38 protein-coding genes, 1 tRNA gene and 7 pseudogenes (2 of these 46 only partly in view) are annotated in these 57,671 nt (G+C 66.7%); 20 read left to right on the forward strand and 26 right to left on the reverse strand.

All coding sequences use genetic code 11. The annotated features are described in order from the left end of the window. The 3 genes from BJY14_RS38920 to BJY14_RS47535 form a co-directional block, all read left to right on the forward strand. Positions 1-735, forward strand: the 3' portion of a protein-coding gene (locus tag BJY14_RS38920; RefSeq protein ID WP_179848167.1) for an IS1380 family transposase. 645 nt of this gene lie to the left of the window's left edge; 735 of the gene's 1,380 nt are visible here — the last part of the coding sequence; its start codon lies beyond the left edge, outside the window; its stop codon occupies positions 733-735. A 719-nt stretch (positions 736-1,454) separates the two neighbouring features. Next, complete coding sequence (locus BJY14_RS38925; RefSeq protein WP_179848168.1) at positions 1,455-2,510, forward strand: hypothetical protein; 1,056 nt, start codon at positions 1,455-1,457, stop codon at positions 2,508-2,510. Between the two features lie 482 nt (positions 2,511-2,992). Beyond that, entirely contained in the window at positions 2,993-3,649 is a 657-nt protein-coding gene (locus tag BJY14_RS47535; RefSeq protein ID WP_179848169.1) for a transposase, read from the forward strand. Positions 3,650-3,873: 224 nt separating this feature from the next. On the opposite strand, the gene BJY14_RS38935 is transcribed toward BJY14_RS47535, so the two are convergent. The 5 genes and pseudogenes from BJY14_RS38935 to BJY14_RS38955 form a co-directional block, all read right to left on the reverse strand. Next, positions 3,874-4,788, reverse strand: coding sequence for an IS5 family transposase (locus tag BJY14_RS38935; RefSeq protein WP_179848170.1), 915 nt, complete (start codon positions 4,786-4,788; stop codon positions 3,874-3,876). A gap of 105 nt (positions 4,789-4,893) precedes the next feature. After that, positions 4,894-5,786, reverse strand: a pseudogene (locus BJY14_RS38940) (IS5 family transposase). 446 nt (positions 5,787-6,232) lie between these two features. Beyond that, positions 6,233-7,333 carry a pentapeptide repeat-containing protein gene (locus BJY14_RS38945; protein ID WP_218905782.1) on the reverse strand — a complete coding sequence of 367 codons (1,101 nt, stop codon included), beginning with the start codon at positions 7,331-7,333 and terminating at the stop codon, positions 6,233-6,235. A gap of 316 nt (positions 7,334-7,649) precedes the next feature. Continuing rightward, positions 7,650-7,831 (reverse strand): annotated as a pseudogene (locus BJY14_RS38950) (IS3-like element IS987 family transposase); the annotation flags it as partial. A 27-nt stretch (positions 7,832-7,858) separates the two neighbouring features. Next, the gene (locus BJY14_RS38955; protein ID WP_179848171.1) at positions 7,859-8,950 is read right to left on the reverse strand and encodes an SAVED domain-containing protein; all 1,092 of its coding nucleotides are present in this window, start codon (positions 8,948-8,950) and stop codon (positions 7,859-7,861) included. A 125-nt stretch (positions 8,951-9,075) separates the two neighbouring features. Here BJY14_RS38955 and BJY14_RS38960 point away from each other — a divergent pair, with 125 nt between their 5' ends. The 5 genes from BJY14_RS38960 to csx19 all read left to right on the forward strand — a co-directional run bounded on the left by BJY14_RS38960 (position 9,076) and on the right by csx19 (position 17,869). After that, complete coding sequence (locus BJY14_RS38960; protein WP_179848172.1) at positions 9,076-11,256, forward strand: TIGR03986 family type III CRISPR-associated RAMP protein; 2,181 nt, start codon at positions 9,076-9,078, stop codon at positions 11,254-11,256. 460 nt (positions 11,257-11,716) lie between these two features. After that, entirely contained in the window at positions 11,717-13,417 is a 1,701-nt protein-coding gene (locus tag BJY14_RS38965; protein WP_179848173.1) for a Cas10/Cmr2 second palm domain-containing protein, read from the forward strand. After that, the gene (locus BJY14_RS38970) at positions 13,414-15,741 is read left to right on the forward strand and encodes an RAMP superfamily CRISPR-associated protein (RefSeq protein WP_179848174.1); all 2,328 of its coding nucleotides are present in this window, start codon (positions 13,414-13,416) and stop codon (positions 15,739-15,741) included. Before BJY14_RS38965 ends, BJY14_RS38970 begins: the two co-directional genes overlap by 4 nt. 20 nt (positions 15,742-15,761) lie before the next feature. Next, the gene (locus tag BJY14_RS38975) at positions 15,762-17,339 is read left to right on the forward strand and encodes an RAMP superfamily CRISPR-associated protein (RefSeq protein WP_281382173.1); all 1,578 of its coding nucleotides are present in this window, start codon (positions 15,762-15,764) and stop codon (positions 17,337-17,339) included. Then, positions 17,336-17,869, forward strand: coding sequence for a type III-D CRISPR-associated protein Csx19 (gene csx19 / locus BJY14_RS38980; protein ID WP_179848176.1), 534 nt, complete (start codon positions 17,336-17,338; stop codon positions 17,867-17,869). The genes BJY14_RS38975 and csx19 overlap by 4 nt, the downstream gene beginning before the upstream one ends. A 42-nt stretch (positions 17,870-17,911) precedes the next feature. Here the strand turns inward: csx19 and cas6 are convergent, their stop codons facing one another. Further along, a complete protein-coding gene (cas6, locus tag BJY14_RS38985; RefSeq protein WP_179848177.1) occupies positions 17,912-18,811 on the reverse strand; it encodes a CRISPR system precrRNA processing endoribonuclease RAMP protein Cas6 in 900 nt (299 codons plus the stop codon). A 440-nt stretch (positions 18,812-19,251) separates the two neighbouring features. Here cas6 and BJY14_RS44680 point away from each other — a divergent pair, with 440 nt between their 5' ends. The 3 genes and pseudogenes from BJY14_RS44680 to BJY14_RS38995 all read left to right on the forward strand — a co-directional run bounded on the left by BJY14_RS44680 (position 19,252) and on the right by BJY14_RS38995 (position 19,688). Next, on the forward strand, positions 19,252-19,368 hold the full coding sequence (locus BJY14_RS44680; protein WP_218905783.1) for an SMP-30/gluconolactonase/LRE family protein: 117 nt from the start codon (positions 19,252-19,254) through the stop codon (positions 19,366-19,368). 24 nt (positions 19,369-19,392) lie between these two features. Next, positions 19,393-19,575 (forward strand): annotated as a pseudogene (locus BJY14_RS47895) (SMP-30/gluconolactonase/LRE family protein); the annotation flags it as partial. Positions 19,576-19,578: 3 nt separating this feature from the next. After that, positions 19,579-19,688, forward strand: a tRNA-Ser gene (locus BJY14_RS38995). Between the two features lie 90 nt (positions 19,689-19,778). Here BJY14_RS38995 and BJY14_RS39000 read toward each other — a convergent pair. The 9 genes and pseudogenes from BJY14_RS39000 to BJY14_RS39035 form a co-directional block, all read right to left on the reverse strand. Then, complete coding sequence (locus BJY14_RS39000) at positions 19,779-21,017, reverse strand: tyrosine-type recombinase/integrase (RefSeq protein ID WP_179848179.1); 1,239 nt, start codon at positions 21,015-21,017, stop codon at positions 19,779-19,781. Between the two features lie 189 nt (positions 21,018-21,206). Continuing rightward, the gene (locus tag BJY14_RS39005) at positions 21,207-22,280 is read right to left on the reverse strand and encodes a YfjI family protein (RefSeq protein ID WP_179848180.1); all 1,074 of its coding nucleotides are present in this window, start codon (positions 22,278-22,280) and stop codon (positions 21,207-21,209) included. A gap of 196 nt (positions 22,281-22,476) precedes the next feature. After that, positions 22,477-23,342 (reverse strand): annotated as a pseudogene (locus BJY14_RS39010) (IS5 family transposase). Positions 23,343-23,614: 272 nt separating this feature from the next. Further along, positions 23,615-24,580, reverse strand: a complete 966-nt coding sequence (locus BJY14_RS39015) for a hypothetical protein (RefSeq protein WP_179848181.1) — start codon at positions 24,578-24,580, stop codon at positions 23,615-23,617. Beyond that, positions 24,577-24,756: a hypothetical protein gene (locus tag BJY14_RS39020; RefSeq protein ID WP_179848182.1), complete on the reverse strand. Its 180-nt coding sequence runs from the start codon at positions 24,754-24,756 to the stop codon at positions 24,577-24,579. Before BJY14_RS39020 ends, BJY14_RS39015 begins: the two co-directional genes overlap by 4 nt. Before the next feature lie 72 nt (positions 24,757-24,828). Next, positions 24,829-25,206 carry a hypothetical protein gene (locus tag BJY14_RS39025; RefSeq protein WP_179848183.1) on the reverse strand — a complete coding sequence of 126 codons (378 nt, stop codon included), beginning with the start codon at positions 25,204-25,206 and terminating at the stop codon, positions 24,829-24,831. 68 nt (positions 25,207-25,274) lie between these two features. Next, complete coding sequence (locus tag BJY14_RS46070; protein ID WP_246397880.1) at positions 25,275-25,514, reverse strand: hypothetical protein; 240 nt, start codon at positions 25,512-25,514, stop codon at positions 25,275-25,277. A 35-nt stretch (positions 25,515-25,549) separates the two neighbouring features. Continuing rightward, positions 25,550-25,747 (reverse strand): annotated as a pseudogene (locus BJY14_RS46975) (helix-turn-helix domain-containing protein); the annotation flags it as partial. 121 nt (positions 25,748-25,868) lie between these two features. Next, positions 25,869-26,654: a GntR family transcriptional regulator gene (locus tag BJY14_RS39035; protein WP_179848185.1), complete on the reverse strand. Its 786-nt coding sequence runs from the start codon at positions 26,652-26,654 to the stop codon at positions 25,869-25,871. 78 nt (positions 26,655-26,732) lie between these two features. Between BJY14_RS39035 and BJY14_RS39040 the strand changes: the two genes are divergently transcribed. Both BJY14_RS39040 and BJY14_RS39045 read left to right on the forward strand, forming a co-directional pair. After that, a complete protein-coding gene (locus BJY14_RS39040; protein ID WP_179849912.1) occupies positions 26,733-27,161 on the forward strand; it encodes an NUDIX hydrolase in 429 nt (142 codons plus the stop codon). A gap of 172 nt (positions 27,162-27,333) precedes the next feature. After that, entirely contained in the window at positions 27,334-30,873 is a 3,540-nt protein-coding gene (locus tag BJY14_RS39045; protein WP_179848186.1) for a translation initiation factor IF-2 N-terminal domain-containing protein, read from the forward strand. 810 nt (positions 30,874-31,683) lie between these two features. On the opposite strand, the gene BJY14_RS39050 is transcribed toward BJY14_RS39045, so the two are convergent. The 3 genes from BJY14_RS39050 to BJY14_RS39060 are packed head-to-tail and all read right to left on the reverse strand — an operon-like array spanning position 31,684 to position 33,613. Continuing rightward, positions 31,684-32,844 carry an HD-GYP domain-containing protein gene (locus tag BJY14_RS39050; protein ID WP_179848187.1) on the reverse strand — a complete coding sequence of 387 codons (1,161 nt, stop codon included), beginning with the start codon at positions 32,842-32,844 and terminating at the stop codon, positions 31,684-31,686. Beyond that, positions 32,841-33,425, reverse strand: a complete 585-nt coding sequence (locus tag BJY14_RS39055; protein WP_179848188.1) for an RNA polymerase sigma factor — start codon at positions 33,423-33,425, stop codon at positions 32,841-32,843. Before BJY14_RS39055 ends, BJY14_RS39050 begins: the two co-directional genes overlap by 4 nt. Beyond that, on the reverse strand, positions 33,422-33,613 hold the full coding sequence (locus BJY14_RS39060; protein WP_179848189.1) for a hypothetical protein: 192 nt from the start codon (positions 33,611-33,613) through the stop codon (positions 33,422-33,424). Before BJY14_RS39060 ends, BJY14_RS39055 begins: the two co-directional genes overlap by 4 nt. An 885-nt stretch (positions 33,614-34,498) precedes the next feature. Between BJY14_RS39060 and BJY14_RS39065 the strand changes: the two genes are divergently transcribed. Continuing rightward, the gene (locus tag BJY14_RS39065) at positions 34,499-39,541 is read left to right on the forward strand and encodes an RICIN domain-containing protein (RefSeq protein WP_179848190.1); all 5,043 of its coding nucleotides are present in this window, start codon (positions 34,499-34,501) and stop codon (positions 39,539-39,541) included. 80 nt (positions 39,542-39,621) lie between these two features. Further along, the gene (locus BJY14_RS39070; RefSeq protein ID WP_179848191.1) at positions 39,622-42,294 is read left to right on the forward strand and encodes a hypothetical protein; all 2,673 of its coding nucleotides are present in this window, start codon (positions 39,622-39,624) and stop codon (positions 42,292-42,294) included. Positions 42,295-42,301: 7 nt separating this feature from the next. Here BJY14_RS39070 and BJY14_RS39075 read toward each other — a convergent pair whose 3' ends face one another. Next, positions 42,302-43,072 carry a transposase family protein gene (locus tag BJY14_RS39075; RefSeq protein ID WP_179842248.1) on the reverse strand — a complete coding sequence of 257 codons (771 nt, stop codon included), beginning with the start codon at positions 43,070-43,072 and terminating at the stop codon, positions 42,302-42,304. A 345-nt stretch (positions 43,073-43,417) separates the two neighbouring features. Here BJY14_RS39075 and BJY14_RS39080 point away from each other — a divergent pair, with 345 nt between their 5' ends. After that, positions 43,418-47,728: an RHS repeat-associated core domain-containing protein gene (locus BJY14_RS39080; RefSeq protein WP_179848192.1), complete on the forward strand. Its 4,311-nt coding sequence runs from the start codon at positions 43,418-43,420 to the stop codon at positions 47,726-47,728. 32 nt (positions 47,729-47,760) lie between these two features. Then, positions 47,761-48,186: an SUKH-3 domain-containing protein gene (locus tag BJY14_RS47900; protein WP_376770061.1), complete on the forward strand. Its 426-nt coding sequence runs from the start codon at positions 47,761-47,763 to the stop codon at positions 48,184-48,186. Here the strand turns inward: BJY14_RS47900 and BJY14_RS39090 are convergent. Both BJY14_RS39090 and BJY14_RS39095 read right to left on the reverse strand, forming a co-directional pair. Then, positions 48,176-48,513, reverse strand: a pseudogene (locus BJY14_RS39090) (hypothetical protein); the annotation flags it as partial. The gene BJY14_RS47900 and the pseudogene BJY14_RS39090 sit on opposite strands and share 11 nt — an antisense overlap. Before the next feature lie 60 nt (positions 48,514-48,573). Further along, positions 48,574-49,363, reverse strand: a pseudogene (locus BJY14_RS39095) (IS5 family transposase). 737 nt (positions 49,364-50,100) lie between these two features. On the opposite strand from BJY14_RS39095, the gene BJY14_RS39100 reads away from it, so the two are divergent. Further along, positions 50,101-50,966, forward strand: a protein-coding gene (locus BJY14_RS39100; RefSeq protein WP_312879816.1) for an IS5 family transposase whose coding sequence is annotated in 2 segments (ribosomal slippage) — positions 50,101-50,476 and positions 50,476-50,966 — 867 coding nt in all. Because the reading frame shifts where the segments join, the coding sequence is not laid out codon by codon here. A 15-nt stretch (positions 50,967-50,981) separates the two neighbouring features. Here the strand turns inward: BJY14_RS39100 and BJY14_RS39105 are convergent. The 3 genes from BJY14_RS39105 to BJY14_RS39115 form a co-directional block, all read right to left on the reverse strand. Beyond that, the gene (locus BJY14_RS39105) at positions 50,982-51,551 is read right to left on the reverse strand and encodes a hypothetical protein (RefSeq protein WP_218905785.1); all 570 of its coding nucleotides are present in this window, start codon (positions 51,549-51,551) and stop codon (positions 50,982-50,984) included. A gap of 43 nt (positions 51,552-51,594) precedes the next feature. After that, on the reverse strand, positions 51,595-52,824 hold the full coding sequence (locus BJY14_RS39110) for a NucA/NucB deoxyribonuclease domain-containing protein (RefSeq protein ID WP_179848196.1): 1,230 nt from the start codon (positions 52,822-52,824) through the stop codon (positions 51,595-51,597). Positions 52,825-52,942: 118 nt separating this feature from the next. Next, the gene (locus BJY14_RS39115) at positions 52,943-53,452 is read right to left on the reverse strand and encodes a peptidase inhibitor family I36 protein (protein ID WP_179848197.1); all 510 of its coding nucleotides are present in this window, start codon (positions 53,450-53,452) and stop codon (positions 52,943-52,945) included. A 683-nt stretch (positions 53,453-54,135) separates the two neighbouring features. Between BJY14_RS39115 and BJY14_RS39120 the strand changes: the two genes are divergently transcribed. Beyond that, positions 54,136-54,462 (forward strand): helix-turn-helix domain-containing protein, encoded by a 327-nt coding sequence (locus BJY14_RS39120; RefSeq protein WP_218905786.1) that lies wholly within the window; start codon positions 54,136-54,138, stop codon positions 54,460-54,462. A gap of 1,082 nt (positions 54,463-55,544) precedes the next feature. Here BJY14_RS39120 and BJY14_RS39125 read toward each other — a convergent pair. Together BJY14_RS39125 and BJY14_RS39130 are read right to left on the reverse strand one after the other, a co-directional pair. Continuing rightward, complete coding sequence (locus BJY14_RS39125) at positions 55,545-55,709, reverse strand: hypothetical protein (protein WP_179848198.1); 165 nt, start codon at positions 55,707-55,709, stop codon at positions 55,545-55,547. Between the two features lie 40 nt (positions 55,710-55,749). After that, the gene (locus BJY14_RS39130) at positions 55,750-57,081 is read right to left on the reverse strand and encodes an aminotransferase-like domain-containing protein (protein ID WP_312879817.1); all 1,332 of its coding nucleotides are present in this window, start codon (positions 57,079-57,081) and stop codon (positions 55,750-55,752) included. 257 nt (positions 57,082-57,338) lie between these two features. Here BJY14_RS39130 and BJY14_RS39135 point away from each other — a divergent pair, with 257 nt between their 5' ends. Beyond that, positions 57,339-57,671: the 5' end (the start) of a CapA family protein gene (locus BJY14_RS39135; RefSeq protein ID WP_179848200.1), read on the forward strand. It continues 801 nt past the right edge of the window; 333 of the gene's 1,134 nt are visible here — the first part of the coding sequence; it begins with the start codon at positions 57,339-57,341; its stop codon lies beyond the right edge, outside the window.

Consider the following 57,671-nt stretch of genomic DNA (forward strand, 5'->3'; position numbering starts at 1 on the left):
GTCCCCACCCGCCTGCGCAAACAGGTCATCATCCGGACCGATTCGGGTGGCGGCACCCACGAGTTCCTGGACTGGGTCACCGCCCGCCGCGTCAAGTACTCGATCGGTTTCAACCTCACCGACGACATCTGCGCCGCCATCCTGGCGCTGCCCGAACATGTGTGGCAGTGCGCCTACGACGCCGACCGACAGCCCCGCCCCGGCGCGTGGGTCGCCGAGCTGACCGGCATGCTGGACCTGTCGTCCTGGCCCAAGGGCATGCGGGTCATCGTCCGCCGCGAACGCCCCCACCCCGGCGCCCAGCTGCGGTTCACCGACCTCGACGGGCACCGCTTCACCTGCTTTGTCACCGGCACCCGGCCCGGCGGCAGGCACGGGCAGCTCGCAGACCTGGAACTACGCCACCGCCGCCGCGCCCGCTGCGAAGACCGCATCCGCTGCGCCAAGGACACCGGCCTGCGCAACCTGCCCCTGCACGACGCCGCCGCCAACCAGATCTGGCTCGAACTTGTCGCGCTCGCCGCCGACCTGACCGCCTGGACCCAGATGCTCGCCTTCGCTGATCATCCGGCCCGCCGCTGGGAACCCAAACGCCTGCGCCTGCGCGTCTTCTCGACCGCCGGACGCCTGGCACGGGGCGGCAGACGCATCCGGCTCCGGCTGGCCCGCCACTGGCCCTGGACCGACCTGATCGCCTCGGCGATCATCCGGCTCCAAATGCTCCCGGCACCCTGACCAGCACCAACCGCCCCATCAACACCAGGAAGGAGAACCCCCGGGCCCGTGGAACCCCGCCCACCCGACGCGACAGTCGGGCCCAACGGCTGACCCGCCACCGAAAGCCAAGAGTCGGTTGGGTCTCTCCGCGACCCAACCGACCTCACGAAAAATCGAGGCTAATTGGACGATCTTCATGGCACGCAAGCGTCAGAGACCTGATCGTGGGAGGCTCTGGGACACGTATGGATCGCTGCCCGATGACCAGGAGAGCGTGCTGCGGGAGGTCATTTACCGCACCATGCACATCGGCGCGATCCGGTCGGAGCGGAATCGGATGGGCCGCTCTATCGCTGACCTGCGGGACACCTACGCTCAAATGGCAGAGCTCCTGACGGTTCTGCGATAGCGCCTGGTCGGGTGTCGGGGCCCCGTTCCTATCTACCGTTCAGACCGAACGGGTTCGGGGGTTCCCGAGCGCTGTGTGGGTGGCGCTCGCGAACCAGGTGAAAGTAGCGGTGCTCGGCAGCTATGGTGGTCCACAGCTGATGAGGGCGGCGACGCGCGCCCGCTTCCGAGCCGTCTACCGCGGGCCCACGCACCGCATTCTGGGGCGGCGAAGAGGACAAGGTCCCCAGCGGGCCGACGTAGTTACACACCAAGAACGTCCTGCCAAGCTGGCGCAAACCTCCTGGCCGGGGTCGCGTGGGGATCACCGTGCCGGAAGGACACGTGCCATGCCGAAGAACGCCGACTACAAGGCGCGGATCCGGGAACTGATGGCCTCCGCCGACCTCCCGTACGCCGAGGCAAAGACCCGAATTGACGCGGCCGATGGCCGTGCCCCCGCCTCCGCGAAGAACGCTGCGGCCGTGAAGACGCTGCTGTCCGGGTGGAGCGGGACATCGTGGTACGACGAGGAAGACGGCTACGATTCCTGCGGCGGCGCCACCGACGGCGACGACGAGGACGGTCCGATCTGCGGCTTCGGGGACGAGCACAGGTGCTCCAACTGCCATCTTGCGCAGATCCAGCGGATGGCCACCTGTCAGGGGGAGGCCGGGTGCGGGCTGCCGACCCGGCTGCGGGTGTCGGCGGTGTCGATCCGGCCAAAACTGCTGCTGCCCTCCGACGGCGATCCCGGCGAACGCGACCCCAACGGGTATGTGACCGTCGGCCACCAGTTGCAGCGGATGTGGAGCCGATCTGCGTGCGGGTCGGCCTGTGCCCGGAAGATCATGGAGCGGTATGGGCCTATTGGCGACGGCATCCAGTTCGAGGTGGATACCTACCGGTACGAGCCGGATCCGCTCGAACTGTCCCCGGCGCTGCGTAGCGCCCTTATCAACGCTCATCGGGCGGTCCGCGACCTTGAGCGGCTCGCCGCAGACCTGCACACCGGCGGCCCGTTGGCCAACCCCAGCACATGGTGGAGTCAGGCGCGCAGCACCCTCGCGACCTGCGCCGGAGCCATGGCCGACGTTCCTGACCCGACCGACGTCGGGAAGTTCGCGCCCTGGGAGATCCGCATCACGGTGCAGCAGGAGGAGGGGCAGATGGTCTATACCGTCACCGGCCGCCACATGTCGGTCGGCGGGTGGCTGACCCCCGACATGGCTGCCGTCCTCCTGGACATCGAAAACTGCCAGAACGCCGACGACCTTGCCGCGGCCGTTGCGATCGCCTTCCCGGGCGCGACCGTCACCGTCCACACCGACCCGCTGCCGAACTGGTCCGACCGGCGTACCGATGGCCCCGCCTTGGCCGTGCTGCGACGCCCTGTCGATGCGTGACCGGGGCACTGTCTCCTGAGCCCGCTATGGCTCGCGCTTCCGGAGAGAGCACGAGCCATAGCGTCCGGCGGGGCCACGGACTGGAGCGGATCTGCTCCCGCTGCCTTATGGGGGATCGCTATGAGCGTAAGAACGGGACCACGTTGGGCTCGGGGTCGGGGTCGGGGTCGGGGTCGGGGTCGGCAAAAGCTTCGCGGAGTTGCTGGTTCTCCAGGGTGAGTTGGTTGATCGCGCGGATCAGGGCGGGGACGTCTTCGCGGGAACGGTGACGCCACCTGCGAAGCTGCCGCCTACTTCCTCGAACAGAACGGTTACACCGTCCGCCTGACCACCCGCCTGACCGAGCTGAACCTCGCGCATAGACACCTGCACGATAGGCATCCGTCTCGGACACGAGTGACAACTCGTCGCACACATGAGGACTGGGGTCGGAGGCGCGGATCCCGAACCGCGGCCAGCAGGTACATACCAGTACCTGGGCGGTGAGCGCGGGCGGCCAGGCGGGGGCCCAACTCCCGGGCTTTTGGGCTGCCAGCGATGGCGCCGGTGGTGGCGGCGATCAGGTCGGCCAACTGCAGGTGCGGGACGTGCTGGGAGTCGGCGGTGACAATGGGCAGCACCACATGCCTGGGTTTGACGTATTCGGGGCCGTCGTTGGTCAGCGCCAGCGCCTCGACCAGCCAGCGGCGCCCCTCACGCGTCCGCCGCCGGGTTTGTGGGCGATCATGATGCCAAGGGCGCCGTGGTCGACCAGGTGGATTGACACCCGTTCCCTCGCCCGCCCCGACAATCTCAAGCCCGACCAGCACGAACTCCTCGCCAAGACCACCGGAGCCTGCCCGGAGATGAGCGCCCTCGCCGTCCTGGTCCGCGCCTTCGCCCGGCTCCTGGCCCCCGCCAAAGACAACGCAGACCGGCTGCAAGAGTGGATCAGCACCGCCGAAAAGGTGAAAATGCCGAACCTCCACTCGTTCATCCGCGGGCTGCGACTCGACCTCGACGCCGTCCGTGCCGCTCTGACCAGCGACTATCACAACGGCGGAACCGAAGGCGCCATTACCAAGACCAAGATGATCAAGAGACAGAGGTACGGCCGGGCAGGCTTCCACCTCCTGCGCCACCGCATCCTCCTCGGATGAGCCTCACCCTCCGCTACCACCGAAAGAACGACAGAGCCGGAAACCCTACAGTCCCCACTTTGGCCGAGCCCGGCGGTTAGGGTCGCGTCCCCCCGCTTCTGCCGCTACGGGGTGAGTCGGCGGCCGTGGCGCACGCGCTGAACCGTGGGTCCGCTTCGTGCGCGCGCAGGACGCTTGGAGGCTGGGATCGCGGAATGGGCGAGTGGACTGGGTGCGAGCCACATCTAGGCCGTGTTTCGAAGTAGGTGGAGCCATTCGTTGATGGCGGTGATCTCGAGGGTTGCCTGGTAGCGGACGGAGAGCTTGTCGTATCTGGTGGCCACGGCGCGGTGGCGCTTGAGGCGGTTGATGCCGCACTCCACGGCGTGGCGACCGCGGTAGTCATCCGGGTCGAAGGCGGGTGGACGGCCGCCGTGGCGGCCCCGCCGCTGCCGGTGCCGGGCCTGGTCGGACGGGACCGGGATCGTGGCGGCGATGCCGCGGCGGCGCAGGTGAGCACGGATCGCGCGGGAGGAGTACGCCTTGTCGGCCCGCACCCGATCGGGGCGCGTGCGGGGATGGCCCGGCCCGGGGCGGGCGACTCTGATCCCGGCCATCACGGCTTGGAATTGCGGGGCGTCCCCGCGCTGCCCGGCGGTCACGACCATCGACAGCGGCATCTGCCCCTGCTCGCAGGCCAGGTGCACCTTGGTCGACAACCCGCCGCGTGAGCGCCCCATTGCGTGATCGTCCGGCTCGGTGGCCGTCCCGCCGGGTGGCTCGCGCTGCAGGTCACCACGCCGCCGGGCTCCGGCGGCGTGCTGATGGGCCCGCATGATCGTGGAATCGACGTTCACCTCCCAGGTGATCAGCCCGGCGGCATCGGCCCGCGTCTGCAGGGCGGCAAGGATCCGCGCCCAGGCGCCGTTGCGCTGCCAGCGGCGAAACAACCCGTAGACCGCCTGCCAGGAGCCGTAGCACTCGGGCACGTCCCGCCACGGTGCACCGGTCCGCACCCGCCAGCGGATCCCGTCAATGAGCTGCCGTTTGGTCCACTTCGACGGTCGACCCGGCCGCCTGGAGACGGGCAGCAGCGGCCCCAGGATCGCCCATTGCGCGTCGGTCAGGTCGAACCGCCTCGTCACCGCTAGGGTGGCCACGAGGTCTCCGGTTATGGGTTCTTCTTGGTCGATGAACCATCTACCGGAGACCTCACTGCGTCCGGCTCACAACACGCCGATGCTCACCCCACTTCGAAACACGCCCTAGGGCGTGTTTTGTGGATCGTGGTTGAGCCAGAGGATGAGGCTGGCGATGGTGACGACGGCGCGGTAGTGGGCGGCGAGTTTGTCGTAGCGGGTGGCCAGGCCGCGGAAGCGTTTGAGCTGGTTGAAGCAGCGTTCGACGACGTTGCGGCGGCGGTAGCGGTCCCGGTCGAAGCCGCAGCGGCGGTGTCCGCGGCGGGCGCGGGCGGCGAGCTGGTCGCTGCGTTCGGGGATGGTGTGCGGGATGCGCCGCTGCCGCAGTTAGTCGCGGATGATGCGGGTGGAGTAGCCCTTGTCGGCGATCAGGTGCCCGGGCCGGGTGCGCGGTCGGCCCGGCCCGGTCCGAGGGATGGCGATGGCTTCGACGACCTCGATCAGCCGGGTGCAGTCGTTGATGTTGCCGGCGGTGAGGGTGAAGGCCAGCGGCAGGCCGCGCCCGTCGCAGGCCAGGTGGATCTTGGTGGTCAGTCCGCCGCGGGATCGCCCGAGCGCCTGCCCGAATTCCTGCCCGTCGGCTGGTGATGCCGGGTTCGTCCCCGGCCGTTCCCCTTTTTGCGGGCGCCGGCGGCGTGCTGGTGGGCGCGCACGATGGTGGAGTCCACGCACACCGCCGACCAGTCCACCACCCCGATCGCGTCATCGTGGACCTGGACGTGCGCCAGCAGCCGCTCCCAGGTCCCGTCCCTACTCCAGCGGCGGAACCGCTGGTAGAGCGTCTGCCAGGGCCCGTAGCGTTCGGGCACGTCCCGCCAGTCCGCGCCGGTCCGGACCTTCCACAAGATCCCGTTGATCACCTGCCGGTGGTCACGCCACCGCCCACCAGGCCCCGAAGCCACCGGCAGCAACGGCTCAATCCGCGCCCACGCCGCATCGGTCAACTCATGTCGCCGCACCATGGCCACCATCAAGCCACAAACCAAAGATCCAGATCCGCAAAACAGGCCCTAGGCGAGGGCACGGGTCTCCTTGTGGGCGGCGGTGGTCTTGGTGAATGCCGCGGGGCGCCGTAAGGCTCAGGTCTCGTCGAACCGGGGGAGCCAGGCGGCGGCGGTGACCAGGGAGCCACGGGAGCCAGTTTCGGGAACCACCGCAGCCAGGCTCCCTTCGACTCAACGCGACGTAGTCAGGGCGTTCGTGCAGGTGAGAGGCTTCCCGTTCGACTCAGAACGACCTAGATCGACTTGCCTGCTTTGCTTCTCGTGCTACAGGGGACCGTTTTGGGCATGGGCCTTGGACCGACTCGGCTATGTTCGCGGGAACGCCGACACCTGAGAATGCCCACTCATACGTCTCCCAGCAGTTTGACAGATAGACGCCGCCGCACCTCCCGCGTCGCCGCTCACGAAAGCTGCGGAGCGAAGCCATCCGGAAGCCCATGCGGCCGCCTCCCGGTTGCCCCCACGAAGGAGACCACGCTGTTGTCAGTGAACTCTGCGTTGCTGAAATCGACTGTGCCGTTCACGAACTTGGAGCCGTTGAAGTCGACCTCGCCGGCGGAGAACTTCGCTTCGATGAAGAGGATCTCGCCGCCCGTGAACTCCGCACCGGAGAAGTAGATGCTGGCACCCATGAACGCCGCGCCGACGAAATAGACAGTGCCGCCCGTGAACTCCGCACCCACGAAGCTGACCGTACCGTCCGTGAACTGCACGTTTAGGAAGTCAACCGTGCCGCCCGTGAACCGCGCTGCCCTGAAATCGGCCGTGCCGCTCGCAAATCGAGTGCCGCTGAGATCGAGACGCCCTGAGGCAAAGGCGGCACCGGTGAAGAGGGTAGCGCCGGTGAAGACGGCACCGTGGAGGTCGCCGCCGTCGAAGACGACGTCAGTGAAGTCGAAGTCGTGGTCCCGCCAGGAGACCGAGGCGTCGTCGCGCAGGTGGTTGCCGATGATGCGGATGACGGTGTGGCGAACCTCGCGGAGTGCCCGGTAACCGGCACGGGCGCGGAAGTGAGCTTCATACCCGGCCGGGTCCGCGCCTTCATCGGGACGGTCGCCGGGATCGGGATCGTAGGGCAGGCGCAGGTAGGCGCACAGCACGTCGATGCAGGTCTGACGGAGCTGGGGAGTGGGGGCGTCGTCTGCCAGACCGGCCACGGCGTGCACTCCGCCCAACTGCACGGCGGGGGAGGGATCGCCGAGTTGGGCGACCGCAGCGGTGAACCGGTCGCTGTGCAATTTGGTGTCCTCGCGCAACGCGCTGTTCTCCTCGGTGCGCTGTTTGCGATAGGCCACCACCAAGGCCACCAAGCCACCCACGCCGGCGACCATGGCGAATGACAACTTCACCAGGTCGAACAGCACCTTGGAGTCGATCTGCTTCTCGTGCTTGACGCCGTGCACGTCCAGCAGCCGCAGTCCCGACCACAACGCCACGCCGGCGATCAGCACGGCACAGGTGAACGTGACCGGCAGCGCGATCCACATCGGCGCCAGTTGCACCGGCCGACGCGATCGGCTCTTGTCGGACCGCCGCTCAGGCTTTGCATTGCCCACCTAAGTCAGACGCGCCCGCCCCGCCCCGCGTTCACCAACAAAACGAGTTCCCACACGACCGCGCCGTCGCAGCAGCCAAGGCACTACGCCGGGCCAGGCTCGGGGATCGTCTCCTGACCGAGGTGCAGCCATCGGCGTCGACCGACTCCTAGGTCCGCGGCAGGGGTGCCGACGGCGGGACGCCACCGAGACCAACCGCGACAAGACGGCAATCGCCGCCCTCTCCCACGCCTCATAGTCGGTCAACCGGCGGCCATGGGCTCCGAGCAAGTACCTGTGTGGCTGGTCGAGCTCGGCCGCGAAGAAACCCGCCGCTGCCTTCAGGGTCTCATTCGCCCGCCGCAACTCGGCGTTCTCGCGCTTGAGCCGCTTGAGCTCCGCCGAATCCTCGGTCGTGGTCCCCGGCAGGGCGCCGGCGTCGACCTCGGCCCCGACGCACCTCACCCAACGACCTTGAAATTGCCCCGGTGCTCAGGCTGGGAAAGGGTCATATCCGCTGGTTTCCCTGTTGAAGGTGTAGGCCGTCCAGCGATCAGGTTGGACGTTGGCCAGGCGCGCGCCGAGCGCCACCGCGATGACGACGGGGCCGTTCAGGAAGACGGCGCGCCTGCCGGTGCGAGCCGTCGCCGACAGCGGTGCGTCCCGCCATGCTCGGCAGGCCTGTTCCACGATGGCCGTGAAGGTGGCCGAGTCCTCGGTCAGTTGTCCCGGCGCCGAGCGCCGCAGCAGCAACAGGTTCCCCATGCCGTACTCCCTGCAGGCGGCCCGCACCGGCTCCACGAAGTCGCCGCCTTGGGCTTGGACGTCCACGGCGAGCGCCGTCCTGGACGGATCGCCGCTCTCGATGACCTCGATCGACTCGGCCACCAGGAGCGTTCCACTGGAGCGCTCCTCGCGCAACGTCACCGCCGGGAAGTGCGTGGCGGAGGCCGACGTCCTATGCGGCGAGTACAAGACAACCTCGCGGGGCAGGGACTGCCCGAGCTTGGCGCCGTAGCGGAACCCGACGGCCAGCGGCATCGTCGGGAACAGATCGATACGGGGGACGCTGCCTGTCATGGCCTCCACCATTGTCGTGGCGGCGACGGTCTCTTCGGCGAGCGCGTCGACCCCGGTGACCGGCCACGGGGGAGCGGCTGGCAGTGCCAGCGTCGTCCGCACCGTCATCTTGCGGTCGGCCCGGCTGTGCTCGACGGCCGTCCGGTCGAACTGCTCGGCGTGCGCGACGCCCCGCCCAGGCTCAACCGCCGTGACGACCACGCCGATGCTGGCTTTGGCCTCGGCACGATAACGGAGCCAGGCGCCGATCAACGCCAGAGCGACCCCGGTGCCTAAGCCGAGCACGAACCACCAGCGTCCGCCGGACTCGTCGGTGACGAGCGTTTTGGCCGCCTCTACCCCGAACCCGCCCGCGATCGCTCCGCCGAGCCCGCTCCACAACGCCCCGTCGGTGAGGATCCTCCGTCCCGCGGACGGAGGATGCGCCACACCGCCGGCGACGGTCATGGTCGGCACGCTGGTGGCGTTTTCGACCATTTCGAGCCTGCTCTCGTTCGGGGGCATCTCATAACCTACTGATGGACGGGCCTGGCGCGGTGGGTCCGCTTCCGGTCACCGTGCGAGGGCGCGTGCTGGGTCTGGTTGGCTCGGAGCGTCCGTCGAGCCGACCCGAGCGCCGAGGAGAACGCATGGCACAGCAGAGTGGCCGAGCACCCGACTTCCGGGGAGAGCCCTTTCTGAACCCCTACACGTTCGTGCCGGCCTTCCCGCGGGACGGTTTTCCTGAATCGGTGGACGATGGCGAGCCGTACGGCAACGACCGGCTACGTCCCAGTCTCTGGACCGGGACGATCGGGGTCCGGCTCACCGTGCGGACTCCGCTGCTGCTTCTGGACGCGGCGCGGGCCTTCGAGGCGGAGAGCGGCAGCGAGGGGCACTTGGCGTATCCTCTGCTGGCCAGAAACGGTCTGCCACATCTGCCCGCCACCTCCGTTAAGGGCATGCTCCGCTCCGCCTACGAGGCGATCACCGGGTCGAGGTTCGGGGTATTCACGGGGCATAACGTACCGCCCGGCTGGCGGCGTCCTGCCGAGGACGGGGCGCGGATGAAACCGGTCCGGGTGCTGTCGGTGAGCGAGAAACCCGACCGCGTGCGGATCGAGTACTGCGAGCAGGCACGGCTGCCGGCCTACGAACTGCCCGAGAAGCGGGTCAAGCCCCTTCCCTATCAAGGGACGACCAGACTGCCGAGGCATGGTGAGGCCGTCACCGTACGGATCGGCCGTAAGAGCGGCCGCCGCGGCGGCAGGTCGTTCTTCAAGCCGTGGACGGTCCGAAGCATCGTTCCGCGCGGCGAAGGCGAGCCAGCACGAGGCGACTGGGGCGACGATGAGGAGAAAGTGGTCAACGGCTACGTCTGGGCGACGCTGCAGAACACCGTGGGAAAGGTCTACGAACGCGTCTTCTTCCAGCCCGATCACCCCAGAACCGTGGTCCTGGACGGCCAGTACGCGCGATGGAACGCTCTGATGGCAGACTACGCGGCCGCGCACACCCATGAGGACCTGCGTGCCCGCGGAGAAGGCGACGGACTGACCTGGAGTCCGCACCTGCGCGACCCTGCGCGGGCGCGGCTGGAGCCCGGCGCTCTCTGCTGGGCCTATCAGCGGTCCGGCGGCGCCGACCTCTATCCGGTGATGATCCCGCGCGCTCTCGCCGCCCTGGCCCCGAAAGACATGCTGCCCGACGACCTGCGCCCTGCCCGCGCCTACGAGAAGTTGTCACCCGCCGACCGGCTGTTCGGTTGGGTGGCGGCGGACGACGCGAACACGTTTCCCGCCGCGTATCGCGGCCAAGTGAGGATCAAGGGCGTCAGGTGCGAGGAGGAGACTGCGTCGGTGACCCGCTTCGTCGGCGACGGGCTCCCGCTGGCGATTCTCGGCGGCCCAAAGCCAGCGCAGGGACGCTTCTATAGGGCCAAGAGCCCTACCCGGCCTGATGAGCCACTCGACGATGGCGTTCCCAGGGGGAACGTGCACCTCGACGAGGGGCAAGGGTTGCGCGGCCGCAAGGTCTACTGGCACCACGCCCGCGTGGCGGGCGACCGGGAGTACTGGCGCGAGCCCGCCGATGGCCGGGACCCCACTCAGGACCCGCTGAACGGCCGGGATCACCGGGAGTTCCGGCGCCCCTGGGGACCGGTCGACGGTCCCGGCGGCGAAACCCAGCCCCGCCCGGACGGCAGAGCGCATGCCACCAGGCGGAACGCAGAGCAGCGCGACAATCAGAACAGATCGATTTGCGGGTGGATCGACGGCGGCAGCGGCTTCTCGTTCAGCATCGATGTCCGCGACCTGGACGGCGCCGAACTCGGCGCCCTGCTGTGGCTGCTGGAGTTGCCTGACGGATGCTTCCACCGGCTCGGCTTCGGCAAGCCGCTCGGCTTCGGCAGTGTCCGGTTGACGCTCGATAACGCCCGCACCACCCTGCACAAGGGCGAGCGGTGGCAGGCGTACTACCGCGACCTCGGTGGCGAACTGCCACCTTCGACCGCGCCGCAGGAGGCCCGCGCCGAATACTCCGACCTCAGGACGGAGGTGCCGGCCATCGGAAAGGCGGCCGAGGCGTTCCTCATCGCGGCGAGGGGATTCGATCTGCCGGTGCGATACCCGCGAGCCCGCGATCCCCGGATGCGCCGGGCCCCCACGACCCCGCCGGACCCATCCGGGCAGAACTACAGCTGGTTTACCATCAACGAGAAGATCTCCAAAGGAGGTGGAGGGCAGCGGGGCCGCTCCCTGCCCTCCACCGTGGACGCTAAGCGAAAGGCTCTGCGCACCCATATGGGTGAACGTCGGCAGCAGGGATAGGAAGCCGCCAGCATGACGATGGGGGAAGGTGCCCGCCCGGGCACCTTCCCCCATCGTTGATGCGCGTTCCGCTATGCGGAATCGTCTACCCGCCGCCACAAACGTCAATCTAAAAGCGATCTCATCGAATTAATTCGATGATTAACGAAAAACCTTACCCGTTGCAATCCGATACGGATCATCGAGCCCTGGGGGCTATTTAGTTACCCCGGGAATAACATGCTTCTAGCGGTTTCAATCCGATGCGGTGCAGTGGCGGCACCGTCGAGTATGCCCGCCGTTTCGCTCGCACGCAAGGCACCCGCCCCTACTCGCTCGAGTTGTGACCGGACTCGGTCAAGTGCATTAAGTGATCACTTCGTGGCGTCCGGTTCCCCTAATGTACCGCTCGCGTGGAGCTGCGAGGGGCATACGGATTTGTCCACCTTTACTTGTAGGCCGCCGCTGGGAGGTAAGTGGCATGAAGGCGCACGCGGTCGTGTTCGGCAGCACGGGCAACCAGGACTACATCTTTGGCTCGAACAAGAGGCGCGAGAACGTCGGAGCGTCCTACCTGATCACGTGCGTCGAGGACGTCTGGCTGCGCCGCGCCCTGAAGCACCATCCCGACGACATGCGCACGCTGCGCTTGGACGAGCACGGTATGCAGGTCGTGACAGCCAGCGCGGGCGGCGCGGTCCTGCTGGTCAGGGAGGCGGCTGAGGGCAGGCGCATCGTGGGCGCTGTGACCGGGTCGGCCCTGCGGGAGGCACCTGGTCTGGACGTTTGCGGCGCCGTCGGTGAGGAGTTCGAATTCGGCGCAGCCGAGACGTTGGCACGGGCCGTTGAGGCCGCCCGCGACAGCCTTCGAACGGCGCGCCTGGCCCGGCGCAGCCCGCGGCTGCGCTTCCCCGGCCTGCCGATCGCTGACCGGTGCCGATCCAGCGGCCTGCCGGCGCATCGCGTGGTGAAGTTCGGCGGGAAACGACCCCCCGAACCGCGATCAGCGGAGAGCCTGGCGAAGCTGGACGCCTTCGACGCCGCGCTGCTGCGGCTCGCAGGCGAGATGGGGATGCGCGACGACCTGGACGAGAAAGCGGTCCGCGGCAGACTCGCCGACATCGTCGACTACCTAGGCGACCAGGCGGACTGGATCGCGGTCGTCCACGCCGACGGCAACGGCATGGGGAAGATATTCCAAGAGTTCGCGGACATCGCCACTTCGCGCGGGCAAGGGAGCGCCGCGGCCTACATTGAAGGGTTCCGCGCTCTGTCCGACGGCATGGACGACTGCGCGCGCCGGGCGTTTCGCGAGGTGGTGAACGGGCTGCGGAGCCTCGACATTGACCGCCCAGAGGGCAAACAGTGGCCGGCCGGTGAGCCGCCCATCCTGCCCCTCGTCCTCGGTGGCGACGATCTCACTGTCGTCTGCGACGGAGAACTGGCCTTGCCGTTTGCCCGTCAATACCTGGAGAAGTTCACCGAGTTCGCCGACCGCGAAGCAAGCGTCGGAGGAGTGCTCAGAGCGGCGGGAAGGCGAGGAATTGGCGCCTGTGCGGGCGTCGCGATAGTTAAGCGCAACCACCCGTTCCACAGTGCCGTCCGCCTAGCCGATGATCTGACCAAGGAGGCCAAGGCGGTCAAACGGCAACTGGGACCGGACCGGAGCGCGCTGTCCTTCCACGTCCTGTACGAGACCGCGCATGCCGAACTCGGCCGCCTGCGCGCCCGGCAGACCCCGACCGGTCAGGTACCGCGCGAAACCAGCCTGACGGCGCAGCCGTATCTCATAGGCGCCGGCGACGCCCGCCCCTGGGCCCGCCACCGCCATTGGTCCGACCTGCTCCGGCGGGCCGCTGCTCTGGGCCGTGTCGGCATCGATCCGTACCGTGACGACGCAGGACCGGATGGGGACGCCGTGGGCAGCGCCGTGGTCTCGAACACGCAGGCACACGAACTGCGCGCCGGCTTGTTCCGCGGCCGGGAAGTCGCCGACGCCCGGTTTCGGTCCCTTACCGCCTGGCCCGGAGAGGGCGCCGTCCGCGACCTCGCCGCCGACGACGGCTCGTTGTTCTGGGAAGACGGCGATGTCCTGCGCACCGGGCTGCTCGACGCCATGGACGCCGCGCCCTTCCTCAGAACCACGGACCTGCCCTCTCAGGCAACGGAGGGGTCCGGGTGAGCCACCGCATCGAATTCGCCCTGCATATGCTGAGCGACTGGCGCGTCGGCGACGGCACGGGACGGCACGGCCTGCACGGCAGCAGCGTGCTGCGCGACGGCGACGGACTGCCGTTCATCCCGGCCAAGACCCTGAACGGTGTGCTGCGCGACGCGTGCGAGATCGTCGCGCGCGCTCTCGACTCCGGGCAGCAAGGCGTCTGGAGCACGTGGGTGGACTACGTGTTCGGCCACCAGAGCGCCCTCCCACTCGCAGAGGCAGCCAGGTCCTCCGCCGCCCCCACCGCGTATCCGCGCCCGGCCGCGCTCACCTACCGCTCCCCGCTCCGCTTTCCCGGCAGACTTCGACAGGTTCTCGCCGGAGCCGATCCGCGGTGCCGTGAGGCCTTGACGTTCAGCAAGCCCGGAGTAGCCCTCGATCCGAGGACCGGAGCTGCTCGGGAGGACGCACTCCGCTTCGACGAGATGGCGCGTGGCGGTGTCACCCTCAATACCGTGGCGGAGCTGCCCGACGCTCTGGACGGCGACCAGCTCGCCTGCGCCGGCATTCTGTTGTGGGCGGGCTCCCGGCTGCTGGAGGGAATCGGCGGCAAACGGCGCCGGGGCTCGGGTCGCTGCCGACTCGAACTCAGCGCCGCCGGAATGCCGCCATCCGAGGAGAGTCTGAGGCATTGGGCCGGCGCTCCGGCCCCGCCGCCTGCACCGCCCGCACCGACGGCACCGCCGGGCCTCGGAGCGTCGGCGCCGGAGCCCGGCGCCGGTTGGGAACGTGCCCTACTGCGAATCCGGCTCGACATGCCGGTGCTCGTGCACGACCGAACGACCGGGAACCTCGTGCAGGGGCGCGATCATGTCCCCGGCTGGGCGCTGCTGCCGGAAGTACTGAAGCGGCTGGGCTCCGCGGCGGCGCACGCCGCCGCCCGCACCGGCGACCTGATCGTGACGCCGGCCACACCGCTGATCGGCGGTCTGCCGGGGTGCCGCGTACCGCGGGTCGTGGAGCGGAGCAAGGACAACCCGGGCGCCTATCTCAACCGAATGACGAGGCAGCGGCCCCCAGATGAGGCGTACGAGCGGATCAATACCGGCTACGTCGCCGCGGCGGGCGGGGGAGGGATCGAGACGGCCGCGTTCACCCTGCGCTCGCATAACTCGATCGACGACGAGGCACAGAGGCCCACCGAAGACCTCGGGGGCGTGTACAGCTACCAGGCGCTCGCGGCGGGAACCGTGCTGGGCGCCGAGGTCAGGGTCCGTGTCGGCGTCCTGCCCGCGGGCTGGCATACCCGTCTGGACGGCGAGGAATGGCGGATCGGCCGATCCCGTAAGGACGACTACGGCCTGATATCGGTGGACGCCGGCCTCCTGGACGAGGCTCTGCCCGACGGCGCGCCAGGGGCCGAGCCCATCGAGGCGGGTGGCAAGCTCCGCGTCTGGCTGCTGTCTGATGTCCTTATCCGAGATGAACGCCTCAATCCCAGCGACGCACCGGACGATTTCGCGCGCGTGCTCCAAGAGGCGCTGGCGGTTGCTGGCGCCGACGGGGTCCGCCTGACGCCCACCGTTCCCGAGCCTGGCTCCATCGAAGCCAGTTACGAGATGGCCCGCACCGATTCGTGGCACTCCGGATGGCGCCTACCGCGGCCCGTCTTGATCGGCTTCGCCGCGGGAGGCTGCCTGAGCTTCGACGTCGAGGCGGGCCGCATCGGCGTGGACGCCGTGGCCGCCGTCGAAACGTCCGGCATCGGTGAACGCCGCGGCGAAGGCTTCGGGCAGATCCGGCTGAACGATCGGCTCCTGTGGGAACCCTCCCCTGTCTTCGCCGCGCGACCCATCCCGCGGCCCCCGGCTCCCGTTGGCGACAAGCTCCCGCCATCGGCTCCCGGGTACGCCGCGGCGCGGATCGTCGAACGCGAGGCGTGGCGCGCGGAGATCCGGCGTTGCGCCGAAGCGTATGCGGCAGATCCGGGCAACGCTGTGCTGGCACCGCTGCTGGGCCTGACGTTCACTCGCCTAAACACGCTGCGCCGCCTGTTTGATCACCTGGATGAGCCTCCCGAGCGACTCGATCGCCGGATCGAGTCGCTGACCCGCCGATGGAAGGAGCCGAAAGCGGTCGAAGGGCTCCGCGGCCTGCTCACTGAGCCGGGGAGTCCCTGGAATCTGGACGGTTTCATCGGCGGCACCGAGAACCTGTGTCTGACCATCGACGGTCACCCGGATCTTCGCGAGGAACTGCGTGGCGAGGCGCTGCGAGCCCTTCTGTCCGCCTGCCTGTCCGCGCGCACGCGCAGCGAGATCTATGGTGCGGAGGCCAGCCGATGACCGCTAGGCGAGGGCGGCCGATGGACCGTCGGCTCCGCGTCCGCGGTTGGCTGCGCACGGAGACGCCCTTGCACGTGGGCGGTGCCGCGCTCAACCCGGCCGAGGCGCTCCCCGTCGCGGTCGACGGCCAGGACCGTATCTACGTTCCGGGCAGCAGCCTTGCGGGGGCCCTGCGCAACTGGATGCGCGGCGCCGACCCCAATACCGAGCATCTCGATTCCCTGTGGGGTTACGCCGAGGACGGGGTCCCGGACTCGGGACATGCGAGCCGTGTGGTCGTCCATGACGCGTTCATCACCACCACCACCGCGGTCGGCGTGGGCGGAGCTCCCGCCGACCCCTTGCCCTCTGGCGGCCTCCCCGTCCGCTTCGGCGTCGGCATCGACCGTGTCACCGGCGCCGCCGCCCCGGCTTTCCTGTACGCACGCACGGTCGTGCCGCCCGGCCACTACCTGTCGCTCGAACTCGATGTCGAGACGGCAGAGACCGGGTTCGACCGCGAACGGGACCGCCTCGGCGTGCTGCTGGAGGCCCTGCGCTCGCATCGGATCGCGCTGGGCGCGGCTACCAGCACCGGCCTCGGCAGGGTGTCGCTGCTGCCGTCCCCGTTCGCCATCTACGAGCACGACTTCACCTCCCCGGACGGTCTAATGTCGTTCCTGCTCGGCGAACAGACGCAGTTCGACGAATCCCGGATGAGACCGGACGAGGCCGTCCTTCCGGATCGGCGCGAGTTGCTCACCGTGACGCTGCGCTGGAGGCCAGCGGCCCCGGTGATGGTCCAGGCCGCCGGGGAGGGCGCGGCCATCAAGGCCCTGCCCCTGACCACGGCCGTCACAGGCGAAGATGTCGCGCTCGTGCTGAGCGGAAGCTCCATCAAGGGCGTGCTGCGCGGCCACGCCGAATTTGTCGAACGTACCGCTCGCGGCGTGGACGCCCCGATCCCTCCGCTGGGCGAAGCCGACCGGACCACCATCGCGGCGTCGACCCGGACATTCCTCGCGCAGCTCAACGAGCTACCCGCCGTTCGCGCCCTATTCGGCGCAGCCCGCATCGACCACGACTACGAGCAGCGCCATCCTTGGGGGAACGGAGCGCTGACGGCGCACGAGTGCGTGAGCCTGACCCCAGTTCCCGGCAACATCTGGAAAGTGCTGGCCGACGGCATGTCAGACCGCGACACCGGCGGCCAGACCGTACTGCCCGCGCATATGCGCGCGGTGCTCGCCGAACTAGGGATCGAACAAGCCGATCACGTCGCCATCGACCGGTGGACGGGCAGCGCCGCCGACAGCCTGCTGTTCAGCGTTCTGGAGCCCCATGGTGTCCAGTGGGAGCCGATCCGCCTCACAGTCGACCTCACTCGCCTTGGCCGGTATCGCAGGCCGGCGCTGGCACTGCTGCTGCTCATCCTGCGCGACCTCGACCAGGGGCGTATCCCGCTCGGCGGCATGGTCAACCGCGGTTTCGGCGACGTCTCCATCGAGAAGATCGAATTCGCCGGCAACGGCTGGGACGGCGGCACGTCACTGGCCGCAGCCCTCGCCACCCCGGCCCTGGCCGAGGCATGGTCCGCCTACCTGGAGGAACCTCCGTGACCATTCTGCACGTGGCCGAGTTGGCTGGTGCGACGTTCGCCCAGGCGCTGGACGCGGCCCCCAGGGCCTTCGCCCTGCTGATCACACCTTCGCGATTCGAGGTGACCACCGTCTCGGCCGTGCACCCGTCCGAGACCGAAGATGTCTACGAAGCACGGCTGTTCGGCGAGCGCGCCGAGTTGCGCTGGCTCGCCACGAGCGGGGGGCACGCCGTCTTCCTTACTGAGGATCGGGACGAACTGCCTTCGTTCTTCACCCCGCTCGCCCCGGTTGTCGCGACGGGCGTATGCGATGGTCAGTACCTTTTGTGGGGGAGAGGTGCCGGCGAAGCGAGAGAAGGCTGGACGACCCTCGCAACCGAGCGTATCGGCAGCATCCGCGTGCCGGCTGAGGTCGAGCAGGGCGGGTACGCGGCCGTGAAGACGCGCGAGTACATCGTGCAGGACCCCGAGCACGGAAACTCTTACATCGCCGAAGAGCGCCTGCTGGCTTTCGCGCGCTCCGCCGTCCTGAAGCTGGAGAGGCCGTGATCGAGGGAAGTATGCCGCGAGGGCGCGACCGGTCGACGAGTCTCACGAGCCCCGTTCCCAGATGCCTGGGGCGCTGAGTCCCTCCCGGGAGCTCACCCTCGGGTTGGCGGGGACAGGGTGGACGTTGCCCATGCCGATGGTGGTACGATCACCGATCCCGGCGTACCGGCTGAACCGGACCAGCGCGTCCAGCGCAATCTTCGCCGACGAGGGCACCCGCCGGGCTTCGGCCAACCTGTAGACGACCTCGCCCACGCTGCCGCGTCCCGGCGGAGCGCCCGGCTTCAACAGATGCTCCGCCATGGTGAGCCGGTGGTCGGCCACCTCAAGATTCGAGGTGATCGCCGCGGCTGCGGACGGCGGCAGCGCGATCTCGGGCGCGAAGAACTCCCAACGGCGGTGCAGGCCCGAGAACACCCACTCGGCCTCGGGAAACGGGCGGCAGCGCCGTGCTCCCTCCTCCCGCGCTGTCAAGAACGCCATCGGTGTCCGGATGCGCAGCCGCCACCCATCGGTGGGCCGTGCGCGCGCCACCAGCGTCGCGTACTGCTCGGTCGCAGCGACCTCCACGCTCGCAACCTCGTAGAAGCAATTGGCCACGCGAAGAGTCCGAGTCTTGGCCAGCGCTTGGAGCACGGGGGCGACGAGGGCATCCGCGAGAAGCGCAACCTCGAACCGCGCGTTTCCGCTCGATCCGTCCGCCCCCGGGCCGAGCAGGGGAGTCAGCGTGTAGGGCTTGGGAGGCCGCGTCTCGTGAAGCGCCGAGGTGAGTCCAGCCTCACCGGCCTCCCGAAGCTGTGCCAGGAACGCCGCGTTGATGGCGGGCCCGGTGTGGCGAGGCACCGGAGCCCGTCCATTCCTATGGACGAGGTGGACGACGATGCGGGTAGGCATTTCCGGCCCTTGTTCAAAATGTTCGAAGGAAGAGCAGACCGACGCCATGCTCCGGGTCGTGTCGGCCTGAGGCAATGTTCTCACCGAAGCGCATGCTCGTACTTGCTTCTGACGCGGACGGCGGGCTGAGACCGTTCCCGTTCGACGTTACATCACCGGAGGTTCATTCGCATGGGACGGAGACTTCTCCTCGTCTCCATTTGGTGGGACTGATCCTGGGAGTTTGCCATGCGAACTCCGCCGAGCGGGCGTGATAACGATCATGTCCCAGCAACAAGGCACCGTGGTAAGCGGTGTCAGCTTAAATGACCACGCTACGTAACCACCAAACAACATGTTCTCTCCTTGTTCGCTAGGCGGTCCTGGTACAGGACCTTCGTCCGGGATGGACATAGCCGTGGACCTGGAAACGCACGCAGGAGCGGTCGTCCCGGCGTACGGCGGCGACCTGGTCTTGACCGTGCGCGACGGCCTCGCCAGGCTGACCGGTGACGGCCGCGTCGTCATGGAGGCTGGTCGAGGCCGACAATCCCGGCAACCGGATGAACGACGCCAAGTGCGACCCCTCCGGTCGCCTGCGGGCGAGCACGATGGCCTACGACTAATCACCGGGAGCCGCCGCGCTCTACCGCTACGAGGGGCGGCGGGTCAGCACGATGCTTACCGGCCTGACCCTCGCCAACGGCACGGGCTGGAGCCCGGACGGGGCCGCCATGTACCACTTCGATAGCCGGACCGAGCGGATCAGGCACTGCGGGAGCCAGTTTCGGGAGCCACCGCAAGCAGGTTCCGATCGACTCAACGCGACGTAGTCAGGGCGTTTGTGCAGGTGGGAGGCTCCCCGTTCGACTCGGATCGACCTAGATCGACTCTCCTGCTTTGCTTCACACCGAAGAGGCCACTGGTTCGAACCCAGTATCGCCCACCCCCACATACGGCAAGGTCAGAGGCCACTTCCAGCATCTGGAAGCGGCCTCTTCGTCGTCCTGGAGCCCTCCGAAGCGCCCGAGCCTGACTAACTGCCTGACGGCGGCTCGATGATCAGCTCGGGGAAGATACGATCCATGGCGGTCGCCCGCTCGTCCATCACGGGCCTGATCTGCTGCCGATAGACCTTCTCGGTGACGGTCGTGCTCTTGTGCCCGACCAGCCGGGAGATGTGCTCGATCGGCACACCGCGGTCCGACAGCACCGACACGAAGCTGTGCCGCATCTCCCGCGGCGTCCACTGCTCGGCCTCGAGGCCGGCCCGGGCGATGACGCGCCGGAACTCACGCCGGACGTTGCCGGCGCCGAGCTGCGCGCCGGCCCGCGTGGCGAACACCAGGCCGTCGGTCCGCCCGTTCCGGTCCTCCCACAGCGCGACAAGGGGCGGGACGCAGCGCTGGGGGAGCTTGAGCGTCCGGCGGGACTTGGGCGTCTTGGTGTCGCCGGACGCGCGAACCGAGCGCCAGACGTAGACGGCGAACTCCTCGTGATCCCAGCCGGCCGCGCCCACCGGCCGCCACGCCTGACGCTCTCGGTCGTAGGCGACGACGTGGGACCATTCGAGCCCGCGCAGTTCCTCCGTACGGGCGCCGGTCAGCAGCGAGAGCACCACATAGGCGCGCAGCCATGGGCGTGCGCTTTCGGCGGCGGTGAGAACGGCCTCGGCTTGTTCCAGTGTCAGCGACTTGGACGGCCGGCCGGGGCGGCCCTTGGGCAGCTCGCACAGCAGCACGACGTTCCGCTTCACCTTGTCGCGCGCCTGGGCCCGGGCGACGGAGCGTTTGAGGATCGACCGCAGCTCCTGGAGCGTCCGGGTGCTGACCTGCTTCGCCTTTCGGCTCAGCCAGGTGTCGACGTCGTCGGCCGACAACTCCCGGAGCTTGCGGGCCCCCAGCTCCGGGATGATGTGCTTCGCGGCCAGGAACCGCTTGGTCTGGACGGTGCTGGGGTCGCGGCCGTTGAGGCCGTGCTCAAGCCAGTTCTCCACGGCCTGGGCGACGGTGTATCTGGTGTCCTCGCTCGGCAGTCCGTCTTCGCGGTCGCGGAGCTTCTGGTGAAGCTTCTTGAGGGCCTTGCTCTTGCTCCGGTCGCTGGCGGAGCGGACGATCCGCTTGCCTTCCGGGGTGTATCCTATGGTGATCTCGGCGATCCAGCGCTGCCGGCTCTCGCTCCAGCGCAGGCCGCCGTCCCCCTGCGGGCGGCGCTGGCGGGCGGCTTTGCTCCCTTCGTCCGGTTCTTCGGGGGTCGGGGCGGTGGTTCTGGGCATTGTGATCTCCTCTGGGTGTCGTCACGTTGGGTGACGGGGATCGGGTGCTGGCGAGGGGCTGTGCGGCTGCAGGTATGCAGGAAATGCAGAACAATTGATTTCTCTGCATTACTTGCAGGCCTGCAGGGGCTCGTCCGGGGGTTCGCGCCCTACGGCAGTCACCGTGCGTAGCGGCCGCCGGGGGTGCGGTTATGGGTCTCTGGGCGGATCTTCGAGGGCGTGTGGGTGGACCTCGTAGACGGCTGCGCGGGCGCGGCCGGGGCCGTTTGCGCGTGGCGCGGACGGGAGCCGTCTGATCCAGCCATGGGCGTCCAGGACGCGCAGGCCCGCCTCGGTGTCGGCGACCTTGCGGAAGCGGGGACGCAGGGCTTGGACGGCGTCGCTGGCGGTGAAGCGGTGGGTGCCGGTGCGGGCGAGCCAGTCGCGTAGGGCGCGGGCGTCGGCCAGGTCGGGATCGGCGCCGATGAGGTCGTATGCGGCTTGGGCGTGGGTGAGGAAGTAATCGCCGATCTGGCGTGCGCAAGCGAAGGTCTCGGTGCTGATGGGCCGGGTCCAGGTGCCGTGATGATGGTGGGCCAGGTGGAGAAGGCCGGCGATGCGGACGACGGCGCCGGGGAACTTGCCTCCCCAGTCGGGCATGTGGGCCAGGTCGTTGCCGGGTCGGAAGCGCGGTTCGGTTTCGCGTAGCAGCTCCTGGACGGCAGCGGTGCCCGCATCGCTGAAAGTGAGGGAGACCGGTTCGCTGAGGCCGTGAAGCCGGGTGATGAGACTGGTGAGCGTGTCGGTGTAGGTCTGGGCGATGTGCGCGGGGATGAGTTCTGGGCTGGCGTCGCGGTAGCCGAGTAGGGGGGCCGGGACGGAGTAGAGGAGGCGTCCGAGGAGGCCTTGGCCGCGGAATTGCGGGGTGTCGGCGAGCCCGGCCAGGACGTCAGGCTGGGGGCAGATGCCGAGGGTCACGTGTGCGGATTCGATGACCTCCGAGGCGCGTCCGACGCGGTCGATGCGCATTCCCTCACCGGCGTGGCCGTGTTTGAGGACGGCGAAGTGCGGGGCGCCGCTGTAGCGGCCGGCGGCGATGGAGAAGATCTCGCCTTCTGGGGACAGGACGGCCATCCGCCCGCCTTGCTGGGCAAGCTGGGAGGTCAGGACCTCGGGTGTCGCGTCGTCGGAGAACAGCCGCGGCTCGGCCGGCACCTGCAGCTCCTGGAGCCGTTCGGCGGCGATGCGCGCGTCGGCCAGGTGCTGCTCGCGGACGACCGCCACGCGCCGGCGGCTCGTCCCGCTCGGGGAGCGCCTGGACGACGGCGCGATGGAGGTCGGCGAGCCGCTCGGCGTACAACTCCTTGATCCGCTTGACGCGTCCGAACCCCACGCTGAGCGCGCTCTGCACCTGACGGATGGACGCGTCCTCGGGCACCTCACCGCGATCGATCGCCGCCACTAGGGCGTGTCCGGTGGATCATGTGTTGATCCAGAGCAGGGCTGTGACCAGGACGGTCGCTGCGCGGTAGTTGCGGGCGAGTTTGTCGAACCGGGTGGCGATGCCGCGCCATTGCTTGAGGCGGCCGATGCAGCGTTCGACCACGTTGCGGCGCTTGTAGAGGGCTGGGTCGAACCTTGGCGGCCGCCCGCCTCGTGGGCCGCGGCGTACGCGCCCGGCCTGCTGGTCGACGCGTTCGGGGATGGTGGCGGCGATGCCCCGCTGGCGCTGGGTCCGGCGGATCGCCGCCGAACTGTAGGCCTTGTCGGCGATCACCCGGTCCGGCCGGCATCACGGCCGCCCCCGCGCAGGTCGCGGCACCCAGATCCCGGCGAGGACGTCGGGGAAGGCGGTGCAGTCGTTGACGTTGCCGGGCGTGACCACGATCGACAGCGGCATTCCGCGCCCGTCGACGGCCAGGTGGACCTTGGTGGTCAACCCGCCCCGTGATCGCCCGAGCGCCTGACTGCTCCTCGATGTCGGGTTCGTCCCGCCCGGTTCCCCTTTTTGCGGGCTCCAGCGGCGTGCTGATGGGCGCGCACGATGGTGGAGTCGAAGCTGACGGTCCAGTCGATCCGCCCGACCGAGTCGTCGTGGACCTGCACGTGGGTCAAGATCGCATCGAAGGTGCCGTCGGCGGCCCACCGCCGGTACCGCTCATAGACGGTCTTCCAGTTGCCGTGCCGCTCCGGCAGGTCCCGCCACGGAGCACTGGTGGCCAGCTTCCACAAGATCCCGTTCAACACCGTGCGGTGATCGGCCCACCGCCCGCCCCGAGCGGGCTGCGCGGGCAAAAGCGGCTCGATCCGCCGCCACGCCGCATCGGTCAACTCATGCCGTCGCACCATGACACAGCATCAACCCACACCCAAAGATCGACCTCAGCCAAACACCATGATCTACCGGACACGGCTTAGCCGCTCGCACTGCTGCTCATCGGTCAGCGGACGCGGTGCGGGCTTGGCGCTCTCCGGCACCCGGACGCCCTTGTTCGGACGTCGCTTACGAGGCGCTGCCGACCTCGGCCCTCGCGGCTGGTCACCACCGGTTCGCGGACCCGCTTCACCATCCGGGGCGGGTACGCGGGCGGGCTCGAGACGGGCGATGACCGGCAGCGTCAGCCGCTGCCCGCTGGGACAGGCCATACGGCCGAACGGCCAGCAGCGACGCCCTCAGGACTGCACTGCACACCGGCATCAAGCGCACTGCTGGAAGCACCTGGCCGAGTGCCGATGCGGACGCTGTCGGCGGAGGCATCCTCGCGCGGACGCATCTCCATCTCGGCCAGCCGCGGCACCGCCTGGCCGTCCTGGTCGTGCCAGGGGTCGGCCTCGGCTATCGACTGGTCGATGACGCCGATCAAGTGAGCCGTCACTGCCGCACCGACCGGGCCGAGCGCATGCGCGAACATCGAGCTGGCGACCGCCCACTCCGACACCTGCGAAGCGTCGCCGGCGGGCACCGCCGCTACCAGGTTCAGCACGATCGAGGTGAACAGGCACCCGAAGCCGACCTTCTCGGCCTGCCTCGCCAGCGCGCCGCCGGACGCCGCCAGCCTGGCGCGACACACGATGATCCAGCACACCGCGCCGATCAGCAGGGCTTCCAGGCCCCACAGCGTCCACCACACCGGGCTGTCGGCGTGCACGTCCATCAATCGGGCGGCGCCCTGCTGAACCCCGGTCGTCGACCAGACGCCGAACCCGATCAGCACCGGAACCAGCACCCGCAGGTTCCGAGCACGCAGCCACTCCAGCCGCAGCGCCCGGGCCTCCCCGGACCGCGCCATCACCGCCCGGATCCGCGTCCGCTCACCGGCCGCGCGGAACTCCCGGTACATCCGCGCCAACTCCGCCTCGGCGCGGACATCGGCCTCACGCTCGGCACGCGCCAGCTCGGCCAGCCGCGACTCGGTGGCCACGTCCGCCCGGGCCCGGCCATGGCCGGCCTCCGCACGTGCCCGCTCCAGCTGGTCCGCCCGCCGCGCGTCCGCCAACTCGCGCCGACGCTGCAGTTCGCGGGCCAACTGCTCGAGGTTGACCGGCTCGGGGCTGGCCTCTGGCCTCCTCTTGAGGATCTTCATCGCGAACGCCCTCCTGCCAGAACGTCCAGGACCGGCCCGACCGCGCGATTCAGCTCCACGACCAGGCCCTCAACGGCCTGCCGGGCGCAGTCCTCCACACCGTCATCGGGACCTTCGGGAGCCTCCGGCAACCGGTCGACCGGCACGGCGAAGGTCAGCGCCAGGCTGGACTGCATGAACGAGGCCCCAGCGACGTCCTGCTCGGTGGGCTCAACGAAGTCGTAGCCGTCACCGCGCAGCTCGGTAGGCTAGTCGCGCCAGCGTCGGCCGCCCTGCCAGTCGACCGACCGGGCCAGAGCCGCCGGCCAGGGAGCCACCAGGCTCACCGCCGCGATCAGCGACCCGTCCCACTGGCTCCGCTCGACACGGGCGCCCAGCACCCAGGAGTTGCTGCGGACGTAGCCGGGGGCCATCACGGGCCCGGACGCCGTCCGCCAGACCGCCGACGCGAACTCGACGCACCTGGACGACGGCTCTCCCCACGTCTCCCAGCACTCGGCGAACGAGCTGTCCAGCCGGTCGCGGACGTAGGCGCCGTACCGGGACACGCCGTCACTGGCGTACTCCCGGTCGTACTCCTCATCGACCCAGAACGGGCCCGCTGAGGTGTCAGAATGAAGGTTCATCGGGTTGGACCTCCAAGGTCCGATCAAGGCCCTCGTCAGGCGGTTGCGTCGCCATGACGAGGGCCGCTCTACTTCTCCGGACTCTTGAGCCGCACCTGCACATAGGCGCGCACGTTCAGCGAGGCACCCCGGCACGGATACGCCAGCGACACCTCAACCAGGTCGAAGACCTCGGCGAGCGCCTCCGCTCCGGCCAGAACCTCCTCGGGCAGACCGATAAGGCGGATCCGCAGACCTGCGGCGGCCGAGCCGGTGGCCACAGGCTTCCCGGCCAGGTCGGAAACGGACTTGCCGTGGGCGCGTGCCATGAACTGGCCTCGCTCTCCAGCAAGGCGATGTACTCCGCGATGGCCGAGCCCGGGATCCGCCGCGAACGGCCTTCCTGAACCGAGCGCAGCCGACCCGACCGGATTAGCTCGTAGATGACGCTCCGGGACAGCGACAGCAGCTCCATCGCCTCACTGACCCGGTACAGCCGCGCCGGCGGCGCCGTCTCAGCGGCACTTGCACTCGTGATGGTCATCGGATTGGGACCTCCCATGCCGACCCAGGCCGGACCGAACCGGCCAGGGCCATACGTGTCCACTGGCGTCCGACAGGACGCCTAGACGTCTAGACGAGTATGGAGAACGGTGACATGACTCGTCTAGATGAGTCAAGCGCTACCGAGCGGGAAGCTCGTACGAGAGGACGTAGGCGTCACTCGACATGACCGTGTCGCAGACCTCGACGGGGCATCCGTCCTGGTCATAGGCCGTCCGCACGAGATGGAACACCGGCACCCCGGGCGCGAGCTTCAGCGCCCGTGCCTCGTCCCGCAGCGGCATGCGAGCCCGGATCTCTTCGGTGAAGTGGTCGAGACGATGGCCGAGCTCCTCCAGCCGGGCGTAAATGCCGCCAGGCCCGCTGTTGGGCTGCGTGATCTGCGAGCCGCGGGCGATCGAAGCAGGGACATAGGAGGTCGCCGTCTCGACCGGGTGCCCGTTGAGCAGGTACCGCCGCGCCCGCACGATCACCAACTCGTCCTCGGCAAGATTCAGCTTCGCCGCAACCTCGGGCGCCGGCTTGCTCTCCTGGATCTCGATGGAGTCGACCGACGGTTTGACGCCGGCGTCCTCGGCCTCGGCGATGAAGGCGGCCTTGCCCTGTTCGCGATGGTGACGAGCAAAGCGGTCGGAAGCCAGCCGGCGTACAGGCGGACGCGACCGAACGAACACACCCTTGCCGTGCTCGGCCACCGTCAGGCCCTCGCTCTGCAGGATCTGCAGAGCATGCCGCACCGTCATCCGAGCAACGTCGTAGTGTCCGATGAGCTGGCTTTCAGAAGGAAGCTTCTCGCCCGGCCCGAGATCCTTGCTGTCGATTGCCGCGCGCAGGTGGTCCGCGATCTGCTTGAAGACCGGCCGATCGCTCGTCGCATCCAGATCCGGCAACCCCAGCTCGCCCACCTGCAGCCAACTCCTCAACTCGTACGTACGTGTACTAGCGTGAGTCTATTAGCCGGACCTGCTAAGGGAGCTTGCGTGATGCCCGAGAGTCGCCACTCCGTCAGCGTGGCGGGCGTCGTAGTCGACGACCAGGGCCGCGCCCTCCTGATCCAGCGCCGAGACAACGGCCACTGGGAAGCACCAGGCGGCATCCTGGAGCAAGACGAGGACATCATCACCGGCCTCCGCCGCGAGGTCCAGGAGGAGACCGGCCTCGAGGTAACGCCGATCGCCCTGACCGGCGTCTACAAGAACATGCCCCGCGGCATCGTCGCCCTGGTCTTCCGCTGCAGAGCCGAGGCCGGCTCTCTCCGAGAGTCCGACGAAACCTCAGCCTTCCGCTGGGTCACAGCCGACGAGGTAGCCGAACTGGCCGACGAAGCCTTCGCCATCCGAGTCCAAGACGTCCTCGAAACGATTTCGACAGTCCCAATCCGCCACCACGATGGTATTCATCTGCTCGGCTAAGGGACCAGCGCCAAGCTGTCGGGTCGCTGGTGTCAGAGCACCTGAGACTGTGGCTGTCACCCTACGCTGACATGGAGGACCTTAGTCGTCACTGCGATGGACCCGTTCGGGTTGCAATGATCTTTTGAAGATGCAATCATTTTTCGATTGAGAGGCCAGGAGGGAGTTTGTTGTGGCTAAGATGCGCGTATACGAACTTGCTAAAGATCTCGGCCTCGAAAGCAAAACCGTGATGGCAAAGCTTCAAGAAATGGGGGAGTTTGTCAGATCGGCTTCCAGTACAATGGAGCCTTCGGTTGTTCGTCGAGTTACTGAAAGTCTTCAGAGTCCCACTCTGACAAGAGATATCTACTTGGCCATAGAGGCTCGACGCTTCGAGAGAGCCGAGGAGAGGCTAGCTGAGCTAAAGAGTGCAGATCCGGAACACTGGAGGCGCTTGCAGAGAGAAATCGGAGATTTAATTAAACAGCGACATCTTCATGGTGGCGCTGGTAGGCATCGCGTTGAATGGCTCACTGGTCTGTGGGTAGCGACCACTGGATCTATCACAACACAACAAAACGCGATACGCCGTCCCACTCGGCCGGGCCTGCCTAATCAGGCTAGGAGAAGACTCTCTCCCGTGCAGCCGGGAAGGGCGCGCCCAGAGGCGCTAGGGCGTGAACTTGAAGACGGCTTTATAGGCCTCTTGCAAAAAGTTTTCGCACTGTCTGATAAAGAACAAATTCGTATTCGGAAACAAACTAGCGGTACGCAGTTCGGTCACGACATAGAGTTCGATGCAACGGATGCAATAACTGGTACGCTGCGATGCCATGTCGAATGTAAGAACTACGCCGAAAAAGTCGGCCTCGATGATCTCGCCCCTAAGCTGCTTCAGCAGATAGTCTACTGGGAGAATAAGCCGCTTGATTATTTCATCCTTATCTCCCCTCGAGCTAGAATTACCAACGAACTGTCTCGATTGATACAAGATTGCAATTTCGGGCGAAAGTTTAGGTTTCAGATTCTAATCTGGAGTCCTGAGCAGGGTGTTGAAGAACTGTTCCAGCTCACACCGCGCCTCTATAGCGTGCTGTATCGACGACCTGCACCTAACCTCTCTGAGGAAACGGCTAAGCGGATTGCCCGCCGTTGGGCAGGTCTCCTTCGGCCAGATGTAAAGCTCCCAGAATCATGGCAACGGTATCTGGGGGAACCAATTTTGCACCAACTGTACGGGGAAACAGACTTTGAATCCGTCTCGCAGAATGCTATTTCACTAGGCACCCTGGCCGACAGCGGGGCACCGATTCCTGGAACACTGCACGACAATGTACGGGAGTGGTTGATTAGTCGGCCTGAGAAAACCATGTTGCTTCTGGCTGAGTTCGGCGATGGAAAGAGTTTCTTTTCATACGAGCTTACTCGCCGCCTGTCCGCAGAATTCTTGGACGACCCCTCCAATGGTTGGTGCGCTCTCAGGATCCCACTCCGTGCTCTTCGAGAAAGCTCGAATCCATCAACATTGCTGCAAAACCGACTCGATGCCATAGGCGTGCGCCTGACCGACTGGGAGGCGCTCTCCAAGACCCATAACACTTTGATTATTCTCGATGGCTTCGACGAGATGTCGGCGCAACTGGATCCGCAGACTCTGGCCGCCAACATCAACGTACTAGCGCAATGTATCGACCATTTCTCCTATGCGAAGATTCTTATTAGTTCTCGCGCACACTTCTTTGAGCGAATCTCGGATTATGAAGAATTTCTCGATACTCTGGGTCAGCCACGAGTTCTTCGAATCGCACCCATTCCGCTGCAGCAGAGACTGGAATATCTAGGGAGCTATGCTGAACAAATAGGAGAGCGGGAGAAGTTTGAAAAATTGCGGACCCTTTACGATCCTATTGGATTGGCGGCCAAGCCTCTTTTTTTGCAAATGATCAAGGAAACGCTTCCGGGGCTGCCGGAAGATCATTTCAATGAGGTAATACTCTATCATCAGTACGTTAGAGATAGCCTCAAACGTAAAGCGTCAGACCTACAGGCAGAACGGCGCCTATCCGAGAAACGAGTCATTGAAAACCTCGAGCTCATTCTTGAGGAGCTAGCTGTCCAATTGCATATGTCCCGGACTGACTATGTAAACCTTCGTAGTTTTGACACTGGCCATCGGGGGCGGCTATCCGAAATTCTATGGGAGATGTCAGGCGCAGCAGTAGCTGTAGATGATCCTGACAGGACTCCTGATGCTCGGTCCCGAGTCGGCGTGCGTTCGTTGCTCAAGCAGGTAGCTGGTGTAGATCCAGAGCAGTGGCCTGTTGACTTCTTCCACCGCTCCATGCGTGAGTTCTTCGTCGCGCGTGCGCTGGTGCGTGTTATAGGCAATGAGGATGGCAAGGCCAGGAGCATGCTGGCGAAGGTGCCACTTCAGCCAGAAATAGTTGAATTCGTACGCCTCATAGACCAGCATTCGGTCGACGAGCGTTCACAGCGTGATCGCGAGATGCTAAGGCGTGAACTTACAAAATTGGCCAAGTCGGCGACAGTGCGGCGCTACAAGGATCAGCATCTCGGAGGTAACGCTCTAACTTTGCTTTATGCGCTCAGTCGCAAACTGCCTACCCACGATTGGTCAGGCCTTGCACTGGACTATGCCGATCTCTCGGGTGCAAATCTCGATGGAATGTGTTTTAGGGGTTCGAGCCTCCGCAGTGCGTCCCTTGACAACGCTAGCCTTGTTGGTGCGGATTTCCGGAATGCTGATCTCGCGGGCGTACAACTACAGCAAACCGCACCAGTCATTGCCTTGACATTCGATTCTGATAGCAATATTGCATATGCAATATATGGCGACCGGTCGGTGCGGTGCTGGACATTTGGCGTAGGCGGCCGAATGAGTTGCGTTACTCTGGCGGATCTTGACTTCCATTCGACGAGCATCCATCTTTCGCCATTCGGCGACCTAGTAATTAAGGGACCCGACACAATCGCTGTACTCTCAGCGGTAGGAGCGGACGAGGTGTGGCGTGTTGTTGCGCGTTTTCCGATTACGTCTACAGCCGAGGATTTTTCGATCGCAGACGGAATGATAACACTTCGCAGAATTTTGAACGAGACCGCTCATCTTCAAAAATATGATCCCATAAAGCGTAAGTTCATTGGCCCCACCGCATCTGCATCCGAACGCACGATAATCCTCTTCGAAGAGGATGTGACCTTGAGTGCCACAGGAGGCTTGCTAAACTTTGCGGGCAAGGAGGTCGGCAATAGCTTCCGGGTTCGACCTTTTGTTTGCTCGGACAGTCGTAAGATTGGCAACGATCAGATTCTTCTTGTGCTGGGACATGAGGACGGATCGGTCTCACTTCATCTCCTTCGTTCTCTAGGGTCGAAGCCTACTCTGGAAAAAGTGTGGGTGCGTGAAGCGCATACTGGGTCGGTGACCGACGTTAGACTATCTGGAATGTATGTTCTCTCGGGTGGGATGGATCGAACTATATGTCTATTCGTGCTCACTGATGACTGGGCAACTGCTGAGCCTTTGCGGTTGCACAGAACAATTGAGTGCGCTGGTATGAAGATTGAGGGTGTCCAAGGAAGAGAGGAAAAAGAGTTCCTAGAGGCACTGGTTCGCTCGGCCATGGTAGGGGCCAACGTTCGGCCCGCGTTGGAATCTAGAAACATCCCGAACCCAGCCGAAGTCTTTGGTAAGCACCGGCGTCGCTGAGCCACACTCTGCCACGGGAGCCCCGGGCGAGCTTGGCTTACAAGCGAGTAGCCGGCGTTGATGCCAGTGCCTACGCCAGTGCCAACGCTCATGGCGACGTTAGGACACCCAGTGAAGGTGCTGGCGGCGCCTGACTCGCTGCTTGACGATGGTGGCGCAGCTGCATGGACTCCGCTGGACCATGGCGGTCGTGTGCGCCCCACGTGGGAGCCATGCTTACCTGCTCGGATGCGCTTTTCGATGCTTCACACCGAAGAGGCCACTGGTTCGAACCCAGTATCGCCCACCCCAAGTTTCCGCAGGTCAGATCGTCGTCAACGGTGCGATCCCGTGTGTTCCACTGAGCGCTTCGTAGTCTCGGGAGCCAGTTTCGGGAGCCACCGTACGCTTCGCAGATTCCCGAAGCGCTCACCTGGGCGGCCGATCATCTTGAGCGCGTCGTCCGGGCCCGGTCGAGGCCGCCGACGAAAGCCGCCTGGCTTCATTGAGAACCTCGTTGGCTCGCTCGGGGTCTGGCTTGATCGAGTAGCGCCCACGGCCACAACGCTGATCGCAGCGACTGTCCGAGGGGCTCGACTGGCCAAGCTGAGCTGATGTGGAGTCCTGCCCGCGATCGCTGTACAAGGAAGGCGGCGGACCTGAACTCGTGGGAGGAGTCGCAGTCGGGTTGCTCGTGCCGAGCGAACTGATGCCGAGCGTGAACTCGCGGAGCGCCGGCCCTGTACCGACGGTGCGGCCCGCCCTCGCTCGGCCGGACGGCAGACGGCTCATGAACGGGCTCCGGTGCGATGGTGGTCGGGGTTCGCCTGTTCAAGATCGGTCGCATGCGTCGAGTTCCTCACGTGAGGACGCCGCCGGGTTGGGTTTTGCGGGGCCGGACTGGCGGTCTTGTCTGCTGAGGTGCTCGATCTCGTCGTGGTGGGTGCTCAGGACGGTCAGGAAGGCGTGGACCATCTCGGGGTCGAGTGAGACACCCGCGCACTGGCGTAGCACGTGGGTTGCTTGTGGGATGGGCAGTGCCAGGCCGGTTCTGCGGGTGGTGACGATGGCGTCAAAGCAGTCGACCACGGCCACCGTCCGAGCCACCTGGGGGATGTTGGTGCCGGCCAGGCCGTGGGGGTAGCCGCTGCCGTCGAATCGTTCGTGGTGGTGCAGGATCCCGGCGACCGTGTCGTGCATGAGCGGATCGGCGTCGATGCCGGTGCGGGTTCCAGGGATGGTCTGGGTGAAGAACTCCGGGAGTTCCTGCACGATCGCGGCGCCGTGCCGGACGTGCAACTGGATAATGCGGTATTCCGCCTCGGTCAGTGCGCCAGCCTTGAATAGCACGGCGTTGGGGACGGCGAGTTTGCCGATGTCGTGTAGCAGCCCGGCCAGACGGGCCGCTTCGATATGTGCGACTGGCATGCCCAGTTCCGCGCTGAGCAAGCTGGTGAGACGTGAGACTCGCTGGCTGTGCCTGCGGGTGTGGGAGTCCTTGACGTCCATGGCCGCCATCAGCACCTCGGCCAGTGCATCCTTCGTCACGCCGCTTTCGCTCGCTGCGGAGGCCTGCCTGCGGCCCGGTGCGGTCCGGCCCGGAGCCGGGTCGGTTTGTCGGAGGCACGCTGCTTTGAGGATCGCGCGGTGGGCGCGGATCTCCGCGGCTCGCCGTGCGAGCTCCAGAGGGGGGTCAGCATCGACGTCTTGGGCCAGAAGTTCAGCCAGGATGTCGGCGGGGTCGTTGATCCCGGCCTTGGCGGCGTGCAGCAGGAGCGTCTCTGCGGCGTGGGTGTCGCCGTGGTCGAGGGCAGTCAGCCCTTGGTCGTAGGCGGCGATGTCGATGTCGACCAGTTCGGCCAGGGCGCGGATGCGTCGGGCTTGGCGGGGATCGCGAGCCTGGTCGGCGGCGGCGAGGAAGGAGCGCAGCGCCGTCTGGTCGTTGTTCCTGCCGGCGTTGGCTGCCTGGCGGATAAGGTCGTCGATGCTCATCGCCGTTCGCCTCCATCTCGGTGCTCGTCGCGCTCGTCTTGGTCGCGTAGTTCGGCAAGTTTCTTTCTGGCCGCATTCAGCTGGGATTTCACCGTTCCGAGGCTGATGCCGAGGATGTCAGCGGTCGCGACCTCCGACAGATCAGCGATCAGGCGCAACCCGGCGACCTTGCGTTGCTGAGCGGGCAGCTGTCCGAACCACCTGGTGAGAGTGTCGGAGAGTTCGACGTCCCCGCCCACGTCGATGTGGCCGGGCGTCGTCTCTAAGACGTCTTGCTGCTTGTCGTGGCTGCCGGTCTGACCGCGGTGCGCTGCGGCTCGGTGCCAGAGGCGGATGGCCACCTTGTACAGATAGGCCTTGGGATTGTCGTAGTAGGCGATGGTCTGCCACCGGGTCCAGGCGATCAAGAACGCCTCCTGGACGATGTCGTCGCTGTCGCAGTCCGGGCAGCCCTGCGCCACCAGGAAGCGGCGCAGCAGCCAACGGTGCTCCATAAAGAATGCCGCCAGCTCGCCTGTGTGTCCTTCAGTGCCTTCGTGGACCAAGACTCCGCCGATGGAACCGCGTGCGTTGCCGGTCATGACTCGAGCTCCGCCTCGCTGGCCACGCCCGGGCCGGTACCGTTCCGGTCGTTTTGGGGGGTGCTGAGACGAGGTTCGATCGGCCAGTGCGCGCGCCGCTGCAGGAGCACCCGGATCAAGTCCATACTCGCCGCCACGCAGGCCAGCGTTGCAGCCGCAGCGCGCGAAGCTTCCACCATCAGCGACATCCAGCCGCCTCCTTCTTGTGGTGGTGCACGTCGTCCCTTAAAGGCGCTGGCGCCTTCAAAAGTTGGACGCGCCGACGACGGGGCACTCAGCCACACCTCAGCTCCGGCGCCCGCAGGCCGTCCCCACCGCTTCCGCGCCGTCGCGGCGGACTCCTCATAGATCGGCGAGTTGGGCGCTTGGCGGCTGGCCCAGCCGGTTCCCGATCAGGCACAGGGTTTGCAAGCCGACCCGCAGTCCCTGAGTCTGTCCGGTAGGTACGGGACGAGCCGGGCGGTAGTGCGCGGCGGTGCGATCCGATACGACTGCGGGGTCGACGACCAACTCGGCCTCGGGGCGCGGGTAGTGAGCGGCGGATCCAGCGCAGCACAGTGGAGCGCACCAGAGTTGCCCGGCAAGGCGGTTGTTTCAGTCGGCATCGCTCTTCCCTGGAGCCTCGCCGCGTCACCGGCCGCCTCTGCCTCTCGCCATCGCTCGTGCCCTTGTGGCCGAGGTGGAAGAGCTCCTTGCTTGCGGTGTGATTAGCAGCTCGCTGGCTCGTTCGAAAGCCCCTTCCCGGCCACAGATCCCGAAGTCTGCGGACACAAGGGAACTAAGCGTAGCGATTTCCGTGCGACCCGTTACGCAAGGGATCTTTCCATGGCGGCGCCGACCGAAGGACGCGGATGCCCTCACCGTGGTTGGCAGAAGTCGACGGTGATCTAGATCACAAAAGGCCGAAGATGATCACTCTTCCGGTTCGGGGAACGTCGGTTTATGTTTAGCGCGACTTTAGGCGGACTTTATCTTGCGAGGTCGTTTTGCGCGTCCGTGTTGGTAATGGTTCGCCGTTTCTGTCATGGGTTGTTGACAGACTGTGTCGGCGCTCCAGGGTTCTCTCGGGATTGATGGCGTCCGTCCTGGTGGCCTCGCTGGTATCCATGCCACCCGCTCCGGTGCAGGCGGACGAGGCCGGCCCGACACCGACTCCTGTCGACGCCGCGCTGGCAAAAGCCAAGCAGACCGGCGATCCGGTAGAAATCGCAGGTCAGACGTCGGAGACCAGAAAGCTTTCCGCGCTGCCTGATGGCCAGTTCTCGTTCGAGACGTCGCCGGTCCCGGTTCGTGTGAAACGAGATGGGGTCTTCCGCGACGCTGATCTGACCCTGGAGCGGACCGCCGAGGGCGGGTATGCGTCGCGGATGTCGGTCAACGGGGTCACGTTCGGTGCCGGGGGCGACGACGAACTGGCGACGATGACCAAGGATGGGAAGAGTCTGACGCTCACCTGGCCGGGAGCCAGTCTTCCGGCCCCGGTCCTGGAGGGTGAGAGCGCCACCTATGTGGACGGTGGTGGCGCGGGGGTGGATCTGGTGGTCAGGTCGACGCCCACCGGCTGGTCCCACTACGTGGTGGTCAAGACGCCGGAGGCGGCGCGCGATCCCGAGTTGGAGAAGATCGAGTTCGGGGTGAGGGCCTCCGGAGTGCAGTTGAAGGAGCTCTCCGGCGGTCGGCTCGCGGCCGTGGACGAAGCCGGCAACGAGGTTTTCACCGCGCCAGAGCCGTTGATGTGGGAGGGAACCGAGATCGGCGCCGTCGCGCGGACGTCTCCTGAAGCCGTTGCCGCCGGACCCTCGCCTGAGGCGTCCTCGCAGCCTTTGGGAATCGAGGTCACTACGGGGTCGCTGGCGCTGGTACCGCACCGGGAACTGCTCACCGCACCCGACGCCAAGTTTCCGATCGTCCTCGACCCGTCCTGGCAGACATGGAACGGCGGCCGAGAGTCCGACGATGCCCAGGGAACCAAGGGCGCCGGCTGGGCTTACGTCGATCGGACGTGGCCCGACTCCAAGTACTGGAAGCCCGACCGGCTGCCCACCGGGCGGGAAGTCGAGGACTACACCGACAAGCGCTCCTACATTCGGATGGACACGACCCCCATTCACACATGGTCTGGGAGCGTCCAGGTAAAAATTAACTCCGTCGACATCACCTTCGACACCTTGCATGCGTGGTCGTGTGTCACACGGGACGTGCGCCTGTTCAACGTCGAGCACATCTACTCGACTACCACGTGGAATACGCGGCCGGGTGCCTACATTCCTGACGGCTCCGGTTGGAGTAACAACTTCTTGGCCAGTGCACCAGTGAATGTCGGACGCCCTGAATGCGGTGACTCCGGAAGCTCCAACGACGTTCACTTCGCCGGGGGCAACCTGACGAGAGTGGTGCAGTGGGCCACCGACCACAAGTGGGACTTCTTCACCATGGGGTTGTTCCCGGACGCGGACTACGACGACACCCACACCTGGAAGGTCATGGATGTCGACCCGCGCATGGTCGTGAAGTTCTCCCGGTACCCCATGCCCACCAAGGACGTCCACATGAGGAACGGTGGGACGACGAAGTACGCGTGCGTGCGGGGGAGCGCCCGCCCTTGGATGGGGGTGTCCAAGGACCGGACGGCCAACGCGTTGATCACCGACTACGACGGCGACAACTCAGGTGGTTTCGATGGTCAGCTCCTGGCCGCGGAATACGAGTTGGCGCCTCTGGGCAAGCCCGAAGAGAGCTGGAAGCGCTACGTGCCTCCCGGGGACAAGTTTCAGCATGCCGGCTCCGACGGCTACCTCCATGCCTCGTTGACGGTCGTCAAGGGTGACGATTTTCCTGCCACCGCCGATGGCGGAACGAGCTGGATGTGGCGTGTTCGGGGGATGGACGACACGAACCTGTACGGCCCGTGGTCGGAGTGGTGCGAGTACACGGTGGACGCCCGGAGGCCGAACACACCGGCGGTGTCGTCCCCGGAGTATCCAGCCGGAGCGACGTCGGGATATGACTCGGCCGCACGCAAGTACGTGCCAGGCACCTTCACCTTCACGCCCGCCGGTTCGGCTGACGTGGTGAAGTTCCACTACCGATTCGCCGACGGGGTCGAAGGGACGAAAACGGTCGCGCCCGGGGCGTCGTCCACGGTCGCCTGGACGCCGACGCGCTTCGGGCCCCAGTGGGTGGAAGTGACCGCCTACGACCGGGCCGGCAACCTGAGCGCGGCCAAGAAATACGAGTTCGCTGTGGAGCAGCCGCCGCGGGACGCCGCCTGGTCGATGGACGAGCCCGCCGGCAACGTAGCCGGCGCGGTGGGACCCAGCGGTGCTGCGAATCCGAACGCCGACCTGGTGTTCAGCGGAGGCGCGGCTTTCGGTGAGACGGGCAACCTCGGCGCGGGCTCGCCGACCGACCGCGCGGTGCGCCTCAACGGTTCGACGCAGTTCGGTGAAGTGAAGCCCTGGACGGACCCCGGCGGCAATCCGGTCACGTTGGTGGACACCAGTCAGCGGTTCATGTTCTCGACGTGGTTGAAGCTCGCCTCCGTTCAAGGGGACCAGGTGGCGATAAGCCAAGCCGCCTCTGACGGGACCGTCTTCGAGCTCGGCTGGCTTGGCGGGAAATGGACGTTCAGGCATCGCAAAGCGGACGGCACCGTACTGACGGCTGCGACGCGGGATATGGCGCAAGCCGGAGATGGGCAGCCATGGACCGCGCACTGGGTTTCTCTGATGGGCGGCTACGACCCGCTCAAGCAGGAACTCTGGCTGCGCACCCAAGCTGAGGGGAGCCGCGAGGTCTGCGTCCCCGACGAGCCATGGAACTGCTCCACCACCCGGGTCATGGCGCCGGAGGTGAAGACGGCCGCCACGACCTGGACGCCGGCGGCCGGCTCCGGGCCTCTGCTGGCCGGCGCGACTCCGAACGGCTCTGCCAAGAGCGCATTCTGGAACGGCTGGATCGACGATTCCCAACTGTGGCCGCTGGCCCACCCCGATGAGTCGGTCCTGAACGTGATCTACACCGAGTCCGTCCAGGACCACGAATTCTCGGGAAAGACGTTGCGCCTGGTGAGCGTCAACTCCGGACACTGCCTGGACGTCGCGGGAGCCGGAACAGAGAACGGCACGAACGTGCAGCAGTGGAACTGCAACGCCCACCCCGCCCAGGACTGGCAGTTCATCGACGCGGGCGATGGTTACTACAAGCTCATCAGTGCCAACAGCGGCAAGTGCCTGGACGTGGACGGAACCGATGGCTCCGGAACCGCCGACGGCCGCAACGTCTGGCAGTACGAATGCAACGGTAGTACTGGCCAGCAGTGGAAGCCGGAGAAGAAGGCCGGCGGATACCTGATCAAGTCGCGGCGGAGCGACAAGTGCCTCGCCGTCGACTCGGCCTCACCGGCCCCCGGCGCGAACGTGCTGCAGTGGTCGTGCGCTGACCCGGTCACCGATGAGCAACTGTGGAACATCACCACATTGAAGCGCCACCACCTCGACGGGATAACGCACCGGCTGCGCGCCGCCAGCACTCAGAAGTGCATGGACGTCGCAAATGGCTCCACCGCCGACCAGGCCCTCGTGGTGCCTTGGGACTGCAATGGCGCGGATCGGCAGAAATGGAAGTTCTCTGATTACGGTGACGGCTACTACATGCTCGCCAACGTCAGCACTCTCAACGGCGACCCGTCTGCGGTCCGATGTCTCGAGGTGGCCGGTGCGCAAACGCAGCCCGGCGCCGCCGTCCGGCAGACCACCTGTGAACCGGGTGCTGAGCACCAACTCTGGAAGGTGGTCGGGGTCGCCGACGACGGCAACCTCGGGTACCGGCTGATCGCCAAGCACAGCGCCATGGTCGCCGACGCCCATGACGAGGGGGCCCCCGAAGACGCACGGGTGCTCCAGGGCCGCGCCGGGGGAACCGGTTCCACCACACCAGATCTGGAAGTTGCAATACCAGTAGTCAGGCCTATCGACGAGGCGCCTCCAGCAGGCGGCCGGGCAGCAAGCGCGTTCAACAATTCGCCACTCAGGCGACCGTGCAGGGAATCGATGGGATTGAGCTCGAGTATGAGGAACGCAGTGCCGGTAGCGATGTGCGGCGGGATGCTCGTGGTAGGGCTGGCCGCCCTTCCCGTGCAGGCCGCAGAGGCGGAGATTCCGCAGCGCATCGTGGTCGATCCGGTGGCGACGCAGAACTGGGACGCCGATGTCACGGTGACCGGGCAGGTGCAGCAGAACCGGGGTGCGGGCTGGGTGGCGGCGCCGGCAGGCCTGGTGGTGCATTTCGACGGCCCGGATGGGGAACTTCAGGAAACGGCGACGGTGCAGTCCGGCGGCCGGTTCCGTGCGACCTTCTTCCCTGGGCCGGGCAACATCGTCGCGCGGGTGGCCGGCTATGGGCAGGTGACCGGGACATCGGCACGGGTGATCGGCTGGATCAGTCGGCTGTACATCGACAATGCGCTGGGAGATCGGGAGACCAACCCGGTCTACCCGATTCGCGGAAAGGCCTTCGAAGTCCGGCGGACGTTGAAGGCAGTGCGTGGCGAGCCGCTCTCCGCGCGAAAGGTGACGTTGTGGTGGGCGCCCAAGGGCATCTCCGGCTATCCGAAGACCGGCTGGAAGCAAGTCGGTTCCAGTACGACCGACGCCAAAGGCCGGGTGAAGATCAGGGCGACCGCGTGGACGGCCGGGTGGCTGCGCACGAGTTTCGCCGGTGACGCCACATACACCAAGGTCGAGTCGGGCTATCCGTTCCGGGTCTATTACAAGACCGGTTTCGCAGGCTTCAACGCCTCCCCGGAGCCGGCGCGCAAAGGCCAGTACCTGACGCTCAAGGGCCGGTTGATGCGGTGGTCCTCCTCGGCTGGCTGGCAGCCGGTCAAAGGCAAGTGGGTAGGCGCGAAGTACCGCCTCAAGGGACAGACGACCCTGCGGACGCCGTCCTGCACCAACGGCGGGGACGCGACCGACTCGGCCGGCTGGTTCCAGATGCGGTGCAAGACCCCAGCCGACGCCACCTGGATGGCCTACTACCTCAGCCCCTACGCCTCACCTGACACCGGCAAGACCGACCTTCCTACGCAGGCCACCGACTACGTGGACGTCCGGTAACCGTCCGAGCCCCAGTGTGACCGCCCGGCCGGTGACCGTGCCGTGGCAACCGCGGTGCCTTCCAGAGAAATGAGGCGTCAGTGAAGGGTGTGTTGCGTGCGCTGAGCCGGGCGCATGGGCTGATCGCCGCGGTAGCGGTCGCTCTGGCACTGGCGCTGGTGGCCGGGGTGGCCGGTGAGGCGGCGGCCGCAGTGCGGCCCAAATTGTCAGACGACGGCGCCGCACGCCGCCCCGGCACCCAGAAGACGCCACGCATCAAGGGCAAGGCGCTCAAAGCCCGGACGGGCAAACCCCCCGGCACGGCGGGAACACCGATTTCGGCCAAGGCGCCCGCACCAGTATGGCCGGTGCCGGGCGAGGGCACGGCGGACATGGCAGACCTTCGCGCCGGGACCAAAGGCAAGGACGGTCAAACGTCCGGAGCCTGGGTGCGGGCAGGCAAGTTGCCGGTGTGGGCAGCAGCACCCACGGCCCGCAAGGGGGAGCGGGCAACCGCCTCCGCTGTTCCGCCGCGAGTGCGGGTGCGGATGGCAGACCGCAAGACCGCGAAGGCCACGCGCGCAGAAACGGTCATGGCGGTGTCGGCCCCGCAGGCCGGGAACGTCAAAGTGGGATTGAGCTACGCCCAGTTCAAGAACGCCCATGGAGGTGACTGGGCCTCCCGGCTGCGTTTGGTGAAGCTGCCAGCCTGCGCGCTCACGAGCCCAGAGCAGGCGCGGTGCCAGCAGCGCACGGTGCTGCCCACCGTCAACGACACCAAGACGGCGACGCTGTCGGCCGACGTGGCCGTGGCCGCCGAGCCCACGCAGGAGGCCGCGTCCACCGCGGGGACCACGACGGTGCTCGCTGCGGAGGCGGGCGCTTCCGGACCGTCCGGCGACTGGGGCGCCACCAGCCTGTCCCCGGCGTCCAACTGGAGCGCGGGCAGCAATACCGGGGAGTTCTCCTGGAACTATCCGATGCGACTGCCGCCGGTTCCCGGCGAGCTGATGCCCGAGGTCACCATCGGTTACAGCTCGGGGGCCGTGGACGGCAAGACCGCCGCCGACAACTCCCAGGCGTCCTGGATCGGTGACGGTTTCGACTACTGGCCGGGATACATCGAACGCAAGTACAAGCCGTGCATCGATGCCGGCCACGCCTCCGGCGACCTGTGCTGGGGACGCCAGAACGCCGTCCTTTCCCTGAACGGCCGGTCCACCGAACTGCTGTACGACAGCGCCGCCCAGACCTGGCGCCCTCGCAACGATGACGGCTCCACCATCGAGCGGCTGACGGGTGCCACCAATGGCGACCACGATGGCGAGTACTGGAAGCTGACCGATCTGGACGGTGTGGAGTACTTCTTCGGGATCAATCGTCCTGACAACTGGACGAACGGCGAGAAGGAGACCAACTCGGCGTGGACCGTGCCGGTCTTCGGTGACAGCTCCGGCGAACCGTGCTACGACAGCGATTTCAAGGACGCATGGTGTCAGAAGGCCTGGCGATGGAATCTCGACCACGTCGTCGACCCGCACAACAACACCATCACCTACTTCTACGGCAAAGAGACCAACAACTACACCCGCTACCAGCAGACGAGCGGTGGCACTAAATATGACTCCGGCGGCTATCTGAGCCGCATCGACTACGGCCAGCGCAAGGGCTCCACCTACGGCACCCCGGCCACCGGACGCGTCCGCTTCACGCTGTCCGACCGGACGGACCTGCCGGACGACCGCATCTGCGACGACGGCGACACCTGCGGATACGCCAAGACCTCGCCGACCTTCTTCAACCGCAAGCGCCTGACGAAGATCACCACCAAGCTCCGCGACAACCAGGTGGCCAGTACCGAAGACCCCGGATACGCCACCGTCGACATCTGGGATCTGGGACAGACCTACCAGAACGGCGCGCTCTGGCTGCACACCATCGACCAGACCGGTCATAACGGCGGCGAGACCAAGGCGCCCCGCATCACCCTGTTCGGTCAGCTCATGACCAACCGCGTGATCACCGGCCGCTCCGGCACCGGTGTCGACGCCCTCCCCGGATACGACAGGCCCCGCCTGGTCGGCGTCGACAATGGCACCGGTGCGACCACCAGCGTCGGCTATTCCGACCCTTATGCCGACCCGACTCCGGCCGGGGACTGCGTCTATTCGGCCGGCAACATGCCCGATCCCAAGCACAACTCCAAACGGTGCTTTCCCGTGAAGTGGGAACAGCCAGACGGCAAGCTGATCAACGACTGGTACCACAAGTACGTCGTCGACTACATCATCGAGGCCGACAACACCGGGCAGTCCAGGTCCCAGATCACCAGCTACGCCTATCTCGGCGACGCCGCGTGGCGGTACGCCGAGGACGACGGCATGACCAAGGACAAATGGCGCACCTGGTCGCAGTGGCGCGGCTACACCAAGCTTCGCACGGTCGTGGGAGACGGCCAGAACGGTGAACAGCAGTCCCGCACCGAGACCACCTACGCCCGCGGCATGGACGGCAACTATCAGGGCAAGGGCAACGCCCGGCAAAGCGTGACGATCACTGACTCCAAGAACCTGCTCGGCGGAATCAGCGACCTCGACCCACTCGCAGGCGCCGTCCTGGAGACCCGCACCTTCAACGGTGCCTTCACCGACGCCGCCGAGACCGACGCGAACGTGTCGCGGCCCAAATGGACCAAGACCCTCAGCCGCACTTTCCACGACACCAACTCCGACGACGACATCACCGTTGACGGTGGACGCGTCCAGCCGCAGTGAGCCTTTTTCAGCGTGCTGCGGTCTCGCGGAGTTGCAGGGTGTGGATGGCCTTGGCGAGGCGTCCGGCGCGGTGGGGGCAGCAGCGCAGCTTCCGCAGGATTCGCCATGACTTGAGCTGGGCATTCGCGCGTTCGCCGGGGCCGCGGAGCTTGGCGTGTGCACGGTTGGCGTCCTTTTGCGGTTCGGGCTTGTCGCGTCCCTTGTAGGGCGTGAGGATGTGCGCGCCGGCGCCCTGGTAGGCCTTGTCGGCCAGCACCAGCAGCCCGGTGGCCGCCAGTGCCCGGACGACGCCCCAGATCCGGGCCGCGGTCAGGTCGTGGACCGAGCCGCGCAGCGGTCCCGACACCCACAGCAAGGTCCCGTCCGGTGCGGCGATGACCTGGAGGTTCATGCCGTGGCGGCGGTGTTTTCCCGAGTAGTAGGGCCGGTCGGCGGCGACCCTGTCGATCGAGACCAACGTGCCGTCCAGCACCAGGTAAGGCAGCCCGGCTTTGACCGCTCTGGCCAGCGCCGCACCGAGTTTGGGCGCTCGGGCGGCGAGAAGGTCGACGGTCTCGTTGACGTAGCGCCACGCGGTGGCGGTGGAGACGCCGAATCCGGCGCCCAGCTCGGCGTAGGTCTCGCCCTTGCGCAGGTAGACCAAGGTCATCAGAGCCTGCATGCCCGGGGGCAGGCACCGGCCCCTGCTGCCGAGGGCCTGGCGGTGGCGGCGGACGACACCGGTGGCGTAGGCCAGGGTCCGGCGCGACAACGGCAGCGAAGCACGGTACAAAAGCATGTGAGGCCTCTGGTGGGGACGGGACGTTGTGAGAGACCAACCGTCCTACCAGGGGTTTCTTGACGTCCGGCACCGCCCACACCGTCCGCGATCATGCTGTGATCAGCGCACATCGAACTGCCGCTGAAAAAGGCTCAGTGGACCCGGGGCCGTTCCCGCAAGGCCGACGGCACCGACTTCAACACCCAGACCACCTACGACTACGACGGTCTCGGCCGCACAGTCGCCGTCGACAACGAAGGCGACATCACCACCTCCGCCGACGACACGTGTTCACGCACCGTCTTCCCCAGCGGCACCGCACCCGCCGGCGCGATCCAGTCCCTGCCGATCCGGTCCCTCTCCGTGGCGGTCGACTGCGACAACGACGCCAGCCACGAGCCCAACCTTGTCCCCGCCGACATGATCTCCGATGCGAAGATCATTTATGACGGCAAGGGTTACGGCGCCTACCCAACGGTCGGCAACGCCACCAGCACGGAGAAGGCCACCGGCGTCTCGGGCGGCCGCTCCACCATGACGCCCGCCGGGACCGCCACCTACGACGGCTACGGCCGCGTCCTGCAGGCCACTCAGGTCGGAGACCCCGCCACCACAGGCGACGACCGCATCACCAAATCGACGTACACCGACGCCGCCGAGGGCTGGCTGAAGTCGAGCACCCTGACCACGCCGCCCGTCAGCGTGGGCGGCGCCACGCCCGCGGGATTCACCACGACCATCGAGTACAACCCCGCCCGCGGCATGCCCACCAAGATCACCGACCCCAACGGGCGCGTCGGCGAGGGCCAGTACGACGGGCTGGGACGCCTCATCCGGGCCTGGCTGCCCAACAACACCCGCAACAGCAACCCCGACCGGCCCTCGACCACCTACGCCTACGCCTTCCCCAGCGACGGCAACCCGGTCTCGGTCACCACCAGGACGCTCACCAAGACCAGCCCTGTCACCTACGAGACGTCCGTCGACCTGCTCGACGGCATGCTGCGCCCCCGCCAGTCGCAGAACGAAGCGGCCGGCGGCGGACGGACGATCACCGACACCAAGTACGACAGCCGCGGCCTGGTCTACAAGACCAACGCCGCCTACGTACTGACCGGCAACCCGTCAGGCGTCCTGACCACCGCCGACGACAACCAGGTCCCCAGCCAGACACTCAGCACCTACGACGGCGCCGAACGAATCCTCACCACCACGCTCTACAGCTTCTCCACCAAGAAGTGGACGACCGCCAACCAGTACGACGGCGAGCGCACCACGGTCATCCCACCCTCAGGGGCGATGCCCTCGGCCACACTCACCGACGCTCTGGGCCGGACGGTGGAGACGCGCCAGTACAAGACCACCAACCTGGCCGGCCCCTACCTGGCGTCCACCGTCGCCTACGACGGTGCGGGACGTCCGGCCGAGTCCCGCGACGCCGCAGGCAACCTCTGGAAGACCACCTACGACGTCCAGGGCCGCCCGGTCACCGGCAGCAGCCCCGACAAGGGCACCTCGACCGTCACCTACGACTTCTTCGACCAGGTCAGCACCGCCAAGGACGCCCGCGGCACCACACTCGGCTACAGCTACGACAACCTCGGCCGTCCACTGGAGGTCAAGAACGGCACGACGCCGCTGACCTCCATGACCTACGACACCGTCCCGTACGCCAAGGGCCTGCCCGCCACCTCCACCCGTCATATAGGCAGCGACAAGTACGTCACTGCGATCACCGGCTATGACGGGCTGTACAACGCCAAGGGCACGACCGTCACGATTCCGGCGTCCGAAGGCGCACTCGTCGGGACCTACACCACTACGCAGTCCTACAACTTCAACGGCTCCCCGCTCACCACGTCCTATCCGGCGGTCGGAGGCAGCACAGGACTGCCCGCCGAAGACGTCACCACCGAGTACAACGACGACGGTCTGCCCGAATGGACACACGGCCTGGCCACCTACGTCGCCGACACTGTCTACGACGGGCACGGTGACATCACCCAGTTGGCGATGGCATCGGTGTCGGACAAGTTCCTCTGGCAGACCTTCGACCGGGACCCGGCCACCAATCGCCTGACCCGCTCCACCGTCAAACGCCAGTCCTCGACCGCCACGTACGACCTGGAAACCAAGTACGACTACACCGATGCCGGCTCGATCAGGTCGATCCTGACCAACGCCGCCGGCAAGGCGCCCGACCGGCAGTGCTTCATCTACGACTACGCCCAGCGCCTCTCCGAGGCGTGGTCGACCACCAACTCCGACTGCAACGCCGCGCCGACCGCCACCACCATCGGTGGCCCGGCCCCGTACTGGACCAGCTATCAGTACGACGCCACCGGCAACTACGGCGACAAGGTCGGCAACCGCACCAAGGAAGTTCAGCACGCTTTCACCGGCGGACCCGCCGCCGACAAGACCCGCACCTACACCTATCCAGCGCCTCTCGGCGACGGAGGTGCCAACAGCCCCCACGCGCTGAAGTCGCTCACCGAATCCGACGGGACCACCGAGACCACCGACCTGTTCACCTACGACAAGGTCGGCAACACCACTACCCGCCCCGGCCAGAAACTGGTCTGGGACGCTGAAGGCAACCTGTCCAAGGTCACCGATGAGGCCGGCAAGGAACTGGCCAGCTACATCTATGATGCCGCAGGCAACCGCCTGATCCGCAAGGACACCAACGGCAAGACCCTCTACCTGCCCAGCCAGGAAGTGAAGGTGTCTGCGAGCGGGACCGTCACCGCGGTCCGCTACTACAGCCACGCCGGCCAGAACGTCGCCTACCGGACGGGCACTTCCAGCTCCACAGTCCAGTTCGTCGTACCTGACTATCAGGGCAGCGCCGACACCACCGTCAACGCCGTCGACCAGGACAACTGGAGCGTCCGCCGGTTCGCCCCGTTCGGCAACGAGCGCAGCAGCCCTATCGGTCTGTGGCCCACACTGATGGACAAGGGCTACGTCGGCGGTACCAAGGACACCACCACCGGCCTGACCCATCTGGGTGCACGGGAGTACGACCCGGTCACCGGCCGCTTCCTCAGCGCCGACCCCGTCACCGGCGGCGGCGACCCCCTCACCGCCAACGGATACTCCTACGCGGGCAACAACCCGGTCGACTACGCCGACCCGAGCGGCCAGTATCGCGACGGCGGCTTCCGGCCAGGGCCCAGCAGCTACGGCAACGATGGACCCCGCGAACGCTGGGACAACGCCAACCAGCACCGCAACTCCTTCAGAAGAGGAGGAGGGGGCGGCGTCTATCTCGCGCCACCGCGCGCACCGAGCGGCGGCGGCTGCTGGGTCGGCTGCAACGGCACGGCGAGTCCGAACCCGGTACCGGTCAAGAAGCCCTGCGGCTGGAGTTGCAAGGTCGGCAAGGTCGGCGGCTTCCTGAAGAAACACCAGGCCACCATCGCCGGAATCGCAGCAGGCGGCCTATGCACCGCCATCAGCGGCGGCAGCGCAGTAGTCGGCTGCGCCGCCATCGGCGGATGGGTCTACGGCGTGGTCTCCTACCACCAGAACACCCCAACCGACCAACAAACCCTGCTAGGCGGCTTCAAAGCGGGCCTGACCGGCGCAGCGATAGACGCAGGCCTCGCGGTAAGCGGCCTGCTGGCGGCCAAGGCCGCGGCACCCGTCCTCCGAAGAGTCGCCCCGAAGATCGTCCAGAAGGTAGTTGGTAGGGCGAAGGGCGGCGCCCCAGGCCACGCCGGCAGCGCGGCGAAGACAGTACCGGCCGCCGCAAAGAAGGCCGGAAAAGCAGCAGCCGATGCTCCCGTCGCAGGCGGCGGAGGAGGGGGCTGTCTCCGGCGCAACAGCTTCGTAGCAGGAACTTCCGTCCTCATGGCCGACGGATCCGCCAAGCTGATCGACAAGGTTAAAGTTGGAGATAAGGTACTGGCCACCGACCTGACCAGTGGCAGGAGGTCGGCGCAAACGGTGCAGGCGACGATTGCCGGTACCGGAATGAAGCGTTTGGTCCAGATCACTGTCGATACCGATGGAAACCGTGGCGATCAGACTGCGGAACTGATCGCCACCGACGGCCACCCTCTTTGGGTGCCCACCGCCGACAAATGGATCGATGCTGGCAAACTCCGGCCGGGAATGTCACTCCGCACCCCTGCTGCCACACGCGCCCAGATTATCGCCGTCAAGCCTCATGTTGCATATCAACGAGTACATAATCTTACGGTCGAGATCGACCATACCTACTACGTTCTAGCTGGAAAGCTACCCCTCCTCGTCCACAACTGCGGCCCCGACAGTCCCATCGATCTCGGGGAACACGTACGTAATGACGTCCGCAACAGCGCGCCAAATTCGAATCAAAGTGCCGCGGTGGCGCGCGATGGTTATACTGGCGAGACCGCGTATGGAGAGAGCGGTAGCGGGGTTCCGGAGAACGTCAATCATCTCCTGCTTCCACGTCTGCAGGAGGCTCTAGGGCTAGTGGGAACGCGTGAGGCTCCTGAGGCTGGTTGGGGACCTGGCGTGTGTGCGGAATTTCATGCGTGCAATGCCGTTTTGAATGAGAATCCGGGGACGCGTTTGGAGGACCTCGAATACTTCACGGTGAACAAAGTGGATCTTACTCCGAAGCCATCGTGTGGGTGGTGCCAGATGCTTCTGGCGGATGCGCGTGAGGCAACCAACTGATGGAGGATAAAGTCAGCGAAGAGCAGTTGAAAATGCTCCTGGGAGCGTCTGGCTGGTTTCTCGGCAGAAAAGTGGAGGTTGCTCCAGCCGTAGAGGCTTGGAATGAAATTGGATGCCCTCCTTCGAGGGCCGCCCTGGAATTTGTATCCGAGTTTGATGGGCTGTCCCTTCGGTATCCGCGTAGAATTGCGGCGCAGGGGTTTCATGATCTACTACTCAACGCAACGGCGGCTGCGCATGCAGTTCATAGGGACCGAGTGCGCGAGTACGAGCAGCGAACGGGGCTGTCGTTGTGTCCCGTAGGGATTGCGGCATCCAATCACTGGTTCTTGTTGATGTCCCCGTCAGGGTCAGTTTTCGGTGGAATGGATCAGTTTTTGTCTCTCTGTGGAGAAAGTGGACGCGAAGCGATTTGGAACATTTGCCAGCATCTTGCGCCTATTAAATTTATCGAATAAGTGGACAGGCCCCCTGTGTGGCGAGGTGGTCAGCCTCGCCGTCGCGGTCAGCGCCTGGGGCTGGAGGTGGACCGGCGGTCAGGAAGGCCAGGTGGGCGTGGGCGACCATGGCCAAGGTGATGTGCCGGTACCAGGCGGCGGTGTGCTGGCGGACCTGGTAGTGGTCCAGGCCGACCTCGTTCTTGGACGCTTGGAAGCATTCCTCGACGCTCCAGCGGGATCCGGCCACCCGCACCAGTTCGGGCAGGCCTTCTACCGGTTGGCTGCGCACCGGTAGAAGGCCAGGTCGGTGGGGTCGCTAATCGACCGGCGGGCCAGCACCCACTGGTGTTCGCCCTGGCGTTCGCCCAGGCGTACCAGCGGCGGCCCTTAGAGGCCGTAACAGAATCAGCGGACGAGGCGTCGCCAGCAGAGGATGGCTGCGGCCAGGGTCATGAATGCCTCGTGGATGTCGTCGCGGATTTCCCAGCGGATGCGTAAGCGGCGGAACCAGTGCAGCAGGGCGATGGTGCGCTCGACGACGTAGCGGTGGACGCCCAGTCCGGACCCGTGCGGGGTGCCGCGGCGGGCGATGACCGGTTTGATGCCCTTGGCCCACACCAGCCGGCGGTACTTGTCGTGGTCGTAGCCGCGGTCGGCCAGCAGCCGCCCAGGTCTTCGGCGGGGACGGCCGACCCGGCCCCCGGACGGGCGGCACCTTGTCCAGCAGCGGCATCAGCTGGGTGACGTCGCCCGCGGTTGCTGCCGGTCAACGACAGGGCGAGCGGGGTGCCGTGCCCGTCGGTCAGCACGTGGTGCTTGGAGCCCGGCCGGCCGCGGTCGCCCGGGCTCGGCCCGGTTTTGGGCCGCCCTTCAAAGCCCGGACATGCGAGCTGTCGATCACCGCCCTGGACCAATCCAGCTGCCCGGCGGCATGCAGCTCCTCCAGCAGAAGACGGTGCAGCCGCTCCCACACGCCCGCCTGATGCCACTCGGCCAGCCGCCGCCAGCACGTCATCCCCGACCCGAACCCCAGCTCCTGGGGCAGGAACTCCCACCGGATCCCGGTGTGGAGGACGAACAGGATCCCGCACAGCACCTTGCGGTCGCCCAGCCGTTTGCGGCCGGCATGGCGCTTGCGGCGTTCCACCTTCGGCAGCAGCGGCTCAACCCGCTCCCACAGGCTGTCGGCCACAATCCATGGAGGTTGCTCACCCTTACGCACCCGCCCACACCACACCCGACACCACGCGATGTCACTTCACATACACATTTTGTTATGACCTCTTACTGCTTGAGAAGCTCGTTGGCTCGCTCGGGGTCTGGGTTCTCAGCCCGGATCGCTTCCGCTGTTTTCGCTTGATCGAGTAGTACCCACGGCATTGCCGCTGACCCTACGACTGTCCGAGCCGCTCGACTGGCCTGGCTGGGCTGATGTGGAGACATGTCCGCGCTCGCTGTACCAGGAAGACGGTTGACCTGGAGTCGAGGAGGGCCCGCAGTGGGGTTGATCAAGCCGAGCGAACCGGTACCGAACGGTGAACGCGCGGAGCGCCGGCCCCGACTGCGCCTGGGTTGGCGCCGGCGCCATTCGTTGATGGCGGTGATCTCGAGGACGGCCTGGTAGCGGATGGAGAAGGTGGGCACGGATTGCCCGGGACGAGCAGGCCTAGTCGCTCCGGACCAGGTCCGGGCGGGTCCGGGGGCGACCGCGCCCTGGCCGGGCGACGTGGATACCGGCCATCACCGCCTCGAACTGCGGGGCGTCTCCGCGCTGCCCGGCCGTCACCACCAGCGACAACGGTTTCTGGCCCTGCTCGCAGGCCAGATGCACCTCGGTCGACAGCCCGCCGCGCGAACGTCCTAGGCCGTGTCCGGTAGATCTTGGTGTTTGGCTGAGGTCGATCTTTGGGTGTGGGTTGATGCTGTGTCATGGTGCGACGGCATGAGTTGACCGATGCGGCGTGGCGGCGGATCGAGCCGCTTTTGCCCGCGCAGCCCGCTCGGGGCGGGCGGTGGGCCGATCACCGCACGGTGTTGAACGGGATCTTGTGGAAGCTGGCCACCGGTGCTCCGTGGCGGGACCTGCCGGAGCGGTACGGCAACTGGAAGACCGTCTATGAGCGGTACCGGCGGTGGGCCGCCGACGGCACCTTCGATGCGATCTTGACCCACGTGCAGGTCCACGACGACTCGGTCGGGCGGATCGACTGGACCGTCAGCTTCGACTCCACCATCGTGCGCGCCCATCAGCACGCCGCTGGAGCCCGCAAAAAGGGGAACCGGGCGGGACGAACCCGACATCGAGGAGCAGTCAGGCGCTCGGGCGGTCCCGGGGCGGGTTGACCACCAAGGTCCACCTGGCCGTCGACGGGCGCGGAATGCCGCTGTCGATCGTGGTCACCGCCGGCAACGTCAACGACTGCACCGCCTTCCCCGACGTCCTCGCCGGGATCTGGGTGCCGCGACCTGCGTGGGGGCGGCCGCGGTGCCGGCCGGACCGGGTGATCGCCGACAAGGCCTACAGTTCGGCGGCGATCCGCCGGACCCAGCGCCAGCGGGGCATCGCCGCCACCATTCCCGAACGCGTCGACCAGCAGGCCGGGCGCGTACGCCGCGGCCCACGAGGCGGGCGGCCGCCAAGGTTCGACCCAGCCCTCTACAAGCGCCGCAACGTGGTCGAACGCTGCATCGGCCGCCTCAAGCAATGGCGCGGCATCGCCACCCGGTTCGACGAACTCGCCCGCAACTACCGCGCAGCGATCGTCCTGGTCACAGCCCTGCTCTGGATCAACACATGATCCACCGGACACGCCCTAGCGGTGAAGGCCGGTCGGGTCTTCTGCGGTGTTTCTGATGGGAGGCATGGTGCTCGGGTCTGGTTGTGCGGCGCGCAGTCCGATGCCGGCTTGGTCGCGTGTCTGGAGCAGGGTTTCGGGGTCGCCGTCTCCGGGCCAGCAGACGATCAGGAATTCCTCGACGATCTCGCTGACCTCGGTGACTGTTTCGATGCCGTGGCCGGCGTCTCGTCCTCGGGCGTGGACGCGCACGCGGTAAGGACCGGGGCCGGCGGTGGCCAGGTTCCCCAAGGGCGGCCCGTCAGCAACGCCGTTGATGCTGAATCTGCCGCTGGGCGAGTAGAACCTAACTTCGACGGCTTCATCCCACTCGCCCGACGGCGCGGGAGGAGGTTCCTGGGTGGCCTGAACCGTCAGGCGGACGAGGCCTTCAAGTATGCCGGTGCACACGCAGGCCGCTCCGTCGCCCAGGACTCCGACCAGTCCGTTGCGTCCGCCGGAGTACAGCAGCGCCGCCTGTGTTGCGGTGTCGACCAGGTAGAACTGGCCGTCACTGACTTTGAGAGCCACGGTCCTTGATTCGGCCACGCCAGGAGCCTCCCGGATTACTGTTCGGCTGGGGGTACTGCGATCACGGAACGATCTTCACCCAGAATGGGTCTTCGTCGATCACCCGGTTCTCGAGGTACCACTGCTTACGGTACGCACCTTCTGCACGGTTGTCGCTTCGGTCGATCAGCTCCCAGTGGAAGTCTCCCTTGCCTTCCAGCGCAGCGCCCTGGTAGGTGGCGGCGAAGGGGTATTCATCGCAGTCCATGCCGGTCGGCCGCGGGCTCGGCGCGGCCGCGCAGGCGGCTGTGCGGTTCTTTTCGGCAAGTGTTTCGTCGACGAGGCGGGTGAGCGGCTTGTCGGTCGCTGCGCCGGTGTAGCGGCCCCAGTGGTTGAGGGTGGCCGCTTGGGCGCGTTCGATGTGGGCGGCGGTTTTGGTCGCCGTGCCGGTGGTCTTGGACAGGGTGTAGGTGGGGGCCAGGTCGGGGAAGACGCAGCCTCCCGCATCGTTGGGCGTGTCAGGGTCTGGGCTGGGCGGCCGCTTGTCGCACCGGACCAATTCAGACTCGTGTGATTCCTCAAGGGGATTGGGTTCGTCCACGTTGACGTGCCGGATGCTGATCGTGGTCCTCATGTAGTGCGCCAGCGCAGCCGTCGGGTCGCTGCTGGCGGGTGGTGAGGAGTGGAACTGCGCGAAGCCGTCCAGCGGCACGGCCGGCGCCAGGTCTTTCACGGCACCAGTTGATACGTAGTCCAGTGTGCAGCCGGAGCCGAAGCATTTCACGTCGGCCCCGATCTTGATTCCGGACAGGGCGCGTCCGGTCGCTGCCACCATCTTGACCTTGACGGTGCGGTTGAAGTTCGGGGCCTTCCACCCGAGTTTGTCCACACTGTCCACCATGATCGTGGCGGTCCCTACGAGCTTGGGAACCTCCGGCGGCTTGGGCTTGGTCCACAGCTCGTAGAGGATCGCGCCCCGCTGACAGTCGATGCCCCGCTCGACGATCTTGGAGCCGATGGCCTGGCCGCACCCCGCAGGGAGCGGGTCGTCGCCGGTGTCGGGGTCGAGGCCGATATCGGCGTTGGTTGACATGGTGACGAAGTCGGCGCAGCTGATGAGAGAGTCGGAGCTCTTGCTGCGGCCGGCGGCAGCGGCGCGCTGTTTGACCGTGGCGCAGCTGCGCGACTCATCAGGCTGGGGCTGCTCACGCCAATGCCGCTGCACGCCTTCGGCGGGGGCGGTGGACAGGCGCGGCGGCGAAGGGGCGACCGATGGGGGCTTCGGCGGTGAAGCGGATGCGCCGGTGCCCATGGAAAGGACTGTGCTGAGCGCGGCTGCTCCTGCGAGCGTTACTCGCAAGAAACCGACGGACCTGGGTTTCATGACCTGCTCCTGTGGGGGGTGCCTGGGGGCTGCGGGGTGCAGGTTCTTAGGGGCAGTAGGTGAGGAACGAGTCGGCCTTGTTGTAGGGGGCCGAGCCGACGTTGGCGGAAGCGGTGCTGGGGTTCTCGGTCCACAGCAGGGCGCGGGGGGAGACGTCCTCGTCGTAGACCTTGACGGTGTTCGACGTGGCGTTGGTCCAGGACGAGGTCTTGTTGCCGAAGCCGTAGTCGGTGAGGTACTGCCAGCCTCCGCAGTCGCGGAAGGTGAGCTTGCGTCCGGTGAAGTCCGGTCCGTCGTAGAAGCAGTAGGCACCGGTCGCGCACGGGTCGACGGCGGCCCCGGTCCCGGCGGGGATGGTCAGAGTCACCCTCCCGCCCTTGTAGGAGATCTCGTTCGGGCTGGTCTGAACCCCGCCGGGGTACTGGCGCAGTTGCGTGTTGATCTGCTCCTGAGCGGTGGAACCGTCCGCGGATGCGGCGCCGGCATTACAGGCGACTACAGCGCCGACCGCAACAGTGATCACGAGGGCACGGGCGGGCGTCCAGGGGAGGACCATGTGTCTCCTTGCCGTGAGAGTGAGCATCGCGTCCGCCATCGAACACAGTGACGAACCCGGGTGGCAGGAAGGACGCTACGGGGACCCCGTTTTCATGATCAATGTTGTGTCCGGTAAAGGATCTTTTAATAGATCCATGTCAACCTGTCGGATCGCTAGTCAGGAGCAGCGAGACCGCCTTTTGGACACCCGCTGAACCGGGACCTGGAGGGGCGAAAAGATCTTCGTGAGAGCGCACCTGGGACGTATGAACTGGCTGTTGCCGTCGAGCCAGCCGTTCGGCCTCTTCGGCGCAGAGCATGTTCGGAGAGGGGGCTGAAGAAGGGGCGAGGCCCTCCATCCGTGTGAACCTGCAGCTCGATGGCGTCCTCGGGGGAGTAGCTGGAGGTGGGGCTGAAGCCGCTGCGGTTGGCGAGGTCGGCCACCTCGTGGCCGTGGCGCTCGCTCCAGTCCACGCCTGCCCACCAGCGCGGTTTGGGTGCCGGGAGCCCCTGTCTGATCGGGGGGCTGGGCCGCCGTTCTCGCGGGAGGGCCGTCTGCCTGGGTTTGCAAAAGGCGTGCCCGGCCTGGTCGGCGGCCGAGCCGCCATAAGTGGACCATATATGGTCCGCAGGGTACCGAATCCCGCCGCCGGCCGAGAAGATGGGAAGTCGTTGATGCATGAAACATGGGACGGGGAGGACTTGAGGAAAGACGCGGTCCCTAACACCTTCCTGGTCTCAGGAATTTGGCCGGACGGGGAACTTTCGATCGACGCGCCGCTCGCGGCGCACTACGGCCGGCACGTCGCCCAGACCCTCAAGCGACTGAAGAACGAACGCGGGCTCGGCCAGCGCGGACTGGCCGAGCTGTCGGGCGTCCATCACAACACCGTCGGCCGTGTCCTGCGCGGCGAGGTCTATCCGGATCTGGCGACGTTGGCCCGCCTGGAGCAGGCTCTGGACGTCAGCCTCTACCCGACCGGTCTGCATCGCCGGATCCACCGGCCTCGAACTTCAGGCTCGGGCTGACAGGACGGTTCCCGGGTGCTCGCGCTGGCGGCGTTGTCCTTCGACGTCCGCCGCCGCTTGCAGGTAGCAGCACTCCGGACCGGGGGGCGGGCACGGAGTCCTCTTCGCTGGTGAGGCGCAACGCTGCGCGAGAGCGGGCCGGTCACCACAACTGTTCCCATCTCCACCGGGCGGCAGGGCTTCCGTCCGGCTCCCGCTCGTACCGATACCGTCCCGTGTGATCAGCGGCCGCCAAGAACGAGTCGAACATGCCTCCACCCGGGAACCGGTCGACAAGCGACGTTGCATGATCGTCCGCCCCCGTTGCCCGCAACACCTCCAGCAGCGATGCGGCACCGAACGCGTCATCGCGGGCGGCGTGTGCGGCGGGATCGCGTGCCAGCAGCGCGGCCACCTGCGCGTCCGCTCCCACATTCCGCAGCGCGGTCAAGAGGGAGGAAACGGCGCGCCCTCGTGAGGTGCTGCGCACGTTCGTCGATGAGCCAAGCCCGGACGTGCGCTACCTCGCCCTGCAAGACCTGGAACTACCCCTGTCATGCCTTCAGCAGCTCGCCGTCGCTGCCGAGCCCTTCCTGCGCCGCGGGGTCGCTCGTCACCCCAACCGAAGAGGCCACTGGTTCGAACCCAGTATCGCCCACCCCAAGTTCCCGCAGGTCAGAGCGTCGTCAACGGCGCGATCTCGTGTGTTCCAATGAGCGCTTCGTAGTCTGGGGAGCCAGTTTCGGGAGCCACCGAGCGCTTCGCAGATTCCCGAAGCGCTCACCCAGACCGTCGATCATCGTGACTGTGTCGCCCTGGTCGGCCGAGTTCGGCGGCGAAAGCTGCACTGGCCTCCTTGAGAACCTCGTCCGGAGTCGGTGGAGACGGTCCTGCTCAAGCGGCTGTATGTGCTGGTGTTCAACGAGCACGGCCGCCGGCAGGCTGCGTTTGGCCGGAGGGACCGCGCACCCGACCGGAGCCTGGGGCGGGTGTAGCAGGCCCCGATCGCATCGGGGAGCCACCGTTGCCAGCCGTAGGCGCTTCGCTGTCATCGGGCGGTATCGAGTGCGCGGGTCGGTGGCGTGGTCTGGTCGGTTGCCGCGTCAGGGCGTGAGCAGGGCGGTGGGCTGGCCCATCAGGCCGACAACGGCCTCGCCGATCGCCGCGGCGAGTTGCGGGGCGTGCTCTGTGGGAAGTGCGCCCGCGTTGATCCGCAGGTGGCGCTGGTGGCCGGGGGACAGGAAGAAGGGCTGCCCGGCTGCCAGCAAGAACCCTCGTTGCGCCGTGGCTTCTACCACCCGATCGGCATCACAACCACCGGGGAGCGTGACCCAGACGTGCAGACCGTCGGTGTCGTACTCGGGGACGAACAGGCCGGTCTGCTGGGAGGCGCTGGCCTGCCGGAGGGCCTCGCGGACGGCGGCCCCGGCGGTGCGCGTACTCGGTGCGCGCCTCCGTGAGAAGTTCGTCGAGGCGGGGGTCGGTGAGCGTCGCCGCAAGGACGCGCTGGGACGTCCGGGACGTCCATCCGTCGGCGAAGGACTTGGCCAGCGTGAGCGGATGGCGGATCGGCTGCTTGGCGAGGGCCACCGCCAGTCGCATGTCAGGGGCGATGGACTTGGAGAATGAGCGGAGGTACACGACGCGGTCCCGTAGCCGGGGCTCGCTGTACAGCGAGCCTGGTCGCAGGGTCGCGGCCTCGGCGAACTGGTCGTCCTCGATGATCCAGACGTCGGGATGGGGCGCGAGGGCGTCTGCCAGCGCGCGTCGGCGTTGCGCCGTCCAGCAGCAGCCGGTCGGGCTGTGGGCGCGCGGGGTGAACAGCACGGCCGAGACACCCGCGTCGACGGCAGCGAGCAGCCCCTCGACGGTGACCCCCGCCTCGTCCAGCGGCATCGGGACGAGCCCCAGTCCGTGGAATTCGAGGGTGTCCATGGCGGTCTGGTAACCGGGCTCCTCGACGCCCACAAGGACGGTCTCGCCAGGGGAGCGACGTTGCAGCAGCATGGCGAGCAGCGCCAGGAACTGCTGCGTGGAACTGGCGACGAGCATGTCGTCGGCATCGGTCTCGATCCCGTCGTGGGCAAGCCGTTTGGCGAGGGCATCAGCCAGTTCCGGCTCGGTGCTCAGCGTCGCCGGATACTCCAGGTCCTGCGCCTGCAACCGGGCGGCGACGTCCCGGTAGGCGCGCTTGACGACGGCCAAGGGAAGCAGCCGAGGGTCCGGGCCGCCGCGTGTGAGGTCGCGCGCGGTGGGATGGCTGTGCTTCAGGCGCGCCTCGGTCTGGGCGAGGACCTGGCGCCGCCAGGCGCTTCCCCCGCGAACGGGGCCCACGGCCTCACCGCCGCTGGAGGGCGGTGCCGTCTGCGGAAGGTCGGGAGCCTCGCTGACGAACGTGCCGCGGCCGGCCTCCCCGTGGACCAGACCGAGGTCGCCGAGCCGGGCGTAGACGCTCATGACGGTCGTGACACTGAGGCCCAGGTCGGTGGCCAGTTGCCGGACGGACGGCAACCGCTCACCGGGGCGCAACTCGCCTGACCGGATCGCTTGGGACATCTCATGCGCCACTCGCTCGTAGAGCGGACGCCCGTTGCCCGATGAGTCTCGCAGGGTCGCCATCCGCCGTTGCACCTCAAGCATCACGCATACACTTTACCAGTACGCCTAACTGATGGCGGGCGAACCAGGATGTACCAGCGCCCGATGCCTGCTGAAAGCTCCCTTGCGCCAAGGCCTTTCGCGGCCTCGGGTCTTCCCTGGGGTGTGCGGTGTCCGGCCGGGGACTGTGGACGGCAAGAGGTCGACATCCCCGCCGATTGTACTCCTAACGTATTGACTGTGTTAGGTGAGCGTGACACCGTGACGTCCGTTCTCACCGCCGTACCGTCTGGTCCGGCATGGCCGGACATGACCGCCGTTTCGACGGTGCGCGCCGGTACGGCGACCATCCGCAGTGCAGGAAGGCGCCGCCCGTGATCTCCCATCTGACCGCCACCGGTGACATCGTTCTCACCAAGTCCCTGGCCGAGGTCCCCACCGACCCCGGGTTCTCCGCGCTCCAGGAGGTGCTCGGAGCATCGTCCTGCGTGCTGTCGAGCGTTGAGCTGCCCTTCTCCGACCGGGGTCACCCCTCCGACCGGATCCTCAACTTCCGAGCGCGTCCGGAACTCGTCCATGAGCTGGCCGCCTTCAACCTGAAGGTGGCGACGCTCGCCAACAACCACAGTTCC

Origin of the sequence: Actinomadura luteofluorescens (genome assembly GCF_013409365.1) — a bacterium.
Classification (GTDB): Bacteria; Actinomycetota; Actinomycetes; order Streptosporangiales; family Streptosporangiaceae; genus Spirillospora; species Spirillospora luteofluorescens.

What these genes read in the sequence shown, in the direction of transcription:
- BJY14_RS38955 (WP_179848171.1), bottom strand. Translation starts at nt 8,950, where the DNA reads ATGCCCCCGAACGAGAGCAGGCTCGAAATGGTCGAAAACGCCACCAGC.
- BJY14_RS38925 (WP_179848168.1), top strand. Translation starts at nt 1,455, where the DNA reads ATGCCGAAGAACGCCGACTACAAGGCGCGGATCCGGGAACTGATGGCC.
- BJY14_RS39050 (WP_179848187.1), bottom strand. Translation starts at nt 32,844, where the DNA reads ATGAGCATCGACGACCTTATCCGCCAGGCAGCCAACGCCGGCAGGAAC.
- BJY14_RS47900 (WP_376770061.1), top strand. Translation starts at nt 47,761, where the DNA reads ATGCTCCTGGGAGCGTCTGGCTGGTTTCTCGGCAGAAAAGTGGAGGTT.
- BJY14_RS39130 (WP_312879817.1), bottom strand. Translation starts at nt 57,081, where the DNA reads ATGCTTGAGGTGCAACGGCGGATGGCGACCCTGCGAGACTCATCGGGC.
- BJY14_RS46070 (WP_246397880.1), bottom strand. Translation starts at nt 25,514, where the DNA reads ATGGCACGCGCCCACGGCAAGTCCGTTTCCGACCTGGCCGGGAAGCCT.
- cas6 (WP_179848177.1), bottom strand. Translation starts at nt 18,811, where the DNA reads ATGGCGTCGGTCTGCTCTTCCTTCGAACATTTTGAACAAGGGCCGGAA.
- BJY14_RS39015 (WP_179848181.1), bottom strand. Translation starts at nt 24,580, where the DNA reads ATGAAGATCCTCAAGAGGAGGCCAGAGGCCAGCCCCGAGCCGGTCAAC.
- BJY14_RS38965 (WP_179848173.1), top strand. Translation starts at nt 11,717, where the DNA reads ATGAAGGCGCACGCGGTCGTGTTCGGCAGCACGGGCAACCAGGACTAC.
- BJY14_RS39020 (WP_179848182.1), bottom strand. Translation starts at nt 24,756, where the DNA reads ATGCAGTCCAGCCTGGCGCTGACCTTCGCCGTGCCGGTCGACCGGTTG.
- BJY14_RS39075 (WP_179842248.1), bottom strand. Translation starts at nt 43,072, where the DNA reads ATGCTTTTGTACCGTGCTTCGCTGCCGTTGTCGCGCCGGACCCTGGCC.
- BJY14_RS38960 (WP_179848172.1), top strand. Translation starts at nt 9,076, where the DNA reads ATGGCACAGCAGAGTGGCCGAGCACCCGACTTCCGGGGAGAGCCCTTT.
- BJY14_RS39110 (WP_179848196.1), bottom strand. Translation starts at nt 52,824, where the DNA reads ATGGGCACCGGCGCATCCGCTTCACCGCCGAAGCCCCCATCGGTCGCC.
- BJY14_RS38975 (WP_281382173.1), top strand. Translation starts at nt 15,762, where the DNA reads ATGGACCGTCGGCTCCGCGTCCGCGGTTGGCTGCGCACGGAGACGCCC.
- BJY14_RS39065 (WP_179848190.1), top strand. Translation starts at nt 34,499, where the DNA reads ATGGCGTCCGTCCTGGTGGCCTCGCTGGTATCCATGCCACCCGCTCCG.
- BJY14_RS39115 (WP_179848197.1), bottom strand. Translation starts at nt 53,452, where the DNA reads ATGGTCCTCCCCTGGACGCCCGCCCGTGCCCTCGTGATCACTGTTGCG.
- BJY14_RS39000 (WP_179848179.1), bottom strand. Translation starts at nt 21,017, where the DNA reads ATGCCCAGAACCACCGCCCCGACCCCCGAAGAACCGGACGAAGGGAGC.
- BJY14_RS39025 (WP_179848183.1), bottom strand. Translation starts at nt 25,206, where the DNA reads ATGAACCTTCATTCTGACACCTCAGCGGGCCCGTTCTGGGTCGATGAG.
- BJY14_RS39060 (WP_179848189.1), bottom strand. Translation starts at nt 33,613, where the DNA reads ATGTCGCTGATGGTGGAAGCTTCGCGCGCTGCGGCTGCAACGCTGGCC.
- BJY14_RS39055 (WP_179848188.1), bottom strand. Translation starts at nt 33,425, where the DNA reads ATGACCGGCAACGCACGCGGTTCCATCGGCGGAGTCTTGGTCCACGAA.
- BJY14_RS39040 (WP_179849912.1), top strand. Translation starts at nt 26,733, where the DNA reads ATGCCCGAGAGTCGCCACTCCGTCAGCGTGGCGGGCGTCGTAGTCGAC.